This is a genomic window from Actinosynnema sp. NPDC059797 (assembly GCF_042732085.1).
Taxonomy (GTDB): domain Bacteria; phylum Actinomycetota; class Actinomycetes; order Mycobacteriales; family Pseudonocardiaceae; genus Actinosynnema.
In genome coordinates this window covers 1-55,338 of sequence record NZ_JBHWIE010000029.1, presented here as the reverse complement: position 1 = coordinate 55,338, position 55,338 = coordinate 1, and the positions used below count along the sequence as shown (strand labels likewise).

At 68.4% G+C, this 55,338-nt stretch carries 27 protein-coding genes and 3 pseudogenes; 18 read left to right on the top strand and 12 right to left on the bottom strand.

Annotated elements, in window-relative coordinates; genetic code table 11:
- Positions 1-109: 109 nt before the first annotated feature.
- Positions 110-1,462 carry a cellulase family glycosylhydrolase gene (locus tag ACFV4N_RS11350; RefSeq protein WP_499672383.1) on the bottom strand — a complete coding sequence of 451 codons (1,353 nt, stop codon included), beginning with the start codon at positions 1,460-1,462 and terminating at the stop codon, positions 110-112.
- 551 nt (positions 1,463-2,013) lie between these two features.
- On the opposite strand from ACFV4N_RS11350, the gene ACFV4N_RS11345 reads away from it, so the two are divergent.
- The 3 genes from ACFV4N_RS11345 to ACFV4N_RS11335 all read left to right on the top strand — a co-directional run bounded on the left by ACFV4N_RS11345 (position 2,014) and on the right by ACFV4N_RS11335 (position 8,710).
- A complete protein-coding gene (locus tag ACFV4N_RS11345) occupies positions 2,014-5,688 on the top strand; it encodes a beta-galactosidase (RefSeq protein WP_499672382.1) in 3,675 nt (1,224 codons plus the stop codon).
- A gap of 150 nt (positions 5,689-5,838) precedes the next feature.
- Complete coding sequence (locus tag ACFV4N_RS11340) at positions 5,839-6,972, top strand: ROK family protein (protein ID WP_499672381.1); 1,134 nt, start codon at positions 5,839-5,841, stop codon at positions 6,970-6,972.
- A gap of 124 nt (positions 6,973-7,096) precedes the next feature.
- Positions 7,097-8,710: an alpha-amylase family glycosyl hydrolase gene (locus ACFV4N_RS11335; protein WP_499672380.1), complete on the top strand. Its 1,614-nt coding sequence runs from the start codon at positions 7,097-7,099 to the stop codon at positions 8,708-8,710.
- 113 nt (positions 8,711-8,823) lie between these two features.
- Here the strand turns inward: ACFV4N_RS11335 and ACFV4N_RS11330 are convergent, their stop codons facing one another.
- On the bottom strand, positions 8,824-10,593 hold the full coding sequence (locus ACFV4N_RS11330) for a glycoside hydrolase family 6 protein (RefSeq protein ID WP_499672379.1): 1,770 nt from the start codon (positions 10,591-10,593) through the stop codon (positions 8,824-8,826).
- Positions 10,594-10,730: 137 nt separating this feature from the next.
- Entirely contained in the window at positions 10,731-12,449 is a 1,719-nt protein-coding gene (locus ACFV4N_RS11325) for a glycosyl hydrolase (protein WP_499672378.1), read from the bottom strand.
- Positions 12,450-13,078: 629 nt separating this feature from the next.
- On the opposite strand from ACFV4N_RS11325, the gene ACFV4N_RS11320 reads away from it, so the two are divergent.
- Positions 13,079-14,293 carry an ROK family protein gene (locus tag ACFV4N_RS11320; protein ID WP_499672377.1) on the top strand — a complete coding sequence of 405 codons (1,215 nt, stop codon included), beginning with the start codon at positions 13,079-13,081 and terminating at the stop codon, positions 14,291-14,293.
- Positions 14,294-14,337: 44 nt separating this feature from the next.
- Here ACFV4N_RS11320 and ACFV4N_RS11315 read toward each other — a convergent pair whose 3' ends face one another.
- From ACFV4N_RS11315 to ACFV4N_RS11295, 5 genes are all read right to left on the bottom strand, one after another.
- Complete coding sequence (locus ACFV4N_RS11315; protein WP_499672376.1) at positions 14,338-16,605, bottom strand: glycoside hydrolase family 3 N-terminal domain-containing protein; 2,268 nt, start codon at positions 16,603-16,605, stop codon at positions 14,338-14,340.
- 448 nt (positions 16,606-17,053) lie between these two features.
- Positions 17,054-18,082, bottom strand: coding sequence for a LacI family DNA-binding transcriptional regulator (locus tag ACFV4N_RS11310; RefSeq protein ID WP_499672375.1), 1,029 nt, complete (start codon positions 18,080-18,082; stop codon positions 17,054-17,056).
- Between the two features lie 865 nt (positions 18,083-18,947).
- The gene (locus ACFV4N_RS11305) at positions 18,948-19,304 is read right to left on the bottom strand and encodes a hypothetical protein (protein WP_499672374.1); all 357 of its coding nucleotides are present in this window, start codon (positions 19,302-19,304) and stop codon (positions 18,948-18,950) included.
- On the bottom strand, positions 19,304-25,912 hold the full coding sequence (locus tag ACFV4N_RS11300) for an RHS repeat-associated core domain-containing protein (protein WP_499672373.1): 6,609 nt from the start codon (positions 25,910-25,912) through the stop codon (positions 19,304-19,306). The genes ACFV4N_RS11305 and ACFV4N_RS11300 overlap by 1 nt, the downstream gene beginning before the upstream one ends.
- A 20-nt stretch (positions 25,913-25,932) precedes the next feature.
- Complete coding sequence (locus ACFV4N_RS11295) at positions 25,933-30,741, bottom strand: LamG-like jellyroll fold domain-containing protein (RefSeq protein ID WP_499672372.1); 4,809 nt, start codon at positions 30,739-30,741, stop codon at positions 25,933-25,935.
- 1,163 nt (positions 30,742-31,904) lie between these two features.
- Between ACFV4N_RS11295 and ACFV4N_RS11290 the strand changes: the two genes are divergently transcribed.
- From ACFV4N_RS11290 to ACFV4N_RS11275, 4 genes are all read left to right on the top strand, one after another.
- The gene (locus ACFV4N_RS11290; protein ID WP_499672371.1) at positions 31,905-32,792 is read left to right on the top strand and encodes an IS5 family transposase; all 888 of its coding nucleotides are present in this window, start codon (positions 31,905-31,907) and stop codon (positions 32,790-32,792) included.
- Positions 32,793-32,860: 68 nt separating this feature from the next.
- A complete protein-coding gene (locus tag ACFV4N_RS11285) occupies positions 32,861-35,569 on the top strand; it encodes an ATP-binding protein (protein ID WP_499672370.1) in 2,709 nt (902 codons plus the stop codon).
- Positions 35,570-35,832: 263 nt separating this feature from the next.
- Positions 35,833-36,615: a transposase family protein gene (locus tag ACFV4N_RS11280; protein WP_499672369.1), complete on the top strand. Its 783-nt coding sequence runs from the start codon at positions 35,833-35,835 to the stop codon at positions 36,613-36,615.
- A 129-nt stretch (positions 36,616-36,744) separates the two neighbouring features.
- Entirely contained in the window at positions 36,745-36,972 is a 228-nt protein-coding gene (locus ACFV4N_RS11275) for a hypothetical protein (protein ID WP_499672368.1), read from the top strand.
- Positions 36,973-37,109: 137 nt separating this feature from the next.
- Here ACFV4N_RS11275 and ACFV4N_RS11270 read toward each other — a convergent pair whose 3' ends face one another.
- The 4 genes from ACFV4N_RS11270 to ACFV4N_RS11255 all read right to left on the bottom strand — a co-directional run bounded on the left by ACFV4N_RS11270 (position 37,110) and on the right by ACFV4N_RS11255 (position 45,203).
- Positions 37,110-37,247 (bottom strand): hypothetical protein, encoded by a 138-nt coding sequence (locus ACFV4N_RS11270; protein ID WP_499672367.1) that lies wholly within the window; start codon positions 37,245-37,247, stop codon positions 37,110-37,112.
- 435 nt (positions 37,248-37,682) lie between these two features.
- Complete coding sequence (locus ACFV4N_RS11265) at positions 37,683-38,696, bottom strand: pentapeptide repeat-containing protein (RefSeq protein ID WP_499672366.1); 1,014 nt, start codon at positions 38,694-38,696, stop codon at positions 37,683-37,685.
- Between the two features lie 351 nt (positions 38,697-39,047).
- A complete protein-coding gene (locus tag ACFV4N_RS11260; protein WP_499672365.1) occupies positions 39,048-42,203 on the bottom strand; it encodes a CHAT domain-containing protein in 3,156 nt (1,051 codons plus the stop codon).
- Positions 42,204-43,073: 870 nt separating this feature from the next.
- Entirely contained in the window at positions 43,074-45,203 is a 2,130-nt protein-coding gene (locus ACFV4N_RS11255; protein ID WP_499672364.1) for an ATP-binding protein, read from the bottom strand.
- 262 nt (positions 45,204-45,465) lie between these two features.
- Between ACFV4N_RS11255 and ACFV4N_RS11250 the strand changes: the two are divergent.
- The 10 genes and pseudogenes from ACFV4N_RS11250 to ACFV4N_RS11205 form a co-directional block, all read left to right on the top strand.
- Positions 45,466-45,872, top strand: a pseudogene (locus ACFV4N_RS11250) (winged helix-turn-helix domain-containing protein); the annotation flags it as partial.
- A 228-nt stretch (positions 45,873-46,100) separates the two neighbouring features.
- Positions 46,101-46,541 (top strand): annotated as a pseudogene (locus ACFV4N_RS11245) (trehalase-like domain-containing protein); the annotation flags it as partial.
- Positions 46,542-47,309: 768 nt separating this feature from the next.
- Positions 47,310-47,855 (top strand): integrase core domain-containing protein, encoded by a 546-nt coding sequence (locus ACFV4N_RS11240; RefSeq protein WP_499672363.1) that lies wholly within the window; start codon positions 47,310-47,312, stop codon positions 47,853-47,855.
- Positions 47,856-47,978: 123 nt separating this feature from the next.
- Positions 47,979-48,122 carry a trehalase-like domain-containing protein gene (locus tag ACFV4N_RS11235; RefSeq protein ID WP_499672362.1) on the top strand — a complete coding sequence of 48 codons (144 nt, stop codon included), beginning with the start codon at positions 47,979-47,981 and terminating at the stop codon, positions 48,120-48,122.
- Positions 48,123-48,263: 141 nt separating this feature from the next.
- Positions 48,264-48,602, top strand: coding sequence for a helix-turn-helix domain-containing protein (locus ACFV4N_RS11230; protein ID WP_499672361.1), 339 nt, complete (start codon positions 48,264-48,266; stop codon positions 48,600-48,602).
- 18 nt (positions 48,603-48,620) lie between these two features.
- On the top strand, positions 48,621-49,484 hold the full coding sequence (locus ACFV4N_RS11225; protein ID WP_499672360.1) for an ImmA/IrrE family metallo-endopeptidase: 864 nt from the start codon (positions 48,621-48,623) through the stop codon (positions 49,482-49,484).
- Entirely contained in the window at positions 49,484-50,101 is a 618-nt protein-coding gene (locus ACFV4N_RS11220; RefSeq protein WP_499672359.1) for a PIN domain-containing protein, read from the top strand. The genes ACFV4N_RS11225 and ACFV4N_RS11220 overlap by 1 nt, the downstream gene beginning before the upstream one ends.
- 497 nt (positions 50,102-50,598) lie before the next feature.
- Positions 50,599-51,741, top strand: a complete 1,143-nt coding sequence (locus ACFV4N_RS11215; RefSeq protein WP_499672358.1) for a hypothetical protein — start codon at positions 50,599-50,601, stop codon at positions 51,739-51,741.
- Positions 51,654-54,446: a hypothetical protein gene (locus tag ACFV4N_RS11210; protein ID WP_499672357.1), complete on the top strand. Its 2,793-nt coding sequence runs from the start codon at positions 51,654-51,656 to the stop codon at positions 54,444-54,446. Before ACFV4N_RS11215 ends, ACFV4N_RS11210 begins: the two co-directional genes overlap by 88 nt.
- Positions 54,447-54,964: 518 nt before the next feature.
- A pseudogene (locus ACFV4N_RS11205) lies at positions 54,965-55,338 on the top strand (transposase); the annotation flags it as partial.

Below are 55,338 nucleotides of genomic sequence, written 5' to 3'. Positions count from 1 at the left end.
CCGCGCCCCCCCCCCCCCCCCGGCCGCCGGGCGCCGCCCCCCCACCCCCGACGCGGGGGGCGGGGGTGGGCGGGCCCCCCCCCCCCCCCCCACGGGTGTGACCGCCGGGTCAGCTCGCGGTGCAGGAGGCCGTCGGGGTGCTGTTGGCACCGCGCGACGAGGCCGTGAACCCGAACGAGGTGCTGCCGCCCGCGCCGAGGGCGCCGTTGTAGCCGGCGTTGCGGGCCGTCACGGTCGAGCCGCTGCTGGTGACGGTGGCGTTCCAGGCGTGGGTGACGGCCTGGCCGTCGGCGAAGGTCCAGGTGACGGTCCAGCCCTTGATCGGCGAGCTGCCCGCCGTGACCCGGACCTCGCCCTGGAAACCGCCCGGCCACTGGTTGGTGACCGCGTACGCGGCGGTGCAGGCGAGCCCGCCACCGGGCGTGGTGGTCGTGGTCGTGGTGGTCGTGGTGGTGGTCGTGGTCGTGGTCTGGCCGCCACCGAAGATCGCGGCTTCCTCGGCGGTGGCCTTGATGCCGTTGGCGCCGTTGAAGACCCGCCGGCCCCACGTGGTGAGCCGGGCGGGGTCGAAGGCGAGGACCATGTCCAGGATCGGGTCGGAGTTGCCGCTCCACGACCAGGCCAGGTAGCCGATGCCCCGCTTCTGCGCCTCGCTCAGGATCGTCTCGTGGTCGACCTCGCCGCTGGTGAACTGCCAGCCGAACTCGCCGACGACCAGCGGCAGGCCCTTGCTCTGGAAGGCGTCGAAGTAGGAGGTGATGCTCGACGCGGTGTTGTAGACGCTGTACATGTGGACGGAGAACACGGTGTTGCGGCGGACGTCGGCGTCCCACACGGTCTGGGCGTTGTCCCGCATGACGTTCTGCCAGTCCTGGCCCCAGTTCGGCGCGTCGACCATCAGCAGGTGCTCGAAGCCGTTGGCCCGCAGCTTCTTCACCGCGTTCGCGGTCGCGTCGGTCCACTGGGCGGCGTTGACGTTGCCGATCGGCTCGTTGCCGATGTTGATGACGACGTAGTCCTCCTGGCCCACCAGGGCGCTCTTCTGGCTGATCCAGTAGTTCGCCGCTTCGTCCAGCGACGCCGCGGCGGCCTCCTCGCCGTAGCCGGTGGTGTCGTGCACCTCCAGCACGCAGATCATCCTGTTCCGCTTGCACAGGTCGATCACGGCCGGCACGTCGTCGGACGGGCCCCACCGCTTGCCGGTGCCCAGCACCACCCGCACGGTGTTCGCGCCCAGGGCCTTGATGTCGGCGAACGAGTCGGTCTCGCCGGTGAACCAGACGTGCGGGTGGTTGACACCCCGCATCACGAACGGCTGCCCGTCGGCCTCCACGACCTTGGTCCCGCTGACGTGCAGGCCCACCGCCTCCGCGGCCGCCCCCTGCGCCTGCGACAGAGCGGTCGTCCCGAAACCCGCGACGACGAGAAGCGCGGCGGCGGCCGCGGCGATCCTTGTTCTCATGGTCTTCCGACACCTCGTTGAGTCGATGACGCGTTGTCCGGTCCGTCTGCCCAGCTCTCGGCGAAGCCCCGCGCAGGGGGTCGACGCTCCCATGATCTGGGAGCGCTCCCAGAAGAACTGGTAACAGAACGTCATTAACGGGCCCCGGTCCAGGAGCTCCACCGCCCGACCCCGAGCCGTCACGACCCGGTCGCACAACGGGGTGGCGCCCGACCGCGAACCGTATTAGTTTCTAGGTGGAACTTGACCTCCCACACGGTACGTCCGCCATCACCGAGAAGTCAACGCTTACCGTTGCAAGTCTCTGACCAGTGACTTCAACTGCAAGTCAGGGGCCGAACCCCATCGGGCACGCCACTCGCGACCAACGGGCCCACCCCCTCCTCGCCGAGCCGGAGACGACCACCCGGTGAACCGGTCGACGTGAAGGCGCCCTTTCGAACCAGCTCGACCACAGTTGTTCGGCTCACCGAACTCCTCACTGTGAGCGACTGCTCTTGGCATCGCTCCCACACGTCTCGCACCCGACATCCCACCCTGGAGACCTCATCGTGATCGCAGGCAGAACGACCACGGCCCGGATCGGCACCCTCGCGGCCGTGGCGGTGCTGGCCGCGGTGTGCCCGGCCGTTCCCGCGCACGCCGACCCGCCCGACCCCCGACCGTCGCACGCGTCCCACACCGTCACCTATGACCGGCACTCGTTCATGGTCGACGGCAAGCGGTTGTACCTGTGGTCGGGCGAGTTCCACTACTGGCGGTTGCCCAGCCCGGACCTGTGGCGCGACGTGTTGCAGAAGATGAAGGCGGCGGGCTTCAACGCCACGTCGGTGTACTTCCACTGGGGCTTCCACTCCCCGAAGCGCGGTGAGTACGACTTCACCGGCGTGCGCGACGTGGACCGGTTGCTGGACATCGCCGAGGAGGTCGGCATCTACGTCCTGGCCCGACCGGGGCCCTACATCAACGCCGAGACCGATTCCGGCGGCCTGCCGAACTGGCTGATCAACTCACCGGCGCGGGACCGCAGCGACGACCCGGACTACATCGCGGCCGTGGACGAGTGGCTGGACCGCATCAACCCGATCATCGCCCGGCACCAGCTGACCGACGGCGGCGGCACGGTGATCCTCTACCAGACCGAGAACGAGTTCGGCGACCAGTCCCCCGGCGGCGTGGCCTACATGACCCACCTGCAACAGCGGGTCCGGGCGGACGGCATCACCGTGCCGACGTTCCACAACACGGCGGGCACCGGGCCGGTCTGGGTGCCGGGCACGCCGGGCGCGCCGGACCTGTACTCGTTCGACCTCTACCCGCAGGGCTTCGACTGCGCCTCCCCGCAGACCTGGTCGCCGCTGCCCGACCTGGCGCCGACGCGCGAGCACTCGCGCAACGGGCCGATGTTCACCGCGGAGTTCCAGGGCGGCTCGTTCGACCCGTGGGGCGGCAACGGTTGGGACAAGTGCCGCGAGCTGACCGGTCCGGCGTTCCAGCGGGTGTTCTACGAGCACAACATCGCCTCCGGCGTGAGCGCGCAGAACTTCTACATGACCTACGGCGGCACGTCGTGGGGCTGGCTGCCCTCGCCCGGCCAGGTCTACACGTCCTACGACTACGCGGCGGCGATCAGCGAGGACCGGCAGCTCACCGACAAGTACGCCGTGCAGAAGGAGCTCGGCTACTTCCTCCAGGCCGTCACGCCGATCACCAAGACCGATCCCTCGCCGGACGTGCCCGCCTCCGACGCCGCCGTGACCGTCACCCGGCGGCGCAACCCCGACACGGGCACCGGCTTCTTCGTCGTCCGGCACACCGATGTCACGTCGACGGCGCACACGTCGTTCACCGTGCCGATCGGCGACGACCCGGCGGTGCCGCTGACCCTGCTCGGGCGCGACTCCAAGCTCCTGGTGGCCGACTACGACCTCGAACGGCAACGCCTGGCCTACTCCACGTCCGAGATCATGACCCACCTGCGCTCCGGGAACCGCGACATCGCCGTCCTGCACGGCCGCGAGGGCACCGAGGGCCGCACCGTGCTGGAGTACTCGTCCGAACCGGAGGTGACCGTCCTGTCCGGCCAGGCCCGGTCGACCTGGGACCCGCAACGCGAGCGGCTGCGCCTGGACTACGCCCACGACGGTCTGGTCGAGGTGCTGGTCAGCGGTGGCGGGCGGCCCGACCTGCTGGTGCTGCTCGGTGACGACGAGCGGTTCGACCGGCTGTGGACGCAGCCCACCGACGCGGGTCGGGTGCTCGTCCTCGGCCCGGCGCTGCTGCGCACCGCGAGCACCGGGCGCGGGGTGCTGGCGCTGACCGGCGACACCGCCGAGACGACGTCGGTGCGGGTCTGGGCGCCGACCGGCACCCGCCGGGTGACCTGGAACGGCCGCCCGACCACCCCGGTGCGGGATGGCGCGGGCGCGCTGACCTTCGCCCTGCGCGGTCCGGCGGAGCCGTCCCTGCCCGAGCTGACCGACTGGCGGCGCTCGGGACCCGACCCCTCGTCCGCGGTGGACTTCGACGACTCGCACTGGACGATCGCGAACAAGACGACCACCCACAACCCGAGCCCGCCGGGAGTGGGCCAACCGGTGCTGCACGCCGACGAGTACGGCTACCACCACGGCGACGTCTGGTACCGCGGCCACTTCACCGCCGACGGCGGTGAGACCGGCATCAACCTCGGCGCCGTCACCGGCAACGCGGGTGTGTGGTCGGTGTGGGTCAACGGCCGGTTCCTGGGCAGCGTGGACCGCGGTGGCACCGCCGGGTTCTTCGACCTGCCCCGCGACCTGCTCGAGCCCGGAGCGGACAACGTCGTCGCGGTGCTGGTGCGCAACATGGGTCACAACCAGACCTACGGCAACAACGCCCACAAGGAGCCCCGCGGCCTGACCAGCGCCCGGCTGCGCGGCTCGACCGCGCCGATCACGTGGCGGCTGCACGGCAACACGGGCGGCGAGACCGGGCTGGACCCCGTGCGGGGCGCCTACAACAACGGCGGCCTGCACGGCGAGAACGCCGGGTGGTCGCTGCCCGGTTTCCCGGACCGGGACTGGGGCCGGACCACCCTGCCCACCACGCAGGAACCCGGCGTCACCTGGTACCGCACCACCGCGGACCTCGACCTGCCCGCCGACCAGGACACCCCGGTCAGCCTCGTGATCGAGGACGACCCGAACCGGCACTACCGCGCCCAGCTCTTCGTCAACGGCTGGAACGTCGGGCAGTACGTCAACCACGTCGGCCCGCAGACCGCCTTCCCGGTCCCGGCGGGGATCCTGGACCCCCGCGGGCGCAACACCATCGCCATCGCCTCCTGGGCCGCGGACAGCACCGGCGGCTTGGGCAAGGTGAGCCTGCGCGCCACCGGCACCGTCGAGGGCGGCGTACCGACGCACCAGGTGCGCGCACCGTCCTACGACCGCCGCACCTACGCCCAGCCGGTCGGCACGGCGGAGGTGACCGTCACCGCGCCCCCCTCGACCGGTCCGGGCACGACCGTCACCGTGGAAGCGGGCTACACCCCCGAGGTCGACGCCCGCGACGTGCGGCTGCGCCTGGGCACGTCGACCGGCTGGACGGCGGCCGGACCACTGGAGGTGTCGTTGGGCGACGTGGCCGCGGGCCGCACCGTGACCGCGTCGTGGCAGGTCACCGCGCCCGCCGACGGCGAACCGCGGATCGGGGTGTTCACCGCGACGGCCGAAGCCGCACGACGCGGGCGGACGACCACCGCCGCCGGGGCGGGCACGACGCTGATCCCCGTCCCGCCGCCCACGGGCACGGCCTACGTCAGCGACATCCCGTTCACCGCGACCAACGGCTGGGGACCCGTCGAGCGCGACACCTCCAACGGCGAGAACGGTTCGGGTGACGGTAGGCCGATCACCCTCGACGGCGTCGTCCACGCCAAGGGCCTGGGCACGCACGCCGGCGGCGAGGTGCAGGTCTTCCTCGGCGGCAACTGCTCCCGCCTGACCGCGGTCGTGGGCGTCGACGACGAGGTGGGCAGTTACGGCACCGTACGGTTCACCATCGCGGGCGACGGCGTGCCCCTCGCCGAGACCGGCACCCTCACCGGTGACGACCCGGGCCGACCGCTGACCGCCGACCTCACCGGCGTGCAGTGGCTCAGCCTGGTCACCGGCGACGCGGGCGACGGCAACAACTCCGACCACGCCGACTGGGCCGACGCCGTGCTGACCTGCGCGGATTGACCCGTCCACGCGCCGGGAGCCCCTGCTCCCCGGGGGGGGTTCCCGGCGCACTCAGGCACCGAGGCTCGGCAGTGCCGGGAGGAGCGACCCATGGCAACACCCCACGCGACGGCGGGCACCGCGCCAACCGAACCCCGGTATCGTCGGCCGGTGACCTCGGAAGCCGGCACCCGCACCACACCCTCGTGGCCGGACCTGTCCTCCGTCGCCCGGGACGTCCTGCTGGACGTGCTGTTCCACGGGCCGCTGTCGCGGGCCGAGATCGCCGACCGGCTGCACCTGTCCAGGCCGACCCTCACCCGCGTGACCAGGTCTTTGATGCTCGAAGGGCTTCTGGTCCAGGGCGACGTCCGGCCGCACCCCACGGCCGGCCGGCCCTCCGAGATGCTCCACGTGCGGGGCGAGGCCCACCACTTCCTCGGCGTGAAGCTGACCGCCGACCGGCTCCACGCCACGATGACCGACCTGACCACGACCGCCGTCGCCACCACCCGGGAGCCGCTGCGCTCCCGCGACCCCGACGACGTGGTCGACCAGATCGCCGACGTGGCGACCCGCTTCCCCCTCGTGACCGGCGTGGGGGTGACGCTGGGCGGGATCGTTCTCGACGGTGTGGTCCTGCGCGACGAGCACCTCGGCTGGACCGACGTGCCGCTCAAGGCGGCGGTCACCCGGGCCACCGGTGTCCCCACCGCGGTCGGCAACGACGTGCAGGCGCTCACCGCCGCCGAGCACTGGTTCGGCCCCGGCGCCGGGCTGGAGTCCATGGCGGTGATCACCGTCGGCGCGGGCGTCGGCACCGGCCTGATCGTCAACGGCGGCCTCGTCGAGGGCGCGCACGGCCGGCCGCCCTGCTTCAGCCACACCCTGGTCGACGCGGCCGGTCCGCTGTGCGGCTGCGGCCGGCGCGGCTGCGTCTCCAGCTACCTGCTGACGCACGTGATACTGCGGCGACTGGCCGGCCACCCGACCTACGACGAGGCCCTCGACCGGGTCCGCGCGGGCGACCCCGAGGCCAGGCAGGTGTTCGACGAGGCCGGCTACGCGCTCGGCGTGCTCATCGGCACCGTCGCCAACGCCGTCGACCCGCAGAAGGTGCTGCTCACCGGCGAGGGCCTGCCGCTGTACGAGGTGTCGAAGCAACTGGTGCACGACGGCATCGAGGACACCTTCGACGACGATCCCGCGTTGGTGGACCTGGACGTGCTGCCGTTCGACCACAGCGAGTGGGCCCGGTCCGGCGCCGCGATGGCCGTCAAGGCGACGATCACCGGCACCATCTGATCCCCCGGGGGCCCGGCCCGCGTCGAGGTCGGCGCGGGCGGCCGAGGCGTTCCACCGATCACCGACAACGCCAGGCCGAACGCGGCCCGGCGCAACCCGTCAACCCTTCCGAAGGAGCTCCACGTTGACGACGTCACCGCACGCCGCCACCGACCTCGCCCCGCGCCTGGGGCGCATCGTGCTGTACCAGTTGTACCCGCAGAGCTTCGCGGACTCCGGCCGTGCCGGTGCCGACGGGATCGGCGACCTCGCCGGGATCACGGCCCGGCTCGACTACCTGGAGTGGCTGGGCGTCGGCGCCGTGTGGCTCGACCCGTGCTTCGTGTCGCCGTTCGCGGACGCCGGCTACGACGTCGCGGACTTCCTGGCGATCGCGCCGCGGTACGGCACCAACGACGACCTGGCGGAACTCACCGAGCAGGCCGGGCGGCGCGGCATCGCCGTGCTGCTCGACCTCGTCGCCGGGCACACCTCCGACCAGCACCCCTGGTTCCAGGCGTCCGCCGACGACCCGGACGACGACCGGTACGTGTGGAGCGACGTCCCCGTCGAGGGCTTCGTGCCCGGGTCGGGTCGGCGCGGCGGCTTCTACCTGCCGAACTTCTTCCCCGTGCAGCCCGCGCTCAACTTCGGTTACGCGCGCACGCACCCCGGCGAACCCTGGCGCAGCCCGGTCGACGCCGACGGGCCGCGGGCCAACCGCGCCGCGCTGCGGGAGATCATGTCCCACTGGTTCGACCTCGGCGTCGCCGGGTTCCGCGTCGACATGGCGGCGTCACTCGTGAAGGACGACCCCGGCCTCGTGGAGACGGGCAGGCTGTGGCGCGACATCCGCGACTGGCTCGACGCCACCCACCCCGGCAGGGTGCTGATCAGCGAGTGGGGCGACCCCCGCGTGTCCGTGCCCTCCGGGTTCCACGCGGACTTCTTCCTCCAGTTCGGTGGTGACGACGACGGCCTGCCGCTGCGCTCGCTGTGGAACAACGGCGCCGGCACGGTGCAGGCGTCCTGGGGCGAGGTGCCCAGCTGGGCCGACGCCGAGGCGAAGGGCGACGCGGGCACGTTCGTCAAGGCCTGGCAGGAGGCCACCGGCGCCATCGCCGCCGCCGGGCGCGGCGGCCTCACCGGTCTGCCGACGTCGAACCACGACTTCACGCGCCTCGTCGCCGGCGCGCGCGACGCCGAACAGGCCCGCGTCGCGCTCGTCCTCACGCTCACCTGGCCGTCGATGCCGTCGATCTACTACGGCGACGAGATCGGCATGCGGTTCCTGCCCGACACCCCGACGTTCGAGGGTTCGTGCCTCGGCCCGACCTACGACCGGGCGGGCTCGCGCACCCCGATGCAGTGGGGCGACCTGCCCTCGGGCCGGTTCGGGCCGGACGTCGCGGAGTCGCGGTACCTGCCCCGGGACCCGGACCCCGACCGGCCCACCGTGGCCGCGCAGCTCGACGACGAGGGCTCGCTGCTGCACCTGGTGCGCCGCCTCGCGCACCTGCGCACCGACGACCCGCGGCTGGACGCGGCCGCCGACGTGGAGGTGCTCGCCACCGGCTACCCGTTCGCGTACGTGCGCGGCGGCAGCCTCGCCGTCGTGCTCAACCCCGGCCGCGCGGCCGTGTGGATCACCGTGCCCGGCGCCGTCGCGGCACGCACCGTCGAGGCACGTGGGCACCGGGTCGACGGCGACGTCGTGCACCTCGACGGGCACGGGTACGCCGTGCTCGACCTCGCCTGAACTCGAAGCTCTCGACAACGGCGACGGAATGCCTCGTGGGCGGCGTCCACAAGGGACGTCGCCTACGGGCGTGTGGAGATCATTCAGTTGTGGTGGTTCCGGTCAGCCGGTGGTCACAGCGCCGGGTAGGCGTTGCGCATCAGCTCCTGGAACTGGGCCGAGAACCAGTGGCCCGACAGGGGGGCGTTGGGCAGCGCACCGGACATGTTGAACCCGTTGCGCGCGTTGCCGCCGTAGGTCGGGTCGCACATGCGGTCGAAGCCCTTGCCCTCGTCGTTGGGGATGTAGGTGCTGGAGCCGTCGGACTCGCCCGGGGGCTTGATCCAGACGTAGGCGTCGATGTTGGGCTTGGGCGCGGCCTTCGGCCGCTCGCCCAGACCGGCGCCGGACTGGTTGCACCAGTTGCCCTTCTGGAACCGGCGGTCGATCCGGGACTCGTCGACGTAGGTGGTCGGGTCGCCCGAGGTCGACTTGGCGGTGGGCCGGTTGGGGCCGCCCCAGCCGTTGCGCGAGGTGTCGATCAGCATGCCGATGCCGCTGTCGAAGCCCTGCTTGACCAGCTCGGCGCGGAACGCCGTGGCGAAGCCGATCTCACCGTTGAAGTCGTTCCAGTCCACCCACTTCGAGGCCTCCTTCACCGGACGGCCGCCGACCACGTCGTCGACCGTCCAGAACGGCTCCTCCAGCGGCGAGTAGTTCGCCGTGTTGGTGATGAAGCCGTGGACCTTGTCCTTGGTGGCGCCGTTGCGGCCCAGCACCGACGCGAACAGCTTCGCCGCGGCGAAGAAGTTGTCGTACTGCGGGTTCGCGTCGCCCCACCCGATCCAGCCGTGGTGCGCGGCGTCGATGTAGTTGTAGACGTTGCCGATCGCGCCGAGCTTGCCCAGGGCGTAGGAGACGCCCTCGATGTAGTTGCCGTTGGCCTTCATCGCGTCGCACTGCGGCGTCGCCGTGACGCGCGGCGAGACGTTGGTGACCAGGTTCGGCAGCGAGTCGATCTCGATCACCGAGACGATGCGCAGCTTGGCGTACTTCGGGTCGCTGACGATGCTCGCGATCCTGTCGATGTACTCGGTCTTGTAGCGGCCGATCTCGTCGGCCTTCAGCTCGCCGTTGGAGGCCAGCGCGGCGCAGTCGCGGCCGGGCAGGTTGTAGACGACGAACTGGAACACCAGCTGACCGTCCGCACGCGCCGCGCGCTGCTTCTCGGCCTCGTCCAGGTGGGCGCGCAGACCCATCGAGCCGGTCGTGGGCGAACCGTTGCCCTCGATCGCGCTGATCCGGTCCAGCCACACACCGGTCGGCTGGTTGGCGATGCGCTCGCCACCCGGCTCCTTGCGGGCGTTGGCCGCCCACAGCGGGTTGACGTACACCCCGGCGCCCACGTACGGGTTGTCCACCCGCGGACCGCCCCCACCCGGGTTGTTGTCCGTGGTCGTGGTCGTGGTCGTGGTCGTGGTGGTCGTCGTCGTGGTGTCGACGTTGCCGGTGCACACCGTCCCGTTGAGCCGGAACGTCGTGGGCACCGGGTTCGAGCCGTTCCACGTGCCGTTGAACCCGGGCGTCACCGACGCGCCGGTGCCCAGGTTGGGGCTCCACGAGGGGTTGCGGACCGTCACCCGGGTACCGGACTGCGAGAACTCGCCGTTCCACCCGTGCTGGACCGACTGACCGGCCGCGAAATCCCACTCCAGCGTCCAACCGCCGGAAATGGCATCACCCAGGTTGGTGACCGTGACATTGGCCCCGAACCCGCCCTGCCACTGGTTGCCGATCTGGTACGACACCCGACAACCGGCGGCCGCGCTGGCGGTGGCCGTCGAAGCCACCACCCCGGCCACGGACAACGCCGCCACCGAGGTCACCGCCAACGCCCCGGTCAATCTCCGGGACCGTACGAACGTGCGCAGATTCATGCATCTTCTCCTTGCGAGCCACCCGCACCCTGGGAGCGCTCCCAGTCACGGGCTGGACATCGGTGTCCAGGTCTGTGGGTGTTTCCGCCGCTATCGCGGAGTGGTCAGGCGGTCGTGCAGGTCGGCGTGACCGCCGACGGCGTGCCGCTGCCGATGAAGCCGAACGAGGTGGTTGCCCCCGGCCTGATCGTCCCGTTCCAGGACGCGTTCCCCGCCGTCACGAGCGAGCCGGAGGTGGACAGGTCGGTGTTCCAGGCGTGCTGGACGCCCTGGCCCGCGGTGAGCGCCCACTCGACCCGCCAGCCGGTGATCGCCGTGGTCCCCTGGTTCTGCACGGTGACCTCGGCCTGGTAGCCGCTGCCCCACTGGTTGACCACGCGGAGCGTCGCGGTGCAACCGTCCGCGGGCGGGTTCCCGGTCCCGGGGTCCTTGAACTCGGGCAGCTCGTCCAGCGTGATGACGTCGGCGTGGTGGTAGACGCGCTGCAGGAAGTCGCGCGGGTTGGTCACGCCGTCCTGGATGAACCCGCCCGACCACGTGACGAACCAGGACCAGCGGGCCTCGTAGGCGCGCACCAGGTCGGGGTCGGGGATGGAACCGACCTCGCCCAGCGCGACCAGCTTCTCGTCGCCGCCCAGCCGCACCAACCGGTCGTAGGTCCCGTCGGCCGCGCTGTGGTCGCCCTGCGGCAGGTAGACGTCCGCGCTGACCACGTCGACGACGTCGTCGCCGGGGTACCAGTCGGGTGAGACGGAGTTCCACACCCAGATCAGGTTGTGCAGGCCGTGGTGGTCCACCAGCCGGTCGTGCAGGATCCGCCACAGCTGCTTGGCCGGGCCGGGCCCCTTGGCGCCCCACCAGAACCAGCCGCCCTCGGCCTCGTGCAGCGGCCGGAACAGCACCGGCACCTTCGCGTCCGCCAGGCGCTCGAGCTGCACGGCGATCGCGTCCATGTCCCGGATCAGCAGCCGGTAGTCGGTCGAGTTCGGGTCGGCCAGCGCGGCGGCGAGGTCGAACGTCGTGGCGTCGGTGTAGAAGCCGCGCCACCACTCCTTGCCCGGCTGGTCGATCAGGCCGGACGGCGCGTTCCAGTGCCACACCATGGTGACGATGCCGCCACGGGCGTCATGGGCGAGGGCGTGGTCCACGTCCCGGCCCGTGGTGCCGCGCTCGACGCGACTGGGCGAGTAGTCCATCAGGTCGTAGCCGCCCACCGCGGGCGCCTTGCCGACGTTCTGCTCGACCCAGTCGATGCTCGCCTGGTCCTGCTGGCCGGACAGGATGTTCTTGCCGTAGTTGTCGGTCAGGTACCGCATCAGGCCCTTGGCCTCGGCGGTCGCGGCCGGGTCGTTGAGCGTGCCGGCGACCCGGTGGGGCGGTCGCGGCGCGCTGGGGGTCACCTTGATCGCGTCGATCAGGTACCAGCCCCAGTTGTTGGTGATGGTGAGCGTGTTGTCCCCCCGGGCCAGCAACGCCTTGCCCGCCGGGATCTCGGCGAACGCCGGACCCGCGGGGAAGGCGACGTCACCCAGGCCGGAGCCGTTGAGCGACAGCGACGCGGTCTTCGCGCCGTACGGCGCGGCGTAGCGGATGGTCAGGTCGTGCAGGCCGCCGGGGCTGTCCGGGATGGTGATGGTGACCGAGTCCGCGGCCTGGTCGAACCCGGCCACGTACCCCGCACCGGAGTAACCTGCAAGGCTCGACTCGACCACGGTGCCGTTCAGGACACCGGATTCGGCCTCCAGCCACGTGTCGGCCGCCGCAGCCGGGAGCGGGGGCGCCAGGGCCGCCAGCAGCAGCGCGGCCACGAATGCAGGTCGCACGTCAGTGATCCCTTCGCGTCGTTGGTCGGGGCCGGGCTGTGACGGTCACGGACATGGGGGCATCGCCCCGGAAGGCCTCGCATTCACTGCTCTGGGCATGTCTCGTACTCCTCGAGATGCGGGGGAACGTGCCAGCGGACGTCAATCCCTGGGAGCGCTCCCAGAAAGTTGCGCGATGCGCCAGTCGGTCGTGTCGATAGAGCACCCTTTGCCGGAGTGGACCACAACTTCCTCTCCGACCTGCTTCACCGCTCCGAATGTTTCGATCGGATTGGTGACCATGGACGGCTCCGCACGCGTCGTGACGCCTTGTTTCAAGAACGTGAACGGTCGAGCGGTGGCAACGATACTGGTCAGAGCGATCTCTGGCTAGACCCACCACCGAGAAACGGCTCGCCAGGCGCATCGGCACGGAAAGTTGACGCCGGAAAGTATCTTGCAAAATCCGCCGGACGAAGGCATGGCGCGCGACTGTTCACGCGAGCGATCAATAGGCCATTCGAACCAGGTCCGATAAGACGTTCGGACAACTTTCCCGACAAGATGTGAATCGATGCAGAACCCATTGCCCGAGACGACCACTCTGGGAGCGCTCCCAGAAGGAAGCGCGACGTGGCTAGCATGGAGCGGTGCCGGCCGACGACCCGCCTTCCGCACCGACGATCAAGCCGGTGGCCACGCTGGAGGACGCCGCGTGGACCGGCGCCGCGGACGGCACCCGCGCCAAGGTCTTCGCCGAAGTCCTCGTCCACGGCCCGCTCTCCCGCATCGAGGTGGCCCGCCGACTGGTCCTCTCGCAGTCGACGGTCACCAAGGCGGTCAACCCCTTGGTGGACCTCGGCTACGTCGTGGAGGTCGGCGTGAGGACCGCCGGTGCGGGACGCCCGCAACGCATGCTCCAGGTGGTCGGCGGGCGGTACCACGCCATCGGCCTCCAGCTCTCGCCCACCCACGTCACCGGGGTGCTCACCGACCTGCGGGCCACCGTCCTGACCCGGGTCCACCACCCGCTGCCCGACGGCCACGAGCCGCACACCGTCCTGGCCGCCGCTGTCGGCGTCGTCGGCCAACTGCGCTCCACCGTGCCCGAGGGCCTGCTCGGCGTCGGTGTCGGGCTGGGCGGCCGGGTCGACGGCAGCACCGGCCGCTGCGCGCACTCCGGCGTCCTGGGCTGGGACGACGTCAACGTCGGCACCCTGCTCGGCACCGCGACCGGCCTGCCCACCGTGGTCGACAACGACGTCCACGCCCTGACCGTCGCCCAACGCTGGTTCGGCGCGGGCCGCGGCGAAGGCTCCTCCGCCGTGGTCACCGTGGGCGCCGGCATCGGCTGCGGACTGCTGCTCGGCGGCGAACTCCACACCGGCGCCACCGGGCTCGCCGGCGAACTCGGCCACCTGCCCCTCGACCCCGACGGCCCGACCTGCACCTGTGGCAACACCGGGTGCCTGGAAGCCAGCGCGGCCGATCACGCGATCATCGCCGCCACCGCCGCTTCAGGCGGCCCGCGCTGCACCACCACCAGGGAGGTGGCCGACCTGGCCCGCTCCGGCGACCCGGCGGCCCTGGCCGCCTACACCACCATGGGCCGAGCCCTCGGGCGCGGCCTGGCGATCCTGTGCAACCTGCTCAACCTCGACCGGATCATCCTCACCGGCGAGGGCACCCACGCCTACGACGTGTTCGGGCAGCCCTGCCTCAGCGCCTTCCACCGACACGCCTTCTCCACCGCCGCCCAGGACTGCCACCTCACCTGCGAACCGGTCGACGACGACCTCTGGGCCAGGAGTGCCGCCTGCCTGGTCATCCGCGAAGCCGTGGACACCACCCGCAACCGGGCCTGACGGCGGACCGGGGGGAGGACCCACACCGGTGGTGCTCCCGGTCGTCAGAGGTCGCGGACGACGTGGGTGGTGGTCAGCCGTCGGTCATGACCGGGGTGGGCCGGTCGCCCGGTCAACCAGACCTCGGTGCTCAGCGGCAGGTCCCCGGCGGACGGGCCGGTGGACAGCGTGACCCGGCCGGGTTCGACGACGCGGCGACCGTCGACCCCCGTGAAGGAGAACGCGCAGGCGGGCACGTCGAAGACCACCAGTCGCGCCTGCCCGGGCTCCAGCCGGACGCGGGCGAAACCGACGAGGCGGACCGGCGGCCGCACCACCTGGGCCACCGGATCGGAGGCGTAGAGCTGCACGACCTCGTCCACCGCGCGACGCCCCGTGTTGCGCACGACGACCCAGGCCCCCACCGACCCGCCGGTCGGTGCTTCATCGCTGGTGGTGGCCAGCGACTCGTAGCGCACGGTCGTGTAGGACAGTCCGTGCCCGAAGGGGTACAGCGGACCGGGGTCCGGCGCCGCGACACCGTCCGACCGCGCGCCGGACGGCCGCCTGAGGTAGGTCGAACCACAGTCCGACGGCAGGCGGGGGACCTGCACCGGCAACCGCCCCGAGGGGTTGAGCCGACCGCTGATCACCCCGGCCACGGCAGAGGCCCCTTCCACACCGGGGAAGAACGCCTGCACCACCCCGGCGGCTCGATCCACGTAATCACCCAGCGCGTAAGGACGTCCCGAGACCACGACCAGCACGGTCGGCGTACCGGTGGCCAGCACGGCCTCGACCAGGCGACCCTGCGCACCGGGCAGGCGCAGGTCGGGCACGTCACAGCCGTCACCGGACGTGCCGTCACCGACGAACAGCAGGGCGACGTCGGCCAGGCCGGCGGCGTTGACGGCGGTGTTGACGGCGGTGTTGACGCGCGAGGCGTCGTCGGCACCGGAGACCTCGACGCCCGGCGCGTGTTGGATGATCGACTCGGGGAACTCGGCCTGGACCTGCTGCCTGATCGTCGCGACGGGGAGGCCCGCACCGCGCTCGGTGAACCGCTCCCGCAGGTGGTTGGGGAAGGCGTGACACCCCATCAGCGCGAGCGGGTCGTCAGCGCAGGGACCGAGGACGGCGATCCGGCTCAGGCGGGGCAGGTCCAGCGGGAGCGTGCCGCGGTCGTTGGCCAGCAGCACGATCGAGCGCTCCGCGAGCGTGCGGGCCAGCCACCGGTTGTCGGCGCTGTCCAGGTCCACCTCGTCCACGTTCACCGGCACGAGCGGCCCGCCGTCGAGCAGGCCCAACTCCACCTTCTGCCGCAGCACCCGGCGCACCGACTCGTCCACCAGGGCTTCCTCGGCCGCGCCGGCGCGCACGTGCTCGACCAGGCGCTCGCCGTAGCCGCGGGTCTCGGGCAGTTCGACGTCGATGCCCGCGCGCAGCGCCATCACCCCCGCCTGCCCCTCGTCGGCGGCCACCCGGTGCAGGCGGGCCAGGAACGGGATCGCCCAGTGGTCGGCGACGACCGTGCCGGTGAACCCCCACCGCGCGCGCAGCAACTCCCGCAGCAGATCGGCGTTCGCCGCGACGGGCACGCCGTCGACATCGGCGCGTGAACTCATCACCGACCGGGCCCCACCCTCGCGCAACGCGACCTCGAACGGCGCCAGGACCACATCGGCCAGTTCCCGCGGCCCGATCCCGACCGGGCCGCGGGCGCGGGAGGCGGAGCAGCCGGCGAAGTGCCTGGGGGTGGCGATGACGCCCGCTTCCTCCAACCCGCGCACGTAGGCCGCGCCGAGCTGCCCCACCAGGTAGGGGTCCTCCCCCAACGCCTCCTCCACCCGACCCCACCGGTGATCGCGCACCACGTCCAGCACCGGCGCCAGACCCTGGTGCACACCCACCGACCGCAGATCACGGCCGATCGCCGAGGCCACCTCCCGCACCAACCCCACGTCGAACGTCGCCGCCCACGCCAACGGCGTCGGGTAGACCGTCGCGCCCAACGTCGCGACCCCGCTCAGGCACTCCTCGTGCACGACGGCCGGGATGCCGAACCGGCTGTCCGCCACCACCCGCTCCTGGAGGTCGCGCAACCGCCGCATGCCCTCCACGAGGGTGACCGGCGCCCTGCCGAACACACCGACCAGGTGCCCGACCCCGCTGCCCGTCGAGCGGTCGACCTCGCCCGCCCCGGACGCCGAACCGAGCTGGGCGACCTTCTCCTCCAGCGTCATGGCCGCCAACAACGCCTCAACGCGGTCGTGGACCGACAGGGCGAGGTCGTGCCAAGGCGTCTTCGAGCAGGTGGTGTTCAGCGATGCCACTGTTCCCCCTTGTGGTGGGTGTCAGCCCTCGGACGCGCCGTCGAGAACTCCGGCGGCCACGCGGGCGTCCGACGATCACGGGCAGGACGGGGCGCGGGACGGTGCCCGCGAGCAGTCCGATCGAGGCGCACGTCGGTGTCCGGTGGAACTCGGCGTTCCCCCGACGGATCGCCGGAGCCTTCACCGGTCATCGTGGCAACGACGGTTGTGACGTTGCAACCAAGGCCATCGCGGACTGCCTCCACCGACGTCGCCCCTGCTGGAATGCGAGAGCGCACCCTCCTCCCACCCTCGGCACCGTGGCGCCGCCGGGCGTGATTGTGACGTTGCAATTTACGATGGCCTGCGAACACGGAGAGGTGGTCGACCGGTGCCCGGACGATACCTCCGGCAAGAGCGGACCGGCAACAACGCTTCGACAACCGCACCAGGGACGGGAGCCGAACGGTCAGCCGGCCGTGGGCGGGGCGGTGGAGGCGCGCACGACGAGTGCCGGGGTGAACCGGACCTCCTCGTGCCGGTGATCGGGACGACCCTCGGCCAGGAGCAACTCGGCGGCGGTCCGGCCGAGCTGGTACTTGGGCCGGCGGACGGTCGTCAGGGCGGGGTGGAGCTGCTCCGCGAAGTGGACGTCGTCGTACCCCACCACCGAAATCCCGTCCGGCACCCCGACACCGCGCCGGCGCAGGCCGCGCAACACCCCCAGCGCGACGACGTCGTTGAAGCACGCGATCGCGGTCGGCCGCGGTGACAGCGCCAGCACCTGGTCGACCATCGAGTCGCCCGCCTCCACCGTGCCCGGCTCGGGCACCCGGAGTTCCACCAGGACGGCGGAGGGGTCCAACCCGGCCGCCAGAACCGCACGGCGCATCCCGTCGCGGCGGTCCCGCACCGACCGCACCTCCGTCGAGCAGCCGAGGAAGGCGATCCGCCGGTGCCCCAGCGCGAGCAGGTGATCGGCCACCAGGCCACCGCCGTGCACGTCGTCCACGGCGACCGCGCACAACTCCGCGCCGTCCCGCGGGTGGTCGACCAGCACCACCGGCGTGCCGCGCCTGCCGAGCTGCACCAGCCGGTCCAGCCGGGAGCTGGAGGGGTTGACCAGGATGCCGCGGACCCCCAGTTCCTCCATCATGCGCAGGTAGTTGTTCTCCTGGGCGAAACGCACGTCGGTGCTGCCGACGATGAGCATGCACCCCGCCTCGGTGAGCCGGTCCTCGATGCCGCGGGAGACCTCGGCGAAGAACGGGTTCGAGGTGTCCAGCAGCAGGCAGCCGGCGATCGCGCTCGGCGCGCCGCGCAACTGGCGGGCGGCCCCGTTGCGGACGTAACCCACCTGCGACATGGCGTCCTCGACCCGGCGCCGGGTACTCGTGGCCACCAGGTCGGGGTTGTTCAGCACGTTGCTGACCGTGGAAGCGGACACCCCCGCAGCGGCCGCGACCTGCCGGATGCCCGCCCGACGCGGGCGCCGCAAGCCATCACCCTCGTCCTGCCGCACCCGCACACCTTACTAAGCGGTCACTCCACGTCGCGCCATCGGCGAGCAGCGGTCCGGCGACGTTGCGCCGAGCGGGACAGGATTCGAACTTGCGACCCCTTAATCCCCAGAATTGTCCAAATCATGCCCTGACCTGCGGAAACACTAAATCAACAGGTGGCGACAGTGCAGTTGAACGTACTTCATCGCGGTTCACTTCGGTTCATTCTCCTTGAATCCTCCCAATCGCCTCCCATCCCCCTCCCACCACAGGCCGATGTCGACCGCCACGGCCGTCGAACACATGTGCGGTCGTCAAGTAACCAGACTCCACCAGGATTAAGCGTTTTGGTGATACGGCCATGCCGCTCACAGTTGGCGTGATCACACTGTCCTACCCCTGCGGCGCAGGCGTACAAGCTGAGCAATCCACCTGCCACACTCGCATGTGGACTTGACGATCACTTCCTGCACCTGCCGGGCACCAGCGTGATAATACAGCCACCCAAAACACCCCTACCGGGGCATTGCGATGCCTTCAGCGGCTACCCTTACCAGAACACGGCCTACTGCATGGACCCGGAACCGGCGACGACCCGCCCGACGCAACGCCGCAGCGATGGACCGACCGTTCCCATACACGCTGTCCAACTTGCACAGATGACACTTCCGGCACGCACAGCGCCGACCTCGAGCGCCATGTCCACGTCTCGCGCCTACAACGCCGACCAACTTACCCACAAGAACTGACGCTTCCCGCGCAGTTGGTAGCGCCAGCTGCGCATCGTTCGCGGTTACTTTCAAGCCCCACAAGTCCATTATTCCACCATGCGGGAAAATGGAGATTTTTCACTCAACACCCCTACGCCATCAACAATTTATCCCGCACAACAATTTCGTCGCCCACCAGAATTTCTAGCTCGCCAATCAAATCCATAGATTCAAGCGTCACGCGCACATGAAATTCACCATTCTCTACAGCGATAGAGAACTCCGTTGCCGACTCACGCAGCAAATCAAGGTACTTCGTACCCCCCGACGAAATTTGAACCCGAAAGGAACGACCCGGAACGTCATATGAAATAAGGACGTCCTCTCCAGAGACAGAGGTTAGCCGCAGGAGGCGCGCAGCCACCTCCCCCTCAACTTCCTCAGAAGAAACGCCCAGCACATCAATAAGATACTCATCCGACGGAACCACGAACCGCTTGAATTCCACTACCTACCTCCACGAGGAATAACCGTTGTCAAGCGAAGACCGTCATTGGTCACCTGCCAGGTGGTCTCAAGAAGCAAAAACCCACCTGGACCAGCGAACAGCGAATCTCGAACCTGAAATTCGCCGAAATCGTTCCCGTAAGTGTCCACGACGTTCGAGGCAGACCTTACCACTTCATCGAAGTGCGATTGAAGAAGCTCGCGACCTTCACTAGTGTTATGCACACCAATTCTAGCAAACTGCTCCTTATTCTGTGCCGACCGAGCAGCGTTATGCGAATTGGAGGTAACATTGCCGAACATATAGTCGAACTTGCCAGGGTCAATAATGGCACCACTGCAGTTGTGTACGAGAATCGGTTCGTTGCCGGCGACCACATAGTACGTGTGGATGGCATCAACCGCGAGGTTGTACGTTCGCAGGTTGGCACCGTAATGGTATACGCCAACCACGCTCGCCCGCCCATTCCCAGGTGTGGCGAGTTCTTCGTCGACGGTCAGGTCGGCCGCGTCTTCCCAGACACCCTCACCGGCGTTGAAGAAAGGGTGGTGGGCGGTCGCACGGATCGTCTTCGGGCCGTCCGGTGTTGCGATGGTGAGGTCGACGTAGTCCTTGTCGGCGTCGGTGATGTGAACGGCGACCACCTCGTGTGCTTCGAGGTCCTCGCCGCCGGGCTCGTTGTTGGCGACCTTGTCGCCGACCTTGATCTCGTCGATACGTTTGGTCGTGCCGTCAGCCATGAGCACGTGGGTGTCGCCGGTGAAGCTGTTAGGGCACTTGGCCGCGGTTTTGGCCTCGTCAGCGCCGTCGGCGAGCTTCTTGCCGCCCTTGGCGAGTTTGACCAGGCCTGCGGCGATGCCGAGGATGGGCACGGCGGCCCCGCAGGACATGGTCGCGTCGCCGTATTCTTTGTGGCCGACGTGGATGCCGCAGTTGAAGACGTCGGCTGCGTCACCGAGCCCAGGCACGAAGGTGCCGATGACGTCGATCAGGAACTGCAACTTCTCCCGGGTCATCGGCTGGTTGCAACTCGGGCACGGCCCGTAGCTGTACTGCGATCCAGTGCTGGTTCCGGAACCGCAGGGCAGTGCCGCGTAGCTGCTGTTGTGACAGCCCTGCTGGGGGGCCGGTGCGGTCGAGTTGCTGACGGACACCGTGGTCGGGGCCGGGCCGGTGTTGTCGTGTCCGAGGCCGTTGGCGGTCTTGCGGCCGTTGCATATGCCGTCGGGGCACATGTAGGACGCCAGGCCCGCGGGGTCGGTGAAGGTGAGCGGGTTGTTGTTGGCGTAGGCGTAGCCGTGCATGGACTGCGGGTCGGTCAGGTCCATGAGCGGATCGACGGAGATGAACCGGCCGAGGGCGGAGTCATATTCGCGGGCGCCGAGGTGGATGAGGCCGGTGTTGTCGATGGTGCCGCCGACGAAGCCCTTGTCCAGCTTCTGGGGCCAGGTGCCGTTGCCACCGCGCACGTCGCCGAAGGGCAGGGTGCGGCGGATGCCGACGGTTTGGGCGGGGTCGTTGGCGATGGTGATCTCGGCGGTGCCGTGGCGGTCCGCGGAGATCCAGGTGATGCCGCCTACCGGGGACTGGTTGTAGACCCGCATGGCGATCGGCTGACCGAGGTAGGTGTAGTAGCGGGTGCAGGTCTTGACGCCCGAGGTGGAGACGCGCAGTTCCTGGCCGGGCAGGTACAGGGTCCGGCCGCCTGGGTCGCGGCGGATCAGGCGTTGGCCGTCGGCGTCGTAGGTGAAGGAGGTTTCGCCGGAGGCGTCGGTGGAGGTGGCCAGGTGGCCTTCGCGGTCCCAGGTGAGGGTCTGGGTGCCGTTGGACGAGGGGCGCGAGGTGGTGTTGCCGGTCGCGTCGTAGGTGTAGGCGGCGGTGCGGGTGCCGGTGGTGTCGGTGGTGGAGGTGCCGGCGACGGCGTGGGTACCGGACTTCGGGGTGTAGGTGGTGGTCCGGTCTCCGCTGGTGGTGCCGTGCTCGACCAGCGTGGTCCGGTCACCCGCGGCGTTGTAGGTGTAGGAGTGCCGGTACTTCGCGGGACCGCCGAGGCCTGCGGTGGTCGGGTTCTGGGTGCAGTCCTTGGACGCCGGAGTCCAGGCTTCGGTCAGGCGTTGCAGGTGGTCGGTGCGGAAGCACTGGGTGTCCCCGCTGACGGTGTCGGAGATCTTGGTGAGGTTGCCGTAGGGGTCGTACTCGTAGTTGACCTTGGCGACGTCGGTGGGCGCGAGTTGTTTCGAGGTCCAGATCTGCTTCAGGCGCCGGGTTGTGGTGTCGTAGTCGCGGACGATGTCGACGGTGTTGCGGTCGCTGTGCAGGGTGTAGGCGGCCAGCTCGCCGAAGGCGGTGTAGGTGGTGGCGGCGACGAAGTCGGTTTCGTAGGTGCCGTAGCCGGTGCGCACGGCCGTGAACTGGCCGAGATTGTCGTAGCGGTAGCCGAGCGTTTCGCGCTTGAGGTCGGCAACAGCGGGGATGCGCGACGCGGACGGTGCGCCGGCGGCGCCGTAGGTGTTGACGTAGTTGTAGCTGCCGGCCAGGCCGCCCTCGACGGCGGGGATGGTGTAGGTAGTGCTGATCGGGTTGCCGTCGTGGTTGAAGCTGAAGTGCTCCTTGGTGTAGGCGTCGGCGCCGATCCAGCGGGTGGACTTGATCTGGTGCCCGTAGAACGTCTCCCCGCTGGAGAGGGTGTCGTAGGTCCACTCGGCGCGCAGGGGCCCGGTGGTGGTGTCGTTGCGCATGCTGGTCCGGCGGCCGAGCACGTCGTAGGTGTGGGCCAGGGTCTGACCGCGGCTGTCGGTGGTGGAGGTCAGCTGTCCGGCGTCGTCGTAGACCGACGTCGTGGTGCCCTTGTCGGGGTCGAGGGAGCGGATCTGCCGGCCGCGCAGGTCGTAGTCGTACTCCCAGCGCTTGCCGCCGGGGTCGACCACGGTCTTGAGCCGGTCCAGCCGGTCGTAGGTGTAGGCGATCTTGTCGAAGCCCGTGGCGCTGCCCGCGGCGACTCCGGCGTGGTAGTGCCGCAGCTCGGTCGTGCGGCCCAGGGTGTCGGTCAGGCTGGAGGACACCACGCCACCGGCGGGCGGTGTCACGTCGACGCGGTCGCCGGCGTAGGCGGTGGTGATGCGGTGCACGAGTTCGCCACCGGGGCTGGCGACTGGGGCGTTCTTCTTGAGCGCCTCCTCGACGACGCGGCCGGCGCCGTCGTAGGCGGTGGTGACCACGCTCGGGACGACCTCGGGAGGCTGGGTCGACGGCACGTACAGCTGGGCCGCCGGCGGTTTCGTGCCGAGGTAGGGGTTGTTGACGCGGGCGACCCGGCCGGCGCTGTCGTAGAACGTGTCGGTCACGACGGCGTTCTGACTGCCGCCGGAGGCGTCCAGCCGTTGGGTCTGGCGAGGCCTCAGCAGGCTGTCGAAAACCTCGTAGGTGGTGGTGTAGGTAGCGGCGGCGTTGAAGGTCTGCGTGGTCGTCACCGACGGCGCGGTGCGGCGGACCGAGTACGAGTACTTCGTGGAGGGGTTCCCGCTAGCACGGGAGTAGCCGGGCTTCCAGACCGCCGTCACCCGCCCGAACGGGTCGTAGTCGACCTCCGTCAGTTGCCGGTTCGGGTCGACGATCAGGGTGGGCGAGCCCCAGGCCGGTTGCAGGGTCGTGGTGGTGACCCAGCCGGCCGCGTTGGTCGTGGTGGTGCCGGTGACCGGACCGCCTGCCGTCGGGGTGTAGGCGGTCCTGCTGGTGCCCTTGAGGTCGGTGACCTTCGTGACGCGGCCGTAGGCGTCGTACTCGCCGACCGCGTCGGTCAGGTACGTCGAGACACCACCGGTGTGGGACTTCAGCGACTCGACCTTGGTGATGTCGCCCTTGACCGGCGGCACCCCGAGGCCCTGGTTGTCGTAGTAAGTCCTGTCGTCGGAGACGACGTCGGCGTCGGGCACACCGCCGGCCTGGGCGGTGGCGCAGTCGACGGTGAAGCCGCGTTTGCGCGACACCGCGCCGACGAACCACGTCCCGGTATCGCGGGCGTAGTCGATCAGCTCGCACTTCTCGTCGCCGGACACGGCGACGTCGCCGCGGTCCTCGCTGCGGACGGTGTCACCGTAGGTGTCGTCGAAGGTGGTGTGGACGCTGGTGGTGCGGTGACCGCGACCGGCGTCGAGCGCGGTGCGCGTGTAGGTTGCGGCGATGCCGGTGTGCCGGGCGTGAACGGTGCTGCCGTTAATGGTCCGGCTGGCCGTGGGCGGGGACTGCCAGGGCTGTGTGACGGTGGCGGAAACCTCGGCGCCACCGGGGCCGTTGTAGACGATCTCCTCGCGCGGAGTGCCGGCGAAGGCGTTCTCGTCGACGGCCTCCGGGACGGAGCCGATCGCGATGGCGGGCAGGACCGCGGGCCGGGTGCCGGTGGGGAGTTTGTCGCCGTGCATGCCGCGGAAGTAGCGGGTCTCGGTGGAGGTGCGTTCGGCGTCGCGCCCCTTGGTGACGCGCACCTTTTCGTAGCCGCGCCACACCGACCAGGTCAGGTCCTCGGCCTCGGCCAGGCCGTCGTCGTCGGCGTGGCGCCAGGCCGCGTTGCCGACGTAGTCGTAGTGCGTGGGCACCGAAGTGCCGCCACCGGTCATGTCCGTTTCGAGGATGTCGGTGACGACGTACTTGTGGAAGTAGTCGAGGATGGGGTCCTGGTTGCCCTCCGGGGTCCAGCGGACCGGGTAGCAGCGCAGGGCGTTGTCGTGCAACGCGGCCGCGTTCGGCATCCGGGAGGCGGGCACGCAGTCGGGCTGGGAGTAGGTCACGTCGAGCCGGCCGCCGGTTTCGCTGATGACCCTCTTGACGCGCCACCACTTCATCGCGGCGTGCTGGTCGGAGTGGGTGTCGACGCGGTTGGACAGCTGCACGCCCTCGAAGGTGATGTCGGGGACCGTGGCCGAGCCGCCGACCAGGCCCTCGTGCGCGATCTTCTCCAGCCACAGCCCGGCGCGGGTGCCGTCACCGGGGTCGGGGAAGGAGTGGGTCAGCGTCCACTTCTCCACCGGGTTGCCGCCGACCTTGGTGGTCACCGCGGCGAGGCGCTTGGTGGTCCAGAACGTCGGGGAGCGGGTGGTGCAGGGGCTCGCGGTGCACTCCCGATCCCACGGCACGTCCGGCCAGTGCTGGGCGTCGTGGACGCCGCAGTCGGCCAGGCACCGGTCGGCGGTGTCGAACACGACCTGCATGGGCGCGTCCTCGGTGCGGTCGGTGCGGGTGCCGTAGTCGATCCGCTGGAGGTGGGAGGCCCGGTCGTAGGTCGCCAGGTCGGTGGTGGAGCCGTTGCGGGCGTACTTGTTGGTCTCCTTGCCGTAGGTGTAGCTCATCGTGTTGCCGTGCAGGTCCACGACGTGGTCCAGGTTCCACCGGTAGGCCTGCGTGCAGAACGACGCGGCGAAGGTGCCCGCCTTGCACGGCTCGCCCGCGTGGTTGCCCGCCACCGGGACGGCGAGGGTGGACTGGGTGGCGCGGCCGAACCAGTACTGCATGCCCGTGGTGGTGGTCACGACCCAGTGCTCGCCGCCGTGGACGCCGTTGCCCGCGCCCGTGCGGCGCTCGACGAACGTGCCGTCGTCGTTGCGCAGGTGCCAGCGGTTCGGGTTCGTGCCGTCCTTGATCAGCTCGCCGGCGCGGCCCTCCATCGACAATGTCGCGTTGTCGGTGGCCCAGCAGCGGTCACCCGTCTTCACGGTGTTGAGCGCGCCGTCCTCCATGTCCTCGGAGCACGACTTGTACTTGCGCTCGATGAAGTTGTTCGCAAACTCGAACCCCTCACCGATCCAGGACGGCTGGTTGTTCGACGCGGCCATGCGGCCGTCCACGCTGGACGAGGAGTACGACAGCGCGAGCGACGGGGCGGGACCGCCCAGTGACGGCGGCACCCGCATGGAGTAGCTCCAGGTGAACTCACCGGTGTTGCCACCGGCCGCCCAGGTCGCCGACGGGGACAGGCTGGTCGCCGTGAACGTCCCGGAACCGCTGGACGTGCCGGCGGTCAACGCCATCAGCGCACCGGCTTCGGGAGTCGCGTGCGAAGCCATCACCACGCCGCTGCCGGTGTCGTTGTACGACGGGACGACCTCGCCGCGGCACTTCGGTTCATCCGGTGTGGACAGCGCGCAGTCCGGCAGCCGGACCAGCTTCAGGCGCGCGGCCCAGTCGCCGCCGTAGGCCCAGCGGAACCGGGAGTAGTCGACCTCGACCTTCGCGCCACCGGACACCCGGAACAGCAGCCCTTCGATCCCGGCCGCCCGTGTTCTCTCCCGGTCGAACGTCTCGACCTTCGCCCTCCCCCCACCCTTGTCGGTGGGGGTGATGCGAACCGGTCGCCTGTTCGCGGTCCTGGCTTCGGCACCCGACACCTCGACGGTGCCCGCGTCGGGCCACACCGGCGCCGGTGCGCTGAACGGCTTGCCGGTCCGCACCTGCTGGTCGGGAGCGGGAGCGGCCCAGTCGCCCTCGACCGGTCGCTCCCGCTGCGGCTTGGGCGGCTGGTAGGGCGCCGCCGCGGCGGGCAGCGCCGTGACGAGGGTCGAGGTGAGGATGGCGACCAGCATGACGGCCAACCCGCGGCGGAAGTTCGGTGTGCGCATCACATGTCTCCCAGTGGTGATCAGCCGAAGAACGCTCGGGCGGGTTCGTGCCAGCCGTGACCGACCTGGGTGCTGCCCCCGTAGGGGAAGCCGTTGAGGCCGTTGATGTTGAGGTAGGACCAGACGGTGCCGTCCGGGCGCACCGCGATGATCTCGGCACGTCCGTCGCCGGTGAGGTCGGCGAAGCGGGTGCGGGCGGGTTCCCAGTCGATGCCGATCTCCTGGGGTTCGTCGAAGGTGCGGTAGCCCAGCCCGGCTTGGTTGCGGTAGCCGGAGACGGTGCGGTCGTCGTTGACGGTGATGAACTCGGCCCGGTGGTCGCCGTCGATGTCGGCGAAGCGGATCCGGTCCGGGGTGTGGGAGGTCACCGCGACGATCACCGGGGTGGTGGCGAACGCGGTGGACCGGCCCAGGGCGTTCATGCCGTAGAGGTTGCGGTAGGCGCGGACCCGGCCGTCCGGGTCGAGCGAGATCCGCTCGGCGCGGCCGTCGCCGTCGAGGTCGGCGAACCGCAGGCGGACGGGGTCGGTGGAGGATGCGGTGCCCACCAGGATGCCGGTGCCGAACGGGAAGCCGTTGAGGCCGTTGACGTTCGGGTAGGCGCGGATCGTGCCGTCGGTGTTCAGGCCGATGATCTCGGTGCGTCCGTCGCCGTCGAGGTCGGTGAACCAGGTGCGTTCCGGGGTCCACCCCCAGCCGATGTGTTGGGCCGCCCCGGGGTAGCTGCCGTTGACGTTCTGGAACGCCCAGACCTCGCCGCCTGCGTCGACTCGGATGATCTCCGCGCGGGCGTCGCCGGAGACCGAGGCGCCGGTCGGCGCGGTGGTGGTCAGCGGCGCGCCTTCCAGGACGCCTTGGTGCACCTTCAGCTCGTCGATGTCGCCGAACCAGTAGGCGCCTGCGCTGCCGCGGCCGACCGACAGCACTCCGGTGGAGTTCCAGCCGATCACGCCGGTGGTCGTGCCCTGCAGCACGTCGTTCACCCATAGACGCAGGGTTCGTGTCGAGGCGTCGTAGGCCGCGGTCAGGTGCGTCCAGGTGTTGACCGCCGCGTCCGCCGTCGAGGACGCACGCCACCACGTGGTGGGGTTGGTCGGCGCGTTGGGCATCTCGGCCACCCATTTGCCGCCGTCGTAGCGCAAGGCGAACGGATCGATCCCCGACGGGCCTCGCTGCACCATGATCGTTCGTTGCGCGCCGGCCTCGGCCAGCCTTGCCCACACGTCGACCGAGAAGGACTGATCGGTGTTGAGGACCTGCTCTCCGCTGTTGGCCGAGCCCGTTCCGTTCAGGTGCAGGCCACCCCGCTGGACACCAAGCCCCCAGCTCGCCCCGGGAGCGAGCGTCAGAGCGAGGTCGTGGACGTAACGGGAGGTGTCGTGGGCGGTCGTACCCGCGATCTCGTTGAACTCCCACTTGCCGACGGTGCTCGCCTGCTCGGGGTCGACGAGGGTCTCCGCCTCCGGGTGCGTCAGCGTCCGGTCCCACGCGCGCACGTCGAGCAGCTCGCCGGTCCACGCTTCCGCTGGGGTGCCGTTGAGAAGGCGTCGACCCACCCACAGCTCACCCGACGCGTCGAAGCCCGCGGTGGCCACGTCGATGGTGCGTTGGAGCGCGCCGTCGACGTAGAGCCGGACTTCGCTGTTGAACGCATCGTAGGTGCCGATCAGGTGCGTCCAGACACCACGTGCCACCGGAGCGTCGGACCGCGCCGTCCGATAAGTCGGGCTCGCGGTGTCCGCCTCGGCTCGCGAGAACACCCACTTGCCGTCCACGCCGTCGTAGCCCAGACGGAACGCCGCAGTGGTCGTGCCCTGCTGGCTGATCACGGTACGGCTGCCCGTGGTGCCCGGCGCGAGCTTCACCCACGCCGACACCGAGAAGCCGCGGGTGGTGTCCAGCAGCTTGGGCGTCACGCCGAACCCGGTGCCGGCGAAACCGGCCGCGGCCTCGCCGCCGACCGTCTGACTCGGCAGACCTGGGACGACACCCGTCAGGACCAGGTCACGCCCGTTCCCGGTCACGTCGTAGGCAGGGTCGTCGCCGAACATCCACTGCCCGATGTGGTCGACCGCTCCGGCGACGGTGAACTGGTAGGTGCGTTGGCTGGTGCGTCCGGCGCGGTCGATGGCCTTGACGTAGAGCGTCTTGGCTCCCGCCGAGGGCGGGGTCCAACGCACCGACACCGCCGCACCCATTGAAGGGGCGAGCACTGTCATCGAGGGTGGGTCGGTGAAGCCCCACCGGTAGGAGACGACGTCCGGTGAGCTGGTGAAGGTGAAGGTGTCGGCCACGCCCAGCGAGCCGCAGCCCTCCGGCGGGCACCCGGTCGGCTTGTAGACCTGTGCCGTGACCGCGGGTGCGGTGGGGTCGGTGAGGTCGACGGCGAACTCGCACCACCCGGAGGGGGTGGTCCAGGCGGTGCCGTCGGAGGCGGCGGCGCGGTAGGCGTAGACGCCGTCGGCCAGGCCCACGCCCGCGGTCGGGGTGGGTGCGCCGCCTTCGCCGGTGCCGACGACGCCGGGGTAGAGCAGCCAGCGGTTGCCCTGGCCGGGCACGTGGGCGATCAGGTCCGGGGCCGGGTCGCCGGTGGTGGTCGGGATGACCGCGGCGGTGGCGTTCTGCCAGCCGCCGTTGCCGATCAGGTGGCGGAAGGGCGTGCCGGTGTAGGGGGAGCGGGTTCCGCTGCCGGGGTAGAGCCACAGCTTGCCGTCGCCGTCGGTCACCGCGTAGATGTCGGGCTTGTTGTCGCCGGTGCGGTCGGCCACGCCGTAGTAGCGGAACCCGGTCCACCCCTCCCCCAGGTAGGAACGCGCCCAGGTCGTGCGGTCGGCGCGGGTGCCGTCACCGGGGAACAGGTACAGCAGGCCGGTGGAGTCCAGGCGTGCGACGAGGTCGGTGTGGCCGTCGTTGTCCCAGTCCGCGACACCGGCGAAGGTGTAGCCGCCGAAACCGGAACCGATCCTCACCGGCGCCTGCGGCGCGCTGCGCGTGCCCTGGCCGGGGTAGAGCAGCAGCTCGCCGGCGGGGTTGCGGGCGAGCAGGTCGGGGTTGCCGTCGTTGTCCCAGTCGGCGACGCCGGCGATCGTGTACGGGGACCAGCCGCCCAGGCCGATCCGTAACCGCGCCCCGAGCCGGGTTCCGTTGCCGGGGAACAGGTACAGCACGCCCGCGCTGTCGCGGGCGATGGCGTCAGCGTGCCCGTCGTTGTCCCAGTCCCCCGCCGCCAGCAGCGTGTCCGAGCCGTCCAACACACCCGAGGGCAGCCCGGACGGCATGGGCGGGGTGGCGTCGGCGGTGGCGCCGTTGGACAGCGGGTAGCGCTCGGTCGTCCACAGGATCGGCGCGTGCGAGCCGTCCTCACGCACCCGCGCGACGTCGAAGCGGGCCAGCAGGCCGTCGGCCGCGTCGTTGTCGCTCACCCTCGCCCGCAGGGTCGGGGTCGCCGTGGGCACGAACGGCCGCCCCGCGCCGGTCGCGCACGCCCGCCCGTCGGCGGTCAGCGAGTCCGGGGTGTTGGCGGGGGTGTTGTAGTCGATGGCCAGCACCGGGGTGGCGGCGTCGAACCGCTTCCACTGGTTGACCGTGCCCTCGTCCCACGCGCGCAGCCCCATCGTCAGGAAGCTCCACTGGTTCTGCACGCCGCGCCGCACCATGTGGGTGACGTCGAACTCGACGTCACCGCTGCCCAGACAGCCGTAGGCGGCGTCCGCCCGGTGGTTGGCCGGGGCCGATGCGGTCCACGCGTCGTCCCACCAAGGCTGGTTGTTCCAGGTCGTGGCGGGGCTGATGTCGTTGGTCAGCCACACCCCCGCGTTGCTGCTCGGGTTGCACGTCCAGGTCCACTGCTGCTGCAACCGCAACGACGCCCCGTAGATGACCGTGCCCTGCACCTGCGACAGGTCCATCCGGAAGAACGACCGCACCCGATACTGCGCGCTCAAACAGGTGTTGGACACGCTGATGCTGTCGCACGTGCGCCCCGCACCCGCACCGCCCTTGAGATCGGAGTGGGTCAGCGCGTTGTTGTTCTGCCAGAACGACGTGCCCGCCACGTCCGAGCGCTCCAACACCGTGGTCCACGCGTTGTCCCGGATCCGCCCCGTCCACGACGGGTCGATGTAGACCGGGTAGGTCGTCCCCGGATCGGCCAACATCGCGCTGTCGGGCACCACGGTCAGCTGCCCGTCCTCGACGCTGACGGGCATCGCCACCCGACGCGGCTCACCGGACTCCGCGACCGCCGCCCGCGCCTGGGTCGGGGTCGGGGTCGGGGTCGGGCCGGAGTCCCACATCACCGGCACCGGCGAGGTGAACACCACCTCCCCCGCCGGATCCTGGGCCACCAACCCGCCCGCACCGGACTCGGACACGCTCACCCCGCTGGCGGCCAGGTCGAACCGCACCGCGTCCAACACCGGGTGCTCCGCGGCCTCCCGCGTCTTGACCACCAGCACTTGGGAGAACCCCAGCGCCGAGGCGGTGAACCGCAGGTCCACCCCCGGCAACACCTCCGGATAGGTCACCGCCGTCCCCGACAGCACCGGCTCCGGCAACGCTCCACCCGGCCACGTCAACGCCACCTCGCGGTCACCGTCACGCAACCGCGCCACCGGCCCCGACCCACCACCGGAGAACTCCACCGGCAACACCGACGCCCTCGGCACCACCACGCCCTGCGCCGACACCTCCAACGTCAGGTCGACCGGCGTCCACGCACCGTCGGCACCGCGCGCCCAACGAGGCTCGGTCGACTCCTCGGTCGTGTAACCACCCTCCGGACGCGCGAAGGTCTGCGCGGTCTCGGTACGAGCACCCAGGATCTCCACCCTGGCACCACACCGACGCGCCATCTCCCCCGCCGCACCCGCATCCTGCTCAACGGTGGCGCACGGAGGAGGTTCGGCGACCGCCGGTACCGATCCCACCACAGTGGACAACAGGACCGTCGACACGACAGGGATCACAGCGCGCAGCACGAAGCCGCGCGCCGCCATACGGCGAGCGTGCACAGGTGGTTCCCCCCAAGGTCAGCGCGCGCCCCCCGACGACACGCAACCCATCAGCCGCTGAAGCATGCACAACCACCCACACCCGACCACAGCACCAAACGGGTGACAAACGATCACATATGCCCCACCGGGGGTGATCCACACCACGAACAAGCACGTGGGCCCCAGCAGAAGACCACCGCTCGGCCGAGTGGCACGCCAACGAGCCGACTACATACCCACCGACGCCAACACCAACGACCGATCACCGAAGCAGAGGACCGGCACCCTCGTGGTCCGCCTCCAGGAAGACAGACCCGGTGAAGCCGCGCCAGCACCGACGACATGCCCGAGACCGCCCTCCGCAAGACGGAAGCCCTCGCGACGTCCACCGATCAGACCGGGCCGCCACCCTCAAGCTGCCCACCGCCAAACCGGAACCCGACCCATACTCGGCCCCGCTCATCGAGACCCCGGCCTACCGCGACACCATGCGATCCAAGACCACCACGCCGACCAAGAACCTCAGACGGCACCCACGCGGGCAAAGCGATACAGTCTCACCGCACACCACGAGTCGCCTTCAGCCGAAGCCGAAGCCGCGACCACTTGACCAACCGATATGTTGCAGACTCCTCCCCCAGAATTGCCCAAATCATGGCCTGACCTGCGAAAACACTAAATCGGCAGGTGGCGACGGTGCAGTTGAATGCACTTCATCACGGTTCGCCCCGATTCATTCTCCTTGAATCCTCCCAAGCGTCTCCCATCTTCCTCCCACCGCAGGCTTATGTCGACCGCTACGGCCGTCGAACACATGTGCGAAAATCAAGTGGTCCATCCCTCCTCGAGTACTCCAATGTCCGCGATCGGCGAGATGCGGTGCTTGTGGTGTAAGTGCCTGTTTCTGAGCTTGCGCAGGTGAGAGCCCGTTGGTGCGCAGACGAGGGAACTCCTGGTAGATCGGACGTTGTCGAAGCGCCGCTCTGCCAGGAGTTCCGTTGTTATCGTGCCCGATCCCCGCGAGCGGGTCCACCGCGGGTGCCCTCTGCTGCCGTCTGGCGGCCTCTCACCAGCCCGCCCGACGGACGAGCCGGTATCCCACCGACGTCACCGACGCCCAGTGGGCCGAGCTCGACCCGCTGTTGCCCGATCCGGCGTGTCTGGCCGGCCGGGGCGGACAGTGGGAAAAGCATTGCCGCCGCTTGATCGTGGACGCGATCCTGTACGTGGTCGACAACGGCATCAAGTGGAGGGCCCTGCCCGCGGACTTCCCGCCGTGGCCGACGGTCTACAAGCGTTTCGCCGCCTGGGAGAAGGTCGGTGCGTCGCAGCGGCTGCTCGACGCGTTGCGCGACCGCGTCCGCCTTGCGGAGGGCCGGGTGGCGGCGCCGTCGGCGGCGGTCATGGACTCGCAGTCGGTGCGTGCCGCCGAGACCGTCGACCGGGCCACCCGCGGCTGGGACGGCGGCAAGAAGGTGCAGGGCCGCAAGCGCCACGTCGTCGTCGACACCACGGGACTGTTGTTGGCGGTGCTGGTGACCCCGGCCTCGACGCAGGACCGGGTCGCCGCCCGCAGCCTGCTGCGACGCCTGCGCGACACCGCCGGCGAACGCGCCGCGCTGGTGTGGGCCGACGGCGGCTACACCGGCACTCTGCTCGACTGGACCCGCAGAACACTCGGATTGCTGGTGGAAATCGTCCGACGCCCCGATCTGCCGCACTTCACCGTGCTGCCGAGGCGGTGGGTGGTCGAGCGGACCCTGGCGTGGATCACAGGACACCGCCGCTGCGTCCGCGACTACGAACGACTCTGCCACCACCACGAGGCGATGGTCCGCTGGTCCATGATCCGCATCACCAGCCGCCGACTCACCCGACCCGAGTAGCTCAGAAACGGGCACTAAGCGGTAGAACTGGGTGGTCGGAGCCCTCTGGGCAGTGGTTGGAGGCTGGCATGGTGGAGTCAGCGCAAGCGGTGCACCGCACGATCGTCGTAGTGGACGTGGAGGGGTTCGGCGATCCGCGCCGAACGCTGCCCCACCAGGTGGCCACCAGGGCCGGTCTGTACAGGGTCGTCGCCGACGGGTTACAAGCGGCAGGGGTGCCGTGGGGGGACTGTTACCACGAGGACCGCGGTGACGGCGTATTTGTGCTGGTAGAGCCCCGCTATGCCAAGACGCCGTTGGTGGAGGTGCTGCCGACTGCGTTGGTACGGGCCCTGCGGGCGCACAACGACATCAGTCCAGCAGCCCAGCAAGTACGATTACGTCTGGCAGTGCATGCCGGTGAGGTAGTCTTTGATCGCCACGGTGTCACCTCGACGGCCGTAACCACCGCCTTCCGACTGCTAGACGCACTGCCCGTGAAGCGGGCACTCGCTGACTCGCTCGGTCTGGTTGCGTTGGTGGTGTCACGGTGGGTCTTCGACGAGGTGGTCCGCCACTCTGCGGTGTTGGATCCGGCGACCTTCCGACCGTTTGAGGTCACGGTGAAAGAAGTCCGAGAGACTGTTTGGATCGCCCTACCTGACCATCCCTACCCTGCGGATTCAACTGTACTTGACCGGCTGGCGAAATCGGTTGCGCCTGATTATGGTGGCCGGGTGCCCCGGCAGTTGCCCGTCGCGCCCGCGTCCCTGGTGGGCCGTAATGAGCAGTTGCGCTGGCTTGAGGCGGCCGTAGACATTCCGACGGCCGACGCGGTAGTGGTAGCAGTGATCGCGGGCACGGCCGGTGTCGGCAAGACCGCGCTGGCCCTGCACTGGGGCCACCGCAATCGGGATCGCTTTCCCGATGGAGAGTTGTTTGTAGATCTACGGGGCTTCAGTACCGACACCGAAACTGTGGATCCCGGAGTGGTCATCCATGATTTCCTCTTGGCTCTAGGAATCAAGTCTGCTGCCATCCCTTCTCATACCGATGCCCGCATCGCCCTATTCCGCAGCATGACTGCGGATAGGCGGATGCTGGTGGTATTGGACAATGCTGCGGACGAGGCACAACTGCGGCCGCTGCTGGCCACCGGGGCGGGGTCGCTGGTGCTTGTGACCAGCAGGCAGGTACTGGGCGGGATGGAGGCGCAGGTCCGGCTAAGGCTGGAGGTGCTGACGCCGGGCGCATCGATGGAACTGCTGGCCTCGATCGCGAGTCGGGAACGGGTGGCCTGCGAACCAGCGGAGGCCCTGCAGGTCGTTGAGTTGTGTGGGCGCCTGCCACTGGCTTTACGGATTGCTGGCAATCGACTGGCTGCCCGCCCTGGGTGGACCGTGAAGCACCTGGCGGACAGACTCAGGGATCAACGGCGCAGGCTGTCCGCGCTGACTTCGGGCGATCTGCGCGTGCGCACCGCGTTCGAGATGTCCTACCGGCAGTTGAACGGTGAGGCTGCGATGGTGTTCCGCAGGCTGTCGCTGGTACCGGGCGCGGACTTCACCCCTCAGATCGCCGCGACGCTGTCGGCCATGGACCGGTCCGCCGCAGAGGAGGTGCTGGAGGAGTTGGTGGACATGAGCCTGCTGGATACTGCGGCGGTGCCTGGCCGGTATCTGTTTCACGATCTAATCCGGGTCTTTGCGAGCGAACGACTGGCCGAGGAGGAACCCGCGCGGCTAGTCGAACGCGCCACCCGCCGGATGGCGACGTGGCTGCTGTCCACCGCGACGACCGCAGCCCAATTCTTCGGCCCGGACGCACGGCAAACCCCGTCAGGCCCGCTGGGTGGATTTGACGACGCCGACACATGGCTGGCCGCCGAGACCGCGAATTGGCTCGGCGCGCTGCGCTGGGCCACCACTACCGGGATGCATACCGAGGTGCTGGCATTAGCTACGGCCGTGCACTGGTATTCCGACCAGCGCGGGCATGGTCAAATCTGGGAACAGGTGTTCACTGCCGGTGTGGCTGCAGCGCGGGCGCTGAACAGCACGCGGGACGAGGCCGTGCAACTGAACTTCCTGACCTGGACCTTGGCGGTGCTGCTACGCCGCTACCACGACGCACTGACACTGCACGACCAGGCATGGCGGGCAGCCTTAACTGCGGGCGATACGCGGGAACAGGCATGGGCGATGTTCTACCGCGCGATCACGGAACTGCGTTTAGGACAACTGGAACAATCGCAGACTAGCGCACAGCGAGCACGGCAGCTGTTCGGCGAAGCCGACTACCCACTGGGCGGGCTCATCTGCTCGATCCACCTCGGACAGGTGCTCTACGACCTACGACGCCACAACGAGGCAGTCGAGCTTTACCAACGCTTGGTGGCCACTGTGCGCTCAGGCCAGTTTAAGTTGGCATCGACCATGCGGGACGAGATGACCGCCGTCCTGCTGGTACGAATCGGCGATAACCTGGTGGAGTTAGGCCGATGGATGGAGGTGCTAGAGGCGGTCGACGAGGCGACGGATCTGGCGCGTAAGACCCATGCGATGAGCACGCAAAGCGACGCAGGCTATCTACGCGGGCTGGCACTGCACCGGCTCGGCCGACTATCGGAAGCCAAAATCTCGTTGGAACAGACGCTCAATATCGTCACCGAACAGCCGTACCCGCGTTCGGCGCGTGTACTCGACGCCTTGGCGCAGCTATGCTCCGACCTTGGCGACCCAGACGGGGCTGAACGCTACCGCACACGCGCCGCCGGAACACGCCCAACCTCCCGGTGACCCACAGGGGTTGTCGCCTGCGGTGACCAGGAGTTGAGCGGCGCAGATCGGGTCGATTCCGGGTTAGGCGAGCAGTCCGGGAACGGTCTGGCGGGTCAGGAGTTCGATGGCGTTGTCGCTGTCGCGTACTTCCCGATCAAAGAGCCGTTTTCATCGTGACGTCGCAGGTCACGGCACAGGCTGAGCGGTGGGAGCGCGGTGGGCGAGGCTCCCGGTAAGACAGCAGTCGACCAAGATCCGATGCCCCAACCGGGAGCCTCGCCGTGCTGTCTTACCCCGCCGCGATTCCGCTGTCCAATCACACCCTCGTCCGCCTGGCCGATCTCATCCGCGCCGAGCGGGCACGGCGCCGGTCCCGGTGGCGGCGTCTGGAGCCCGGCCGCCAGGCGCTGCTCGTGCTCGCGCACCTGCGCAACGGCGACACCCACGCCCGACTCGCCGCAGGCTTCGAGGTTTCCCGCAGCACCGCCTGGCGTTACGTCCGCGAAGCGGTGGACCTCCTCGCCGACTTGGCCGACGACCTCCGCGCCGCCGGTGAGCGGGCCGCCCGCCTGGCCTACGCGATCCTCGACGGCACCCTGGTCCCGATCGACCGCGTCGCGGACCAGAAGCCCTACTACTCGGGCAAACACCGGCGCCACGGCGTCAACGTCCAGATCCCCGCCGACCCGGCCGGTCGGCTGGTGTGGGCCTCGCCGGCCCTGCCCGGCGCCGTCCACGACCTCACCGCGGCCCGCACCCACGGCCTGATCGACGTGCTGACCGAACATGAGGTCACCACGTTCGCCGACAAGGCGTACCAAGGCGCGGGCGGCACGGTGCGCACCCCGTTCAAGCGCCACGTCACACGACCGCGGCTGTCACGCGGCCAGAAGGCCGTGAACCGGGCACACGCCCGCATCCGCGCCCTCGGCGAACGCGCCGTCTCCCTGCTCAAGGGCTGGAAAGTCCTGACCAAGCTCCGATGCTGCCCACGCCGGGCCACCGAGATCATCGCGGCCATCCTCGTCCTGCACCACATCGAGACCCGCCGCCAACCACGATGAAAAAGGCTCAAAGTACTGCCACCGTCGGGCGAGCGCGCGCAGGCCCTGTGGGGTGCCAGAACTCTGCCTTGAGGGGCACTGAGCTGCGGTGATCGCGCAGAATCAGCCGTAGGAGCATGATCGTGGGACGTGGCGCTACGACTGCTGTACCTGATCCTCGTCCGGCTCGTTAGCTGGCTGGTCCTGCTCAGCCGATCGACGGCGGCCAAGGACGTGGAACTGCTGGTGCTGCGGCACGAAGGTGGGTCTGCTGCAGCCGCAACAGTTGTGCCACCGACGCAACTTGACCGTCAAGGCGTAGCCACGACTCTTAAAGCCGCAGGTCAGAGCCGCCACGTCACCTTCGCGCTCTGGTAGACCCGCTGGTGCGATGACTCAACAGCTGGAGATCCCACAGACGGCGAACTGACAGCTTGTTGCGGATCTCGATCGGCCCGCCCGAAACGACGTTCGGTAGGCGAGCCGGCCCAGCGACCCGCCCTGCCCCTCATTGTTCACTCCTTCGAGGCCACCTCGGCCTCCCGCCTGGACCGCGCCAGCCTGGCTGCGGCGATCCTGCCCACGGCGTTGATCACCGCAGCAACGATGCCCGCACCGGCGGAGATGGTCACGACCAACAGTTCCAAAGGCATACCGGACTCCCGTCCCTGCTCAGATGGCCCCTCAAAACTTCAAGCGAAGTCGGGAACCACGCAGAGACGGTGGCGTTCGCCAGTGGGGACAGCACTCGGCAGGAAGACACCTCAACCCGCGCCAATCACAGACCGCTGCTCCCCACCGCGACCACCGGGGAAAGCCCGTCACCCTCTCAACGGGCCACCGACGGACAAGGTTCCCGACCAGCCATCCGAGACGTCGGGAACACGACCACGACCCTGTCCTCACCCGCATCCTCGGCGGTCTGATGAACGAGTACGGACACGTCACTTGACCAGCAGCAATGACTTGTCGAGCGGCACACGATCTTGCTTCCGCGCACGCGCGGAGTGTTCCCTCCTACGCCACAGGATCTTCCTGGGGCGACATCACCGAAAGTACGCCAGAGCCACTCGCCTTACAGTCCCCGCTCAGGCTCGCTTCTGGAGCTTGGTCCAACCGTCGTCTCCGTTGGGTGGTTCCTGTTGCCACGCCGGTGGCCACGTGGTCGTCTTGTCGGTACGAGTGGTGGCGTTATCGAGGTCGATGCCCTCGTGTGCCTCGACGTCGGCGAAGGACACATTGCCGTGGAAGGTGGCGGAGCGGAAGTTGGCCCGGTACCGGAAACTGGCGCGGTCAAGGATTACGTCGCCGCGGAAGGTGGCTCCACGTAACCAGGTAGGGCCAGTGAAGACCGCATCGGCGAACGAGGCGTTACCCATGATCGTCACGCTGGCCATGCGGGTGTTGGGGTGGATGCGGCAGCCTTCGAAATTGGGGCTGATGAGGGTGGCGTTGCCAAGGTAGACGTTCAGGTCGTCGCCCCAGTAGTCCGGTACGGGCTGACCTTCGATCGTCGGTGGGCGGTGGACGTGCGCGCGGAGGAGGCTCTGGACGGCGTAGCGGACCTCGACCTCCTGTCGACGTTCCCGACGGTCCCGTTCCCCGATCGGCTCGGCGCCCGCTTCCAGCTGTCGCGGTGTGGGGCGTTCGTCGGGGTCGAGATAGGGCATGCGCAGATAGGAGCAGAACACGCTGACCACCGGACGACGCTGATCAGGGTGGTCCTGGGCGAGCCGTTCCAGGGCATAGAGGGCGGCCATCCGGACCGCGGCCTGGTCGGACCCGAGCATCTCGGATGCCTTGGTGTACAGGTCGGTCACCCGGCGCTGCTCGTTGTCGTGGCGGGTGTCGGCGGCGACCTGTTCCGTGGAGCGCTGACGGCGCCACGCCAGGTAGAGCGCAACGGCCCCACCACACGCTGCGGCGACGCTCAATCCGATCTTGACCGCATCCAGTCTCGCGACGCTCAGATCGCGACCGGTCAATCCAGAAGTCCCGACGAACCACAACACCGCGGTCAGCAGCGCCGCGACACCGACGATGACGACAGCGCTCCACACCAACGCTCGACGGGGTAAGACATCCGAGGTTCGGTCGACCATCTCTCATTGATAGCGCAGCACCCACACCACGCACGCCAGCACCACACCGTGGATCAACAGCTCGGTGCAGTTACCCGGCACCCCAAGACGCGCCAAACCCTCCGAATCTGCAGATGAACCCGAGTGGCGGTCCAGGATGAGCAGGTGAACTCGCAGATCTGAGCACCGACAGGCTCAACGAGGCGGCCTGCTACCCAAGCGCGCTGCGGGAGGACGGACGACCATGGCTGCTGATCGTCAACGGCAGCATGCCACCTGATCACCTGACCCGTGTCGTTCGAACCTCCCGACAGGTGGATTTGATTCGCAGCCTGCATACGGTGCCTGATTCGGCAGGGAGCAGTCGCTCTGTCATCCGTGCCCGATGCAGAGGAAGGTCCGGCGTAGCGGGTTCCGGGCGTTGATCGTGGCGACCGCTCGGGCCGGGGACTCGCCCCTGGCGACGGCCGCATGGAACTCGCGCACCGCGTCGGCGCCGGTGTCGATGCCGGTGCGCGCCGCCGCGACCACAACGGTGCGCACGCCGGCCTTGATCAAGCCGCCGGCGAAGCCAAGCATCTCGGCGCCGGCCCCGGCTTGTCCGCCCTGGAGGTTGGCACCGTCCAGCAGGACGATGTCCGGCGGTTGTTTGAGGTCGCCGATCTCGTGGGCGTGGACCGCGCGGTCGTGGAGCCGCACGGTGGAGAAGGCCGTGTTCTCGGGCTGGTGCTCGCCGGACGCGGCGAGGTGGACCAGCGTCGCGTTGTCCATCGCGGAGAGCACGTCGTCCGCGAGGGCGCGTTCGTTGGCGAGCAGGTTGACGCGGTGGTGGTGTCGCAGTGGCCGCGTCACGTCCGGTGTCGACTTCGGGCCGGCGACGACGACCACCCGGCCGTCCCCGCGTCGATCGTCGTCGTGCCGCTCGACCCAGGCGGTCGCGGAGGGCGCCACCACCACCGCCCGTCCCTGCAGTGAGGGCAGCGTCGACCAGGGCAGGACGTGGAGCACGCCGGTAGGCAGGACGACGAGGTCCCGGTCGGCGATCCGGTCCGCCAGGGGTTCGAGCAGCACCTCGTCCAACCGGGCCGCCCGGTGACGAGCCGAGGCGACGATGACGTCGACCAGGGACCGGGGCAGGTTGTCGGGTGCGATGGCGTTGAGGTCGGCATGCAGACCCCGGACGTCTTCGAACGACCCGGCGACGTCGCCGAGGCGCACGACGGTCGCGGTGTGGTCGACGAGGACGACGGCGAGCAGGCCGTCCCACGCCTCGGTGAAGGCGATCAGCGCTCGTGCGCCGAGGCGCGTCGCGAGGTGCTGCGGTGCGACCGGGTCGTGGGCCTGCTCCATCCAGCCGAGGAGGGCGGCTTCGCGCCGCATCCGCGCCAATCGCCGGTGCAGGGCGTCCCATGTCGGGTCGGCGCGCGATGTCGTGCCGATGGCGCGGGTCAGGAAGCGGATCTGGGTGAGCCTGTCGGTGAGCGCGGGGTGCAGCGCGGCATGCGTCGGCACCTGGCGCGCCACGCCGGCGCGGGTCCGCTCGGTGACGTCCAGGACCTGCCAGGGATCGAGGGCGCTGGACACCAGTCGCGAGGTGAGAGCTGTCAAGCGGCGGTCGTGCACGTCCAGCAGGGGACGGCAGAGCACCGGCCCTACAGACCGGTCGATCCCCTCCAGGGCCACCCGCGCCTCGGCCAGCGCCCGCGTCGGGTCTCCCTGGGCTATGAGGAGTTCGATGCGACACAGCGCGCGGAGTATCACGATGTCGATCGGCGCGCCCTCCTCGCGCTCGTGCTCGTCGAGCGCTTCGCCCGCCGCGCGCAGATCGCCTCCCGCGATCTGCAACCGCACGACGAGCAGGCGGGCCAGGACCGCGGCGTCGTGGAACCCGCAGCGGTCCAGTTCGGCGACGACCGACAGCTCCTCGCTCCCCGGGATCCACCGGTGGCCCGGAGCCGCTGCCGCAGCTGCCGCGGCAGCGGTCAGCCGGACCAGTGCACTGACGGCGGCAAGTTCGCCGCGGCCGTGCGCGGAGAACACGTGTCGTGCCCGACCGGCGAGCCGGAGGGCCTGGTCGTGATCGCTCTTGACCAGGGCGGCGATCGCGAGCTGGTGATCGGCATCCGCGGCCTCCAGGTGCGTGAAGTCGGGGCGGTGGAGGGCGAGCACGGCTTCCGCCTGGGAGGCCAGCCCGGCGGCGAGCAAGGTCGCGGCGCGGTCCAGCGCTATCCCCTTGGCGGTACCGGGCAGCCGCCGTCCCAGCAGGTCCGCCGCATGCCCGAACTGGCGCAGCGCCGAGGGCAGGTCGCCGACGAGCCGGTATGCAGTGCCGAGGTTGCGCAGCATGCACCCCAGCGTGAGGTCGTACTCACCTCTCCTTATCCCCTCGGCCGCGACCGCGGCGAGGTTGACGATCTCGTCCTCGATCCACTCGCGTGCCACATCGGGCTCGTGCGGCCGCGTGGCGGGCGCCGGCAGCCAGTCGAACGACGACCGGGTCACCTCCGGTCCGACCAGGGCCTCCACCGCCAAGCCGCTGAGGTGCAGGTAGTGGTCGAACAGCCGGGAGAACGCGATGTGCGCGGCGCTCGGGTCCATGTCGGCGGCCAGTCGTCGCGCGTGGTTGCGCAGCAGGTCGTGCATGCGGAAGCGCTGGTCGTGCACCTCTTCGATCAGGTGCACCCGCGCCAAGCCGTCCACCAGGTGCTCGGCCTCCTTAACGGTCACCCCGGCGAGCGCGGCCAGCGTGGTCGCGTCGAAGTCCCGCCCGGGGTGCAGGCCGAGCATCCGGAATGCGGCGGCGCGGCGTTCGTCCAACTGGCGGACGGACCAGGAGATGACCGCCACCACGTCGCTCTCGCCCTCGTCCCCTAGCTCCCCCGCCAACTGGCGCAGCGTGCTCCGCGGGCGGGAAACGGCCGTCTCCGCGACCATCCGCAGGGCGAGCGGCAGGTTGGCGCACCGGTTGACGAGTTCGACGGCGTCCGCTGGGTGCTGGCGCACCCGGTCCCCGAGCGAGTCGCGCAGCATGGTCAGCGACTCCTCCAGGGTCAAGACCCCGAGGTCGACCTTGCGGGCGCGATAGCGGACGCGCAGTTCGGGCAGGCTGTCCCGACTGGTCACCAGGACGAAGCAGCTCGGGCTCGCCGGCAGCAGCGGCAGCACCTGGGCGGCGTCGCGGGCGTTGTCCAGCAGAACCAACACGCGACGCCCGGCCAACGACGACCGGTACAGCGCGGCTCGTTCGTCGGGATCGGCCGGCACCGCAGTGACGCCCAAGGCGCGGAGGAACCCGGCGAGAGCCTCACCGGCCGACACGGGCGGCTGCGCGTCGTACCCCCGCAGGTCCACGTACAACTGCCCGTCGGGAAACCGGTCCTGCACGTCGTGGGCCCAGCGGACGGCGAGCGCCGTCTTGCCGACCCCCGCCGTCCCGGACAAGGCGGAGATGACCGCGGCACCGCTGCCGTCATCGAGCATCCCGTCCAGGGCTTCCCGTTCCGGGGTGCGTCCGACGAATCCTGCCACGGGCAGGGGCAACTGCCGAGGCGCCCGCCATAAGGACCTGGGCGACTCAACCGTGACGGCGACACCACCCCTGATGTCGCGGCCCTGCACCACAACGCACTTACCACCGTCGCCCGAGACCACGTTCCGGTGCTCCGCAACCTCCCCGGTCAAGCAGCCTCCCGAAGCCCGGCGCCACAGTCCGTCATCCAACGACGGTAGTGCAAGCACCTACCGGTCGCGAAGGACGGAGAGCAGGTCGAAACACCAGGTGACGCGACAGCACGAGTGCGCTCCGCGGTCAACCGGCAGAACGGCGCCAACCTTGTCCGGAGCACAGAACCCGCAACCGCGAGGCAACCGAGCAGAACCGATCCGGACCTGTACAGCTCAAGACGCCGTCACCACGGACAGGCAAGAATCACCACCGAAGAAAGCGAGCACCGCACCCAACGCGGCTATAGGCGACGCGGTACAGTCTTGTCGCACATCACGAGTCGCCTTCAGGTCAACTTGAAGAGACGACCTCTTGACCAACCGATATGTTGCAGGTTCCTCCTCCAGAATTGTCCAAATCATGGCCTGAACTGCGCAAACGCTAAATCAGCAGGTGGCGGCGTTGCAGTTGAACGCACTTCATCGCAGTCCACTCCGGTTCGTTCACCTTTAATCCTCCCAATCGCCTCCCATCTTCCTCCCACCGCAGTTCCGTGTCGACCGCTACGAACGTCGAACACATGTGCGTAAATTCGGTGACCAACGTGGTCACGGACAGCACCACGACCGTAACCATAGCCGCTTCGATGACGAGATGGTTTGATCAACAGGGAGGAACCAGCAGCGATTGAAGCCGCGGGTCAGAGCTGCATGCCATCTTCGGCGCCCTGCAGGTCATGATGGCGCGGTAGCAGGCAGGGCTGCGCATTTACCTCGCAAACGGCTCACATCGGAGCCGCGTCGTTGCGCGTCGTAGAGCCTGATCGCTCGTCGCCAGGTGGCGCGTGCTTGGTCATGGCGCTGGAGTGCGCTGTACACCTCGCCAAGCATGTCGAGCACGTCTGCCAGGAAGTAGTTGTCACCGAGTTCTTCGTACAGCAGGGCGGCCTGGCTGTAGTGGCGCGCGGCGGTGGCGGGGTCACCGGCGTGATGGGCGATGTATCCCAAGCCGTCGAGGACATGGGCTTGGCCCGCTCGGTGGCGGTGGTGTCGGTGCAAGGTGAGGGCGACCTGGCAGTACCGTCGGGCGAGGTCGAGGTCGCCATGGCGGGCGAGGTAAGAGCCGATGGCGTTGATCGTGTCCGCTTGGGCGATGAGGCCGTTCGAGCTCCGGTAGAGGTTGAGTGCGCGAACGGCATGGTCCAGCGCACACGCGGTGTCCTGCTGCTGTTCGCGAATCCAGGCCAGGACATAGTGCGCGTCGGCCTGTCCGTAGTGATCGGAAGCGTCTTCCGCGATGTGCACAGCCTGCTGGAGATGCCGGATCCCCTTCGTGTGGTGACCCAAGCGGGCGTGGGCGATGCCCACGCCGCGGTGGGCGTACATCAGTGCGACAGGATCGTCGAGGTGTTCGGCGGCGTGCAGGGCGTCCTCCCAGGCTCGTAACTGCTCGTGACGGTGTCCACGGCGATAGTGGAAGGTGTCGGTGGCCCAAGCCAGGTTCCACACCAGCCGGTGCAGTCCCAGTTCCACGGCAGTGCAACGAACAGCGGACAGGCACCTGTGTTCGAGGTCGAACCATCTCAAAGACGACGCGGGGTCGGACACGCGACCGACACTCGACCCCACCGGTATGCCAGGGATCGCGCGACCTCGGTACGGCTCCAGAATCCGGTCGCCGCTCAGGGCTGCGTGCACGTAGAAATCGAGCACTCCACGCACGGCCGTGATCCGCTCGCCTACGGGCAACCGGTGGCCGAGGTCGGCAGCGAAGCGGCGGACCAGGTCATGCATGACGTACCGGCCGTGTGCGTCACGATCCACCAGAGATGCCTTGCACAGGTCACGCAAAATCGCGGTGACTGCGGGAAGCGGCACTCCGATGAGGGCGGCTGCGGCATCCGCCGCGATGTCCGGTCCGGGCGCGATGCCCAGCAGCGAGAACGCTCGAACCTCCCGGTCGCCGAGAGCTTGGCAGGACCACGAGAACACATCGGGCAGGCTCGCCGCAGGGTCGGCGTCATCCATCGCGGCCAGCCCCATGCTCCGCAACTCGGCAACGAACGAGGCCAAGGGAATCCGTGGATGGCTGTCCGCTCGTCCGGCGATGATCGCCAAGGCGAGGGGAAACCCCTTGCACAGCCGGACCAACTCGTCGACCGCGAACGCTTCGTCCTCCAACCGCCGGGGCGACAGACGGGCGGACAGCAGCGCACGGGCTTGCTCGAAACCCAGCACTTCCAGGGCCACGGGTTTGGCCGAGTGCCCCGTGATCAGAGCAGGCAGCCGGTCGCGACTGGTTACCAGCACGACGCAGGAGGCACTGCCGGGCAGAAGCGGCACGACCTGTGCCGTATCGGCGGCGTTGTCCAACACCACCAACATCCGCTTACCCGCCGACAAGCTCCTGAACAACGCCGCCTGGGCGTTTACCTCGGCCGGAACTCGATCCGGCGCTACCCCCAACGCCTCCAGAAAGCCACGCAGCGCCACCTCCGAGGAGGTCGGCGCACCTCCGGGACTGAAACCACACAGGTCGACGAACAGTTGGCCATCGGGAAACCGTTCCAGGACCCGATGCGCCCAACGCAGGGCCAACCACGTCTTGCCCAGTCCTCCGATGCCGGTCACGAGCAGGATGCGCATCGTCGCAGGTGCAGCCCGCCTCTCGTCGTCCGTGCCGAGCAGGTGGTCGAGACGCGCCAGCTCGACCTTACGGCCGACGAACCCGGCCGGATCAGCGAGAAGCTGCCGTGGAAGCACAGCGGCCGTACCGGCACTGGTATGGAAGTGCACACCGCCCTGCACCATCCCCGCCTGCACGACCTGTCCCACAACGGCATCCATCACCTCGTTGTGCGTCACTCACCACCCCGTCAAAGACATGCATTGCTCACATGAGCGTCCATACGCTCGAAGGGTCGCTGAACCCGATTCACCGTCCACTCGAACACGGAAACCGAATCTACCCGACGCGAACTTCCACCCAACTCGATAACCGAGTCATCAAAAAAGCCAATACCTTCATAAGAAAAACTTACCGAACGGCTTTGCAGAGGTTGAGTTCGCGTTGGCGGAGTGAAACTGGCCCCGTGACGTTCCTTGACCGTCGCGCTATGCCAGGTGGATAAGGTATGCACAGGGTGGAGGACTGACGCCCCGCGAGCAGCAGGCGCGGGCGCGCGACTGCAGGCCGGTGAGCGGTTCGCCCGGGGCGAGAAGACTACGGCGGTCGCCGCGGAGCTGCGGGTGGGTGTGCGGCAGGTGGAGAAGTGGCGCCGCAGCTGGCGCGAGGGCGGGATGGACGCGTTGCGCTCGGCGGGGCCGATGTCGGTGGAGCGGCTCTCGCCCGTGCAGTGGGAGCGGCTGGAGCGCGCGCTGGCCAAGGGTCCGTTGGCGCACGGCTGGGACGAGGGTCGGGGGTGAACCCTGGGCCGGATCAAGACCATGATCGGCCGGTTGTTCCGGGTCGGCTACACGGTGCAGGGTGTGCGGCTGCTGCTGCGGCGGCACGGCTGGTCGCTGCAGGTGCCTGTGGGGTGCCAGAACTCTGAATTGAGCGCTGAGCTGCGGCGATCGCGCACTATGTGCTGCACAAGCATGATCGTGAGGCGTGGCGCGACCAGTCGGGCACCTCGGAACCGATAAGGCTGTACTCACCTGGCGTGAACTGGCACGTCCCTCCAATGGTGTGCCGCTCGAAAAGCCATCGTCGCAGGTCACTCCGTCATGCCAGCATTCTGGCTGACCATGAGAGAACTGGTGCGGTTGCTGCGTGAACGCGAGGGCCTGTGCATCATGGGCACCTCGGAGCCGATGGTGCTGCGCTCGCCGGGCGTGAACTGGCAGATCAGCTCCGACGGCCGGCAGGAGACCGCCACCGCGGTCGTCCGGCCACGCGAGGGCGCGGCGATCCCGCCGGGGACTGCACCGCGGCACCGACAACCTGTCCGAGACCACCCTCCGGCGGACCCGAACAGCGCACCCACGCCAGCACACACTGGTCGGACAGGGCCGCCACGCTCAAACTGCCTGTGGTCGAGCCGTACGGACCTGGTGCTGCGCTCCGCGCTGACGCTCAAGGGCCTGGTGCACCACGACACCGGCGCGATCATGGCCGCCGCGACCACCTCGCTACCCGAGGAGCTGGGCGGCATCCGCAACCAGGACTACTGGTACCGCTGGCTATGCGACATCGCGCTGCACCCCTTGACTGCCTGCAAGAAGCACCTCGAGGCAACATCCAAGCAGAGCGATACAGTCATACAGCACACCGCGAGTCGCCTTCAGTCGAGCCCGAAGAGCGACCACTTGACCAACCGATATGGTGCAGACTCCTCCCCCAGAATGGCCCAAATCATACCCTGACCTGCGGAAACACTAAATCAGCAGGTGGCGACGGTGCAGTTGAATGCACTTCATCGCAGTTCACTTCGGTTCATTCTCCTTGAATCCTCCCAATCGCCTCCCATCTTCCTCCCACCGCAGGCTCATGTCGACCGCAACAGCCGTCGAACACATGTGCGCAAATCAAGTGACCAGCGCGTCCATAGACAGCGGCACTGCTGTAGCCGCAACAGTTGTGCCACCGACGCAACTTGACCGTCAGGGCGTAGCCATGACTCCTGAAGCCGCAGGTCAGAGCCGCCACGTCACCTTCGCGCTCTGGCAGACCCGCTGGTGCGATGACTTAACAGCTGGAGATCCCACGGACGGCGAACTGACAGCTTGTTGCGGATCTCGATCGGCCCGCCCGAAACCACGTTCGGCAGGCGGGGCCGGCCCAGCGACCCACCCCGCCCCTCATCGTTCACTCCTCCTAGACCGCCTCGGCCTCCCGCCTGGACCGCGCCAGCCGGGCTGCAACGATCCTGCCCACGGCGTTGATCACCGCAGCAACAACGCCCGCACCGGCGGAGATGATCACGACTAACAGTTCCAAAGGCATACCGGACTCCCGACCCTGCTCAGATGGCCCCTCAAAACTTCAAGCGAAGTCGGGAACCACACGGAGACGGTGGCGATTCGCCAGTGGAGACAGCACTCGGCAGGGAGACACCTCAACCCGCGCCAATCAGAGACCGCTGCTCCCCACCGCGACCACCGGGGGAAGCCCGCTACCCCACCAACGGGCCACCGACGGACAAGGTTCCCGGCCAGCCATCCGAGACGTCGGGAACACGACCACGACCCTGTCCCCACCCGCATCCTCGACGGTCTGATCAACGAGTACGGACACGTCACTTGACCAGCAGCGATGACTTGTCGAGCGGCACACGGTTCGTCGGCACCGTAAGACGCAAAGCCACCGACCGACTGCTCATCACCAACGAACACCACCTGAGATCAGTGCTCGACCGGTACGCGACCCACTACAACCACCGCCGACCACACCAAGCACTGCAACTCGCGCCACCACGGTCAGACCAGCCGACCGCAGAGCCGCGCTGCACCTCGATACGCCGCCGACCAGTCCTCGGCGGCCTGACCAACGAGTACGCACCCATAGCAGCCTAACCGCAGGTCAGGCCATGTGGCCGACTTTTGGCACCCCACAGGCTCCGCCGCTGACCCTAGGCTTCCACCTCGCGCCACTCGAGAAGTCCGGTACCACCGCTGTGAGAGTGCGGCGACCTGCGCGTGGTCGGCACCTCGGGCCCGATGGTGCTGCGCTCCCCCGGCGTGGACTGGCAGATCACCACCGATGGCCAGCAGGAGACCAGCAGCGATGACGCCCGGGCAGCACAAGGTGCCGGACCAGATCACCTATACGTTGCACCATAAGTGCTGGTCAGCGTCCTGTTCCACACCTCTGGCGTTACCGAACTGTGCCCATGCCGCGTCGGTTGACAGTGGCATGTTCGGCCATGTCACCCCTATACTTGAATCATCTTGACCGTACTTGATTCACACCGATGAGGGGGCATGTTGACGGCCAACGTTGGCACACTGATCAAGCGCGCTATGGACACCGCACAGCTGAGTCAGCGCGCGCTCGAAGCGGCGACCGGCATCTCCCAGTCGACGGTGTCACGGATCGTGTCAGGCGAGCGGGCTGCGAAGATGCCGGAGATCGTCGCGATCGCGCAGGCCACCGGGCATACGGTTGCCCAGCTGACGGGCAACTCGACGGTGGCCGCCCGGGTGCAATGCGCGCCACGGTCGACGAATGCCTCGAACATGCCGCGCATGCGAGAGGCGCTGCTGCACTACCTGGAACTCGATGCCTACCTAGACGACCAGGCCGTGCCGGCCACGATGTGACGCGACAAGCCAACAAGTATGAGCGCTGAGACCGAAGGCCGTGCCGCGGCGGAAAAGTTCCGAGTCGACCACCACTTGGGCGTGCAGCCGTTGGGCGACTTGGTCGTGACCATCGAGCAGGCCACGGGATTTGACGTGGCCATGCTCCGCGTGGAGCCTGATGAACACGGCTTGACGATGCGGGACCCAGTGCGTGGCGCCGTATTCATCGGCGTCGCATGCACCTCGAACCCGATGCGCCAGCGCAGCACATTGGCACACGAGCTGGCACACGTACTGTTTGAAGACTGGACCGACAGCAGCGAAGTCGACTGGGGAGGCAGGGACTACACGGAGAGTCGCGCTGACGCCTTCGCACGTCACCTGCTCCTGCCTCTCCAAGGACTGCACGAGTTTCTCGAGGAGCGCACGACCGTTGCGGAGTCGGATCTCTCGGCGGTTGTCCAACGGTTCCTGCTGTCGCCTCGCATGGCCGCGATCCAACTGGAACAAGGCGGCCACATCAGCACCGCGCTCAAGACGCAGTGGAAGGACCTGACCACGCCGCAATTAGCCGCCCGGTATGGCTGGACCGATCAATACCTCGCGCTGAAGGCAGAGTCCGAACATCCGCGTGCACCACAACGGCTGCTCGCCCGAGCCAACAGAGGCTACGCCGAGTCAGTGTTGCCAGCGCAAGCGATCGCCACCCTGCGCGGTATCACCGTCGCGGAGGCTGAAGCCGAGCTTCATAAGGCCGGCATCTTCCCGATCGAGAGCGAGGCCGTGTGGGCCGGCGCCAGTGATCTGCCCGAGGTGGACGTTGATCTGACCGACCTGCTCGAGACCCTTGGCGTGCCCAGCGACGGTGATACGGACGAGAGGTCGGAGCGAGACCTCTGATGGAACACCACCGGCCGATCATCGATGCCGGCCCCGGGCTGAACTTCCTGTCCATCAATCAGGAGAACCTGCTCATTCGAATCCTGGGGCCGATGAGTACTCCCGCAACAGTAGCGGAGGAAATCAAGCGGAAAGCCCGGGAGGACGAGCGTTTCAAGGCCGCTGGGACGACTATGGGAAAACTCGTTCCCAAGTACCTGAACATACTTCCCGACGATCCGACCCCTGATCTCGAAGCTGTCGTGAACCGGATCACCCAACTGCCCATGGTCCAACGGCAACGGCAGGCGAAGGATCTGGGCGAGCTGATGGTCGTCGCACACGCGGTTGTGGCGGCCCAAGCAGGGCAGCAGGTTATCGTGCTCATCGATGATGCGGATGGCGCGCGCCTTGCCGGGCAGGAAATCCGACGTCTTCGTCGCCTCCAGGCGCAAGGAAAGCCTGTTGGAGCTATCAAGCTGGCAGGAACTCTGACGATTCTCCAAGGTGCTGTGCGCAGAAAACTCGTGCCGGACAAGGGCGCCATGCGCAAAATTTACGGTCGCCTACGCAGCCTCGACGATGGCCTCGTGCCAATCGAGCAAACCGAACTGCTGTCCAACGCACTCTGGCAATGATCACTGGACCGCCCCGGCGAAGTGGGAGGGCGGATCGGTTGGCTCAGACCGCTATGCCGGTGCTGTGGCCGTCCGACGGAACGTCTCGTACTCCGCCGGAGGAACGTTCCCACAGAAGGAATGCGGTCTTTGGGCGTTGCACCAGGCAACTCATCTCGTCGTGGCTATCGTCACGTCCGTCCCGTTCTTCTAGCCTGTGCCGCTCGAAAAAGTCATCACTGCACAGCTGTTCCACTTTTATCACCGATCTGATCCGAGCAGTCCTCACACTCCATACTCAACGCCGGATGAAGTTGAAAAGGGCTGACTGACAGCACAGGCGTGCGCCGCATTGATTCACCCAACATCAGAAATTCAAGAATCAACGAACAGATCCTTCCCTCATCACGACGTAATACCCCGATTTACCAGGCCGCGGAAGCCGGTGTGTCTCCCCCACCTCGCCGCGCGATGGGCGCACAATGGTCACCCAGGCCAGGAGAAGAGGAGCGGTGCGCGTGACGAGCGGTCTGTCAAGGTATGTCCGGTCGGCCGGTGCGCCGGTTCTGCTGGGCGACGACGGTTTTCTCCTGCTGCCGTCCGATCCTCGCTGGTTGGCCGACGCCCCGGACCGGGAGAAAGACCTTGGACCACCGAGTTTGGTGACGGATCCCGGGGTGTTGAGCGGGCGGTTCGTTCTGCTCGCGGCGGGCGGTGCAGGCAAGACCGAGACCTGCAAGGCACTGGCCGGGTTCGAGGGTGCGGAGTACGTCAACGCGGCGCCGCTGACGAGGGAAGACCTGTGGATCAGGATTGCCGCCGTGGTCGATCGAGGTACCACTGCGTACCTCGACGGTCTTGATCAGGCCGCTTCCCGTGATCCGATGCTGTTGCAGTGGCTGGCCGAGGAGCTGTCCTTCGGAGCTGCGGCGTCGGTTTCGTGGCGGTTGGCGTGTCGTGCGGTCGCGCGTGAGTCGGCGTTGACCGCGGCCGGGTTCGACGAACTGACTCTGCTGCCGCTCGACAGGGCTTCCGCCGAGGCTCTGGTCGACGAAAAGGGGTACGACGGCCCCGCCTTCATCCATGCCCTGGTGGAGGCGGGACGGGGCGGCTTGTCCGCCTGCATCGGGCAGTTGCTGGCGGAAGCCCGCTTCTGGCACGACAAAGGCGCCCTGCCGGAGCAGTCACAGGATGCCCTGGCCTATGAGATCGCGCTGCTGCTGCAGGAGGCAAACAAAGGCCGTCGCCCCACCATGCCGCACGACCGCGTGACGCGACTCGCGAAACGCCTCGGCGCCTTCGCGGCGTTCAGCGGTGTACAGCGACTGACTCCTGCGGTGAGCACCGATAAGGGCACCTTGAGCGCCGACCGGCTGCCATCGACCCCGGAGCCCGATGAGTTCCGTCTGTTCGTGGAACCGGACAACTACCGTGACGTGATGGCCACGGGGCTGTTCGAAGCTGGCCCCGAGGGCACTGTGGTGTCCGCCACCAGCGCTATGTCGAGCACCTCGCCGCCGCGTACCTGGTCGAACGGGACGTCTCAGCCGGTCAGCTGCCAGCGTTGCTCGGCGTGCGCGAGTCCGGGGTGCTACCCCCTTCACGCATCGGGGTCGCCGCCTGGCTCGCCGCACTCGCGCCCGATCTGGTTATGTCGGTGATCAGGACCAACGCCCTGCTGTTCGCCTCGGCTTCCGCGACGATCGAGCTTCCGGACGCCAGGGCCCGCGCAGCTGTCGTCGACGGTCTTCTCGATACCGCTGGTCGTGGTGAGCAGGCTACTGAGTGGGGTCTGGATCTCGCCGGTCTGGCATACCCAGGTCTCAGCGAGGTGCTGGAACTGCGGCTCGGTCAATTGCGGTCCGACGCGGAGTTGTGGTGGGTGGCCCGTCTCGCTGCGGCTGGTGGATGTGTGTCGGCAGCAGGGCTTCTCGCCGCAGCCGCGTGCGACCTCAGGTGGTTCGCGTATGCCCGGCGGACTGCCGCACTTGCCGCGAGCAGGCTCGGTGACGACGAGATCAGGTTGTCACTGCGGGACCTGCTGGAGTCAGCTGAGGACGACCCGGACAACGAACTTCTCGCCACAGCGGTCGACATCCTGTACCCGGACTTGCTGACCACGCGCAGGCTCACAGAGGTGCTGCGGCCGCACCGGTCATCCCTAATCGGCAACTACCTGGTTCGTACGCTTCGATCGCTACCGGCTCTCATACCGGAGCAGGATCTCGCCGAGTTCCTGGCTTGGTTCGCCGATCAGGGTGATGACCACGACAAGTACGGTGATCTGTTTGCAGGTCTTGTGGACCGCGCTTGGCAGCACGTCGAACATTCTCCCGTCCGCGAGGCACTCGCCCGGTTGATCGCAGCCGGCTTCCACTCCCACCAGTGGAGCGCGCAGAGTTCACGTCGCCCCCCGACGAAGTGGGTCGACGGGCCCGATGAACTCCGTCGCAAACTCGCCTGTGAGGTCGCCGCGCTCGACGAACACGCGTGGTTTCCCGTAATCAGTCTCGGACTCCTGAACCACACCGACCTCGACTGGTTGCGCGCGGTGCTTCCCACCGTCGCCCCGGATACCGGCAGCGTGCTCAAGGCTTGCCTGAAGCAGCTCCGACTCGCATCCCACCAGGCACCGGTGATCACTTTGGATGAGTCGGAGATCGTGCCTGCTCACATCGAAGAAGTCGCCAGCGCACTGGATCGGCTTGAATCGGATGTGTCGTTCTGGCCGAACGTCGTCTCGATGCTCTACCACGATCCCGGTCAGAGCTTCGGTGCCGATCTCACCGAGGCGCCCGGCTGGAGGCGGTTGAGCGAGGCGCAACAAGGTCAGCTCGTTCGCGCAGGCATTCGCTACCTCCGCGACCACGAACCAGCCCCTCAAGCGTGGTGCGCTCGGGTGAAGCTGCGATTCGATCAGGTGGTGCAGGACTGGTACGGAGTCCACCTCATAGCCACACTCGTGCAACTGGACGTCGGTGAGCTGGTCGGGCTCGGGGAGGATCTTTGGAAGCGCTGGGCGCACTGTGTCGTCGCCACTCCGCTGTCCAGCGAGACCAGCGACTCGCTACTCAGGGAGTACCTGCTCCGCATCGGCCTCCGATGTGCGCGCCAGTACATCCTTCAAGCAGCGCTTGCGCACCTCGATGAATTGCAAGCGAACAACAGGAACCTCCGACCCCATGCGATCTACGAATGGCTCGCCGCCGACTTGGCGGAGGAAATCGCGGATCGCGTCGTGTCCGGACGCTACAGTGGCGAACTCGCCGGCAATCTGCTCGATGTGCTCGCGGAGGTTTCGCCCCCGACTGCGGCCGACACCTGCCGGCTGCTCGTCGGGAACGCGAGCCCACTGGCGGAGCGCGCTTGGGAGCACCTGAAGTTGCTGGACCCGAATTATGTGGTCAGGTCTTTGATCAACAGCAGTGCAAGCACTCAAGAGATCATCGCAGCTGTTGAGGACCTCGACGTCGGCAGGCTCGACATGCGACATCTCGTCGACGCGGCCAAGCTATTGCTAGACAGCTTCCCGTTCGAGGACGACGTGCCTCTAGACACGAGCGATGCATTGATGTCCCGGATTGAATGTATTGAAGCGCAACACACTCGGAATCAAGTGTTGCAACGACTCGTCGACAACGGTCAGGTGGACGACCTCACCGCCCTCTGCGGAGGCCGCTCAGAGCTGACGCAGAGCACTATCGCCCGTCATCTGCGTCAGGCCGAGTCCCGACGTGCCGACCTGGACGTACCGCTGATCGAACCCGTGACCTTGCTAAAAGTCCTGGCCCGCGGGGACGCGCGTCTGATTCGCAACGACGCCGATCTCGTCGCAGTACTGCTGCGGCACTACGACGACCTCCAGCGCTACCTGCGATACGACGATGGCTGGCGCGAGGTCTGGCTGGAGGAATCGCCGCGAGTCGAGGACGACATCTCCGACTGGATACGTCGCAGAGGTCTCGAACGACTGAACACCGACCGGATCGTGGTCGACCGTGAACTGCAAGTCGCTCGCCCGAGGGGCGGCGGCATCGGAACCCGCGTGGACCTCACCACCACGTCCTGCACGGTCGGCGGAGGCCTCGCACGCGTCAGCATCGAGGCCAAACGAGCCGATAGCGACGAGTTGTACACCGCGATGCGGGAACAGCTGATCGACCGTTACCTCGTCCCCTTGAATCGCCGACACGGCATCTACATCGTCTACTGGGTCGCACCCAAGTACCGCCCGCAGAAGTGGTCGAAGAACCGGGCCAACGATGCAGACGCACTGCTCAACGAACTGCAGCAACAGGCGGAACAGGCTGCAGCCGACGGTTTCAGGATCACTCCATACGTACTCGACGTCAGCCCATCCGCATAACCGCGAACAACAGGTGAGCCGGGGGTTTTCGAGGTGGAGCCTCGAGGACCTCGGCGGTCACGCCTGGGTTGCGGTGAGCAGAAACTGGGCCCAGGCGGCGGCGCGGGCGGGTTCGCCGACCAGCAGCGGGTCGGGGATGCCGCCGACGTAGAAGGACATCGGCCTGCTCGGCACGGCGCAGCCGCCAGGTGATGGCCTTGGCGGCCGAGCCGGGCAGCCAGCCGGTCCTGGGCCCGGTGTCGAAGGCGTGCGCGGTGACGTGGTGCCCGAGCGGTGCGAGGCCCTCCGGCCACTCGCGCACACCGCGGCAGGTGGAGGCCAGCTCGCCGGTGGCCTGGTCAGCGGCAGACTTGCGGATGGCGGGGCGGCTGAGGCCGAGGGCGTGCGTGGGCGCCGTGCCTGCCGATAACCTTATCTATGCAGGTAGAGGACGTATGAAGCCTAAGACCTCCTAACACAATGGGGTGATGTTGCCTCTGCGCTGTCGAGCGGGGTGATCGTTGGGCCGATGGGTGGGTGTGTCGAAGCCGTGGCTGGTCGATGACGGGTTGTGGGAGCTGGTCGAGCCGTTGCTGCCGGTGCCCTCGCGCCGGTTCCGCAATCCCGGTCGACGTCGATTACCGGACCGGTTGTGCCTACAGGGCATCCTATTCGTGCTGCACACCGGCATCGGCTGGGAGCACCTGCCCCAGGAGCTCGGCTTCGGCTCGGGCATGACCTGCTGGCGCCGGTTACGGCACTGGAACGAGGCCGGCGTGTGGCAGCGGCTGCACGAGGTGCTGCTGGCCGAGCTGCGAGCGGCCAACCGGATCGACTGGTCCCGCGCGGTGGTCGACTCCTCCCACGTCCGGGCGTTAAATGGGGGCCCAAGACCGGGCCGAGCCCGGTCGAC

Coding starts and splice junctions, on each gene's coding strand:
- ACFV4N_RS11350 (WP_499672383.1), bottom strand. CDS start 1,462: ATGAGAACAAGGATCGCCGCGGCCGCCGCCGCGCTTCTCGTCGTCGCG.
- ACFV4N_RS11300 (WP_499672373.1), bottom strand. CDS start 25,912: ATGCGCACACCGAACTTCCGCCGCGGGTTGGCCGTCATGCTGGTCGCC.
- ACFV4N_RS11285 (WP_499672370.1), top strand. CDS start 32,861: ATGGTGGAGTCAGCGCAAGCGGTGCACCGCACGATCGTCGTAGTGGAC.
- ACFV4N_RS11270 (WP_499672367.1), bottom strand. CDS start 37,247: ATGCCTTTGGAACTGTTGGTCGTGACCATCTCCGCCGGTGCGGGCATC.
- ACFV4N_RS11265 (WP_499672366.1), bottom strand. CDS start 38,696: ATGGTCGACCGAACCTCGGATGTCTTACCCCGTCGAGCGTTGGTGTGG.
- ACFV4N_RS11240 (WP_499672363.1), top strand. CDS start 47,310: ATGGCCCCTCAAAACTTCAAGCGAAGTCGGGAACCACACGGAGACGGT.
- ACFV4N_RS11230 (WP_499672361.1), top strand. CDS start 48,264: ATGTTGACGGCCAACGTTGGCACACTGATCAAGCGCGCTATGGACACC.
- ACFV4N_RS11225 (WP_499672360.1), top strand. CDS start 48,621: ATGAGCGCTGAGACCGAAGGCCGTGCCGCGGCGGAAAAGTTCCGAGTC.
- ACFV4N_RS11220 (WP_499672359.1), top strand. CDS start 49,484: ATGGAACACCACCGGCCGATCATCGATGCCGGCCCCGGGCTGAACTTC.